The organism is Aeromicrobium sp. P2_G6, from assembly GCF_056403535.1.
The window spans coordinates 53,783-110,128 of record NZ_JBFUFH010000006.1 but is presented as its reverse complement, the minus strand read 5'-3'; the positions used below and the strand labels follow the sequence as shown (position 1 = coordinate 110,128).

At 68.7% G+C, this 56,346-nt stretch carries 53 protein-coding genes and 1 riboswitch (2 of these 54 only partly in view); of the genes, 25 read left to right on the top strand and 28 right to left on the bottom strand.

The annotated features are described in order from the left end of the window. Nucleotides 1–788, bottom strand: the 5' portion of a protein-coding gene (gene nhaA, locus AC1DVU_RS18330) for a Na+/H+ antiporter NhaA (protein WP_476923908.1). Its footprint begins 478 nt before the window's first position; the window shows 788 of its 1,266 coding nt (coding positions 1–788); the start codon lies at nt 786–788; its stop codon lies off the left edge, out of view. Between the two features lie 100 nt (nt 789–888). Here nhaA and AC1DVU_RS18325 point away from each other — a divergent pair, with 100 nt between their 5' ends. Next, nucleotides 889–2,388 (top strand): gamma-glutamyltransferase, encoded by a 1,500-nt coding sequence (locus tag AC1DVU_RS18325; protein WP_476923907.1) that lies wholly within the window; start codon nt 889–891, stop codon nt 2,386–2,388. Then, complete coding sequence (locus AC1DVU_RS18320) at nt 2,270–3,409, top strand: glycerophosphodiester phosphodiesterase (RefSeq protein ID WP_476923906.1); 1,140 nt, start codon at nt 2,270–2,272, stop codon at nt 3,407–3,409. Before AC1DVU_RS18325 ends, AC1DVU_RS18320 begins: the two co-directional genes overlap by 119 nt. Here AC1DVU_RS18320 and AC1DVU_RS18315 read toward each other — a convergent pair. From AC1DVU_RS18315 to AC1DVU_RS18305, 3 genes are read right to left on the bottom strand one after another with little or no spacing between them, the layout of a single operon-like run. Continuing rightward, entirely contained in the window at nt 3,360–3,623 is a 264-nt protein-coding gene (locus AC1DVU_RS18315; protein ID WP_476923905.1) for a PspC domain-containing protein, read from the bottom strand. The two genes, AC1DVU_RS18320 and AC1DVU_RS18315, sit on opposite strands and share 50 nt — an antisense overlap. Then, a complete protein-coding gene (locus tag AC1DVU_RS18310; protein WP_476923904.1) occupies nt 3,598–3,876 on the bottom strand; it encodes a hypothetical protein in 279 nt (92 codons plus the stop codon). Before AC1DVU_RS18310 ends, AC1DVU_RS18315 begins: the two co-directional genes overlap by 26 nt. After that, complete coding sequence (locus AC1DVU_RS18305) at nt 3,873–5,045, bottom strand: PspC domain-containing protein (RefSeq protein ID WP_476923903.1); 1,173 nt, start codon at nt 5,043–5,045, stop codon at nt 3,873–3,875. The genes AC1DVU_RS18310 and AC1DVU_RS18305 overlap by 4 nt, the downstream gene beginning before the upstream one ends. 130 nt (nt 5,046–5,175) lie before the next feature. Between AC1DVU_RS18305 and AC1DVU_RS18300 the strand changes: the two genes are divergently transcribed. Beyond that, nucleotides 5,176–6,444, top strand: a complete 1,269-nt coding sequence (locus AC1DVU_RS18300) for an ATP-binding protein (RefSeq protein WP_476923902.1) — start codon at nt 5,176–5,178, stop codon at nt 6,442–6,444. Next, nucleotides 6,441–7,082, top strand: a complete 642-nt coding sequence (locus AC1DVU_RS18295) for a response regulator (protein WP_476923901.1) — start codon at nt 6,441–6,443, stop codon at nt 7,080–7,082. The genes AC1DVU_RS18300 and AC1DVU_RS18295 overlap by 4 nt, the downstream gene beginning before the upstream one ends. A gap of 30 nt (nt 7,083–7,112) precedes the next feature. Here AC1DVU_RS18295 and AC1DVU_RS18290 read toward each other — a convergent pair whose 3' ends face one another. Further along, nucleotides 7,113–7,541: a DUF2000 family protein gene (locus AC1DVU_RS18290; RefSeq protein ID WP_476923900.1), complete on the bottom strand. Its 429-nt coding sequence runs from the start codon at nt 7,539–7,541 to the stop codon at nt 7,113–7,115. A 49-nt stretch (nt 7,542–7,590) separates the two neighbouring features. On the opposite strand from AC1DVU_RS18290, the gene AC1DVU_RS18285 reads away from it, so the two are divergent. Both AC1DVU_RS18285 and AC1DVU_RS18280 read left to right on the top strand, forming a co-directional pair. Beyond that, nucleotides 7,591–8,388, top strand: a complete 798-nt coding sequence (locus AC1DVU_RS18285; RefSeq protein WP_476923899.1) for a helix-turn-helix transcriptional regulator — start codon at nt 7,591–7,593, stop codon at nt 8,386–8,388. Between the two features lie 54 nt (nt 8,389–8,442). Beyond that, nucleotides 8,443–11,559 (top strand): AfsR/SARP family transcriptional regulator, encoded by a 3,117-nt coding sequence (locus AC1DVU_RS18280; protein WP_476923898.1) that lies wholly within the window; start codon nt 8,443–8,445, stop codon nt 11,557–11,559. Nucleotides 11,560–11,609: 50 nt separating this feature from the next. On the opposite strand, the gene AC1DVU_RS18275 is transcribed toward AC1DVU_RS18280, so the two are convergent. Both AC1DVU_RS18275 and AC1DVU_RS18270 read right to left on the bottom strand, forming a co-directional pair. Beyond that, nucleotides 11,610–12,419 carry an ABC transporter permease gene (locus tag AC1DVU_RS18275; RefSeq protein WP_476923897.1) on the bottom strand — a complete coding sequence of 270 codons (810 nt, stop codon included), beginning with the start codon at nt 12,417–12,419 and terminating at the stop codon, nt 11,610–11,612. Beyond that, nucleotides 12,416–13,393 carry an ATP-binding cassette domain-containing protein gene (locus AC1DVU_RS18270; RefSeq protein ID WP_476923896.1) on the bottom strand — a complete coding sequence of 326 codons (978 nt, stop codon included), beginning with the start codon at nt 13,391–13,393 and terminating at the stop codon, nt 12,416–12,418. Before AC1DVU_RS18270 ends, AC1DVU_RS18275 begins: the two co-directional genes overlap by 4 nt. 107 nt (nt 13,394–13,500) lie before the next feature. Between AC1DVU_RS18270 and zwf the strand changes: the two genes are divergently transcribed. Further along, nucleotides 13,501–14,937 carry a glucose-6-phosphate dehydrogenase gene (gene zwf, locus AC1DVU_RS18265; RefSeq protein ID WP_476923895.1) on the top strand — a complete coding sequence of 479 codons (1,437 nt, stop codon included), beginning with the start codon at nt 13,501–13,503 and terminating at the stop codon, nt 14,935–14,937. A gap of 4 nt (nt 14,938–14,941) precedes the next feature. Here the strand turns inward: zwf and AC1DVU_RS18260 are convergent, their stop codons facing one another. The 4 genes from AC1DVU_RS18260 to AC1DVU_RS18245 form a co-directional block, all read right to left on the bottom strand. Next, entirely contained in the window at nt 14,942–15,937 is a 996-nt protein-coding gene (locus AC1DVU_RS18260; protein WP_476923894.1) for an IS481 family transposase, read from the bottom strand. A gap of 113 nt (nt 15,938–16,050) precedes the next feature. Further along, the gene (locus tag AC1DVU_RS18255) at nt 16,051–16,824 is read right to left on the bottom strand and encodes a methyltransferase domain-containing protein (RefSeq protein ID WP_476923893.1); all 774 of its coding nucleotides are present in this window, start codon (nt 16,822–16,824) and stop codon (nt 16,051–16,053) included. A gap of 31 nt (nt 16,825–16,855) precedes the next feature. Beyond that, nucleotides 16,856–17,395: a DUF488 domain-containing protein gene (locus AC1DVU_RS18250; protein ID WP_476923892.1), complete on the bottom strand. Its 540-nt coding sequence runs from the start codon at nt 17,393–17,395 to the stop codon at nt 16,856–16,858. A 64-nt stretch (nt 17,396–17,459) separates the two neighbouring features. Next, nucleotides 17,460–18,902: an MFS transporter gene (locus AC1DVU_RS18245; protein ID WP_476923891.1), complete on the bottom strand. Its 1,443-nt coding sequence runs from the start codon at nt 18,900–18,902 to the stop codon at nt 17,460–17,462. 112 nt (nt 18,903–19,014) lie between these two features. Between AC1DVU_RS18245 and AC1DVU_RS18240 the strand changes: the two genes are divergently transcribed. Beyond that, a complete protein-coding gene (locus AC1DVU_RS18240) occupies nt 19,015–19,590 on the top strand; it encodes a TetR/AcrR family transcriptional regulator (protein ID WP_476923890.1) in 576 nt (191 codons plus the stop codon). 52 nt (nt 19,591–19,642) lie between these two features. Here AC1DVU_RS18240 and AC1DVU_RS18235 read toward each other — a convergent pair whose 3' ends face one another. The 6 genes from AC1DVU_RS18235 to deoC form a co-directional block, all read right to left on the bottom strand. Beyond that, nucleotides 19,643–20,620 (bottom strand): hypothetical protein, encoded by a 978-nt coding sequence (locus AC1DVU_RS18235; protein ID WP_476923889.1) that lies wholly within the window; start codon nt 20,618–20,620, stop codon nt 19,643–19,645. 47 nt (nt 20,621–20,667) lie between these two features. Further along, a complete protein-coding gene (locus AC1DVU_RS18230; protein ID WP_476923888.1) occupies nt 20,668–21,183 on the bottom strand; it encodes an RNA polymerase sigma factor in 516 nt (171 codons plus the stop codon). A gap of 153 nt (nt 21,184–21,336) precedes the next feature. Next, on the bottom strand, nt 21,337–21,909 hold the full coding sequence (locus tag AC1DVU_RS18225) for a uridine kinase family protein (RefSeq protein WP_476923887.1): 573 nt from the start codon (nt 21,907–21,909) through the stop codon (nt 21,337–21,339). 7 nt (nt 21,910–21,916) lie between these two features. Further along, a complete protein-coding gene (locus AC1DVU_RS18220) occupies nt 21,917–22,780 on the bottom strand; it encodes an aldehyde dehydrogenase family protein (RefSeq protein ID WP_476923886.1) in 864 nt (287 codons plus the stop codon). Further along, a complete protein-coding gene (locus AC1DVU_RS18215) occupies nt 22,780–24,219 on the bottom strand; it encodes an aldehyde dehydrogenase family protein (RefSeq protein ID WP_476923885.1) in 1,440 nt (479 codons plus the stop codon). Before AC1DVU_RS18215 ends, AC1DVU_RS18220 begins: the two co-directional genes overlap by 1 nt. 5 nt (nt 24,220–24,224) lie before the next feature. Next, a complete protein-coding gene (deoC, locus tag AC1DVU_RS18210; protein ID WP_476923884.1) occupies nt 24,225–25,157 on the bottom strand; it encodes a deoxyribose-phosphate aldolase in 933 nt (310 codons plus the stop codon). A 285-nt stretch (nt 25,158–25,442) separates the two neighbouring features. Between deoC and AC1DVU_RS18205 the strand changes: the two genes are divergently transcribed. Together AC1DVU_RS18205 and AC1DVU_RS18200 are read left to right on the top strand one after the other, a co-directional pair. Further along, nucleotides 25,443–27,689: a bifunctional metallophosphatase/5'-nucleotidase gene (locus AC1DVU_RS18205; protein WP_476923883.1), complete on the top strand. Its 2,247-nt coding sequence runs from the start codon at nt 25,443–25,445 to the stop codon at nt 27,687–27,689. After that, nucleotides 27,686–30,466: an ExeM/NucH family extracellular endonuclease gene (locus tag AC1DVU_RS18200; RefSeq protein WP_476923882.1), complete on the top strand. Its 2,781-nt coding sequence runs from the start codon at nt 27,686–27,688 to the stop codon at nt 30,464–30,466. Before AC1DVU_RS18205 ends, AC1DVU_RS18200 begins: the two co-directional genes overlap by 4 nt. Before the next feature lie 33 nt (nt 30,467–30,499). Here the strand turns inward: AC1DVU_RS18200 and AC1DVU_RS18195 are convergent, their stop codons facing one another. From AC1DVU_RS18195 to AC1DVU_RS18185, 3 genes are read right to left on the bottom strand one after another with little or no spacing between them, the layout of a single operon-like run. Next, a complete protein-coding gene (locus AC1DVU_RS18195; RefSeq protein WP_476923881.1) occupies nt 30,500–32,119 on the bottom strand; it encodes a phospho-sugar mutase in 1,620 nt (539 codons plus the stop codon). 10 nt (nt 32,120–32,129) lie between these two features. Continuing rightward, complete coding sequence (locus AC1DVU_RS18190) at nt 32,130–32,909, bottom strand: NAD-dependent epimerase/dehydratase family protein (protein WP_476923880.1); 780 nt, start codon at nt 32,907–32,909, stop codon at nt 32,130–32,132. Continuing rightward, on the bottom strand, nt 32,909–33,700 hold the full coding sequence (locus AC1DVU_RS18185) for a purine-nucleoside phosphorylase (protein ID WP_476923879.1): 792 nt from the start codon (nt 33,698–33,700) through the stop codon (nt 32,909–32,911). The genes AC1DVU_RS18190 and AC1DVU_RS18185 overlap by 1 nt, the downstream gene beginning before the upstream one ends. A 74-nt stretch (nt 33,701–33,774) precedes the next feature. Between AC1DVU_RS18185 and AC1DVU_RS18180 the strand changes: the two genes are divergently transcribed. The 4 genes from AC1DVU_RS18180 to AC1DVU_RS18165 all read left to right on the top strand — a co-directional run bounded on the left by AC1DVU_RS18180 (nt 33,775) and on the right by AC1DVU_RS18165 (nt 40,529). Then, on the top strand, nt 33,775–35,145 hold the full coding sequence (locus tag AC1DVU_RS18180; protein ID WP_476923878.1) for an NAD(P)H-quinone dehydrogenase: 1,371 nt from the start codon (nt 33,775–33,777) through the stop codon (nt 35,143–35,145). 162 nt (nt 35,146–35,307) lie between these two features. Next, on the top strand, nt 35,308–38,427 hold the full coding sequence (locus AC1DVU_RS18175) for a SpoIID/LytB domain-containing protein (RefSeq protein ID WP_476923877.1): 3,120 nt from the start codon (nt 35,308–35,310) through the stop codon (nt 38,425–38,427). A gap of 30 nt (nt 38,428–38,457) precedes the next feature. Then, nucleotides 38,458–40,110, top strand: a complete 1,653-nt coding sequence (locus tag AC1DVU_RS18170) for an N-acetylmuramoyl-L-alanine amidase (RefSeq protein WP_476923876.1) — start codon at nt 38,458–38,460, stop codon at nt 40,108–40,110. Between the two features lie 41 nt (nt 40,111–40,151). Continuing rightward, nucleotides 40,152–40,529 carry a hypothetical protein gene (locus AC1DVU_RS18165; protein ID WP_476923875.1) on the top strand — a complete coding sequence of 126 codons (378 nt, stop codon included), beginning with the start codon at nt 40,152–40,154 and terminating at the stop codon, nt 40,527–40,529. 73 nt (nt 40,530–40,602) lie between these two features. On the opposite strand, the gene AC1DVU_RS18160 is transcribed toward AC1DVU_RS18165, so the two are convergent. Continuing rightward, nucleotides 40,603–42,381, bottom strand: coding sequence for an acetyl/propionyl/methylcrotonyl-CoA carboxylase subunit alpha (locus AC1DVU_RS18160; protein WP_476924080.1), 1,779 nt, complete (start codon nt 42,379–42,381; stop codon nt 40,603–40,605). Between the two features lie 126 nt (nt 42,382–42,507). Here AC1DVU_RS18160 and AC1DVU_RS18155 point away from each other — a divergent pair, with 126 nt between their 5' ends. Further along, entirely contained in the window at nt 42,508–43,674 is a 1,167-nt protein-coding gene (locus AC1DVU_RS18155) for an acyl-CoA dehydrogenase family protein (protein WP_476923874.1), read from the top strand. Between the two features lie 188 nt (nt 43,675–43,862). Here the strand turns inward: AC1DVU_RS18155 and AC1DVU_RS18150 are convergent, their stop codons facing one another. The 5 genes from AC1DVU_RS18150 to AC1DVU_RS18130 are packed head-to-tail and all read right to left on the bottom strand — an operon-like array spanning nt 43,863 to nt 47,257. Then, nucleotides 43,863–44,084: a hypothetical protein gene (locus AC1DVU_RS18150; protein ID WP_056398807.1), complete on the bottom strand. Its 222-nt coding sequence runs from the start codon at nt 44,082–44,084 to the stop codon at nt 43,863–43,865. A 44-nt stretch (nt 44,085–44,128) separates the two neighbouring features. Continuing rightward, a complete protein-coding gene (locus tag AC1DVU_RS18145) occupies nt 44,129–44,722 on the bottom strand; it encodes a Maf family protein (RefSeq protein ID WP_476923873.1) in 594 nt (197 codons plus the stop codon). Next, entirely contained in the window at nt 44,719–45,381 is a 663-nt protein-coding gene (locus AC1DVU_RS18140; RefSeq protein WP_476923872.1) for a hypothetical protein, read from the bottom strand. The genes AC1DVU_RS18145 and AC1DVU_RS18140 overlap by 4 nt, the downstream gene beginning before the upstream one ends. Next, nucleotides 45,378–45,668: an acyl-CoA carboxylase subunit epsilon gene (locus tag AC1DVU_RS18135; RefSeq protein WP_476923871.1), complete on the bottom strand. Its 291-nt coding sequence runs from the start codon at nt 45,666–45,668 to the stop codon at nt 45,378–45,380. The genes AC1DVU_RS18140 and AC1DVU_RS18135 overlap by 4 nt, the downstream gene beginning before the upstream one ends. Further along, a complete protein-coding gene (locus tag AC1DVU_RS18130) occupies nt 45,665–47,257 on the bottom strand; it encodes an acyl-CoA carboxylase subunit beta (RefSeq protein ID WP_476923870.1) in 1,593 nt (530 codons plus the stop codon). The genes AC1DVU_RS18135 and AC1DVU_RS18130 overlap by 4 nt, the downstream gene beginning before the upstream one ends. A 51-nt stretch (nt 47,258–47,308) precedes the next feature. Between AC1DVU_RS18130 and AC1DVU_RS18125 the strand changes: the two genes are divergently transcribed. Genes AC1DVU_RS18125 through purE form a run of 5 tightly spaced genes read left to right on the top strand, consistent with a single transcriptional unit; the run spans nt 47,309 to nt 51,264 of the window. Then, nucleotides 47,309–48,118: a biotin--[acetyl-CoA-carboxylase] ligase gene (locus AC1DVU_RS18125; RefSeq protein ID WP_476923869.1), complete on the top strand. Its 810-nt coding sequence runs from the start codon at nt 47,309–47,311 to the stop codon at nt 48,116–48,118. A gap of 12 nt (nt 48,119–48,130) precedes the next feature. Continuing rightward, on the top strand, nt 48,131–48,643 hold the full coding sequence (locus AC1DVU_RS18120) for a PH domain-containing protein (RefSeq protein WP_476923868.1): 513 nt from the start codon (nt 48,131–48,133) through the stop codon (nt 48,641–48,643). Further along, nucleotides 48,630–49,619, top strand: a complete 990-nt coding sequence (locus AC1DVU_RS18115; RefSeq protein WP_476923867.1) for an adenylate/guanylate cyclase domain-containing protein — start codon at nt 48,630–48,632, stop codon at nt 49,617–49,619. Before AC1DVU_RS18120 ends, AC1DVU_RS18115 begins: the two co-directional genes overlap by 14 nt. Before the next feature lie 9 nt (nt 49,620–49,628). Beyond that, on the top strand, nt 49,629–50,756 hold the full coding sequence (locus AC1DVU_RS18110; protein WP_476923866.1) for a 5-(carboxyamino)imidazole ribonucleotide synthase: 1,128 nt from the start codon (nt 49,629–49,631) through the stop codon (nt 50,754–50,756). Next, on the top strand, nt 50,749–51,264 hold the full coding sequence (purE, locus tag AC1DVU_RS18105; RefSeq protein WP_476923865.1) for a 5-(carboxyamino)imidazole ribonucleotide mutase: 516 nt from the start codon (nt 50,749–50,751) through the stop codon (nt 51,262–51,264). The genes AC1DVU_RS18110 and purE overlap by 8 nt, the downstream gene beginning before the upstream one ends. Before the next feature lie 135 nt (nt 51,265–51,399). On the opposite strand, the gene AC1DVU_RS18100 is transcribed toward purE, so the two are convergent. Beyond that, entirely contained in the window at nt 51,400–52,020 is a 621-nt protein-coding gene (locus tag AC1DVU_RS18100) for a pyridoxamine 5'-phosphate oxidase family protein (RefSeq protein WP_476923864.1), read from the bottom strand. A gap of 10 nt (nt 52,021–52,030) precedes the next feature. Next, on the bottom strand, nt 52,031–52,624 hold the full coding sequence (locus AC1DVU_RS18095) for a hypothetical protein (protein ID WP_476923863.1): 594 nt from the start codon (nt 52,622–52,624) through the stop codon (nt 52,031–52,033). A gap of 102 nt (nt 52,625–52,726) precedes the next feature. Between AC1DVU_RS18095 and AC1DVU_RS18090 the strand changes: the two genes are divergently transcribed. The 5 genes from AC1DVU_RS18090 to AC1DVU_RS18070 all read left to right on the top strand — a co-directional run. Beyond that, nucleotides 52,727–53,878 carry an acyl-CoA dehydrogenase family protein gene (locus AC1DVU_RS18090; RefSeq protein ID WP_476924079.1) on the top strand — a complete coding sequence of 384 codons (1,152 nt, stop codon included), beginning with the start codon at nt 52,727–52,729 and terminating at the stop codon, nt 53,876–53,878. A 96-nt stretch (nt 53,879–53,974) separates the two neighbouring features. Further along, a riboswitch (TPP riboswitch) is annotated at nt 53,975–54,085 on the top strand. After that, entirely contained in the window at nt 54,083–54,703 is a 621-nt protein-coding gene (gene thiE, locus AC1DVU_RS18085) for a thiamine phosphate synthase (RefSeq protein WP_476923862.1), read from the top strand. (Overlaps the previous riboswitch by 3 nt.) Beyond that, the gene (thiO, locus tag AC1DVU_RS18080) at nt 54,700–55,818 is read left to right on the top strand and encodes a glycine oxidase ThiO (protein WP_476923861.1); all 1,119 of its coding nucleotides are present in this window, start codon (nt 54,700–54,702) and stop codon (nt 55,816–55,818) included. Before thiE ends, thiO begins: the two co-directional genes overlap by 4 nt. Continuing rightward, nucleotides 55,815–56,015 carry a sulfur carrier protein ThiS gene (gene thiS, locus AC1DVU_RS18075; RefSeq protein ID WP_476923860.1) on the top strand — a complete coding sequence of 67 codons (201 nt, stop codon included), beginning with the start codon at nt 55,815–55,817 and terminating at the stop codon, nt 56,013–56,015. Before thiO ends, thiS begins: the two co-directional genes overlap by 4 nt. Next, nucleotides 56,012–56,346, top strand: partial view of a thiazole synthase gene (locus AC1DVU_RS18070; protein WP_476923859.1) — the 5' portion only. Its footprint extends 442 nt past the window's final position; 335 of the gene's 777 nt are visible here — the first part of the coding sequence; the start codon lies at nt 56,012–56,014; its stop codon lies beyond the right edge, outside the window. Before thiS ends, AC1DVU_RS18070 begins: the two co-directional genes overlap by 4 nt.

Genomic DNA, 56,346 nt, shown 5'->3' with positions numbered 1-56,346 from the left:
AAGTGCTCGGCCAGCCCCGTGCCGCTGCTCCCGTCGCGACGGATGACCGGCACCGCGAAGCCGAGCAGCACACCGGCGACCGTGGCGTGGACCCCCGAGGCGTGGACGAGGCCCCAGACGAGCCCAGCAAGCGGCAGCAGCAGCCACCACGAACGTACGCGGCGCTGCACCAGCACGGTGAAGATCGCGAGCGGGACGGCGGCGAGAAGCAGGTACTCGATGTGCAGGGTCTTGGTGTAGACCACGGCGATGATGATGATCGCCAGGAGGTCGTCGACCACGGCGAGCGTCAGCAGGAAGGTCCGCAGCCCGGAGGGCAGGTGGGTGCCGATGACCGCCAGGACGGCAAGGGCGAACGCGATGTCGGTCGCGGTGGGAATGGCCCATCCCTCGAGCGAGCCGCCGAGGTTCACGACGACGAAGAACAGCGCCGGCACCGCCATGCCACCGACCGCCGCGACGACCGGGAGAACCGCCCGACTGGGCTCGCGGAGATCTCCGGCGACGAACTCGCGCTTGAGCTCGAGGCCGGCGACGAAGAAGAAGATCGCCAGCAACCCGTCGGACGCCCATTGGCCGAACGTGAGGTGCAGGTGGAGCGAGTCAGGACCGAAGGCGGTGTCCCGCAACGAGGCGTAGTCGTCTCCGACGTTGGCGGCGACCAGCGCTGCGACCGTCGCCAGCAGCAGCAAGGCGCCGCCGAGGGTCTCCTGCCGCAGGATGTCGGCGATCCGTGAGACTTCCGGCCACGAGCCACGTCCGAAGAGGCGGGGCGAACGGGTCGTCATGGGGCTCCCTGGGGTCGGCGACATCACGCCGACCAGACTTCCCGGCTCACCTGACCCGAACTCTACCGGTCGGACCCCTTGGGGCGAGTAGCCTGCGGGCATGCCGGATGTCGCGCTCGCCGCGCCCAACGAAGCTGCTGCCGATGCCGGCGAACAGGTCGCCCGCAGCGGCGGCAACGCCGTCGACGCTGCCCTGGCCGCAATCCTCGTGACGATGGTCAACGAGATCGGGATCGTGTCGCTGAGCTCCGGCGGGTTCATCACGGTCCAGCCGCAGAACGGCAGCGCGCCGCAGACCGTCGACGGCTGGATGGAGATGCCGGGGCGTGGCCGGGAGCTCGGCGGCGGCACGTGGGACATCCACACCGACTACGGCGACGGCGTCACTGCGACGATCGGGCCCGGCTCTGTTGCCACGCACGGCTCGGTGGCGGCATTCGGTGCCGCGCACGCCCGCTGGGGTCGCCTGCCATGGCGCGAGATCGTGGCGCCGTCGATCGACGTCGCACGCGGCGGGTTCCGGCTCGGCTCCGCGTCGCGCTACTACCTCGAGCACGTCCACGACCTGATCTTCGGCTGGGACGACGAGAGCGACTCCGCCGTGCACGACGAGGACGGCCAGGTCACCACCGACCTGATCGTGGTGCCCGACCTCGTCGGCTCGTTCGAGCAGATCGCCGACGAGGGCCCGAGCGCGCTCCACACGGGTGACCTGGCACGGCTCATCAGCGATGACGTGATCGCCCGCGGCGGCATCCTCGGACCCGCCGACCTCGCGGCTTACCGCCCTGTCGTACGCCCGTCGCTGCTGAGCACGGTCGGCGACTGGACGTTCGGCATCAACCCGCCGCCGTCCGTCGGCGGGGTGTGCGTCACGGCGATGCTGCGCATGCTGGACGGCCGGCCGCACGGGGAGTGGGACGCCGAGGACGTGGAGCACCTGATCCGGGTGCAGCGAGCCGTGCTGGGCCACCGGCTCAAGGTGCTCGACCACTCCGACGACCTCGAGCGGGATGCCGCGGCGTTCCTCGAGCTCGTCGACCACGACCACCTCGCGGTGCTGGAGTCCGGGTCCACGGCGCACGTGTCGGCGACCGACAGTGACGGCGGCGCGTGCTCGGTGACGGTGTCGTCGGGCTACAGCTCCGGGATGATCGCCAAGGGCACCGGCATCTGGCTCAACAACTGCCTCGGTGAGCCTGAGCTCAACGCCCGCGGCCTGCACGGTCTCGTCCCCGGCACGCGGCTGCTGTCGAACATGGCACCGACCGTCGGCCACCACGTCGACGGCTCGGCGATCGCCATCGGCTCGCCCGGGGCTGACCGCATCACGACGGCGATCGTCCAGGCCCTCGCCGGGTTCGTCAACGGCCGGCTCGGCCTGCAGCACGCCATCAACCACCCGCGGGTCCACGTCCACCGGGCCGGCCGACCCGACGAGGTGATCAAGACCGAGACCGACCTGACGATGTACTACGGAGGTGTCGCGGCGACGCTCCGCCGGCACGACGGGCACCTCGTGGCCGCTGCCGATCCGCGCCGCGACGGTGCTGTACGTCTCGTCCGTGCTGACCCGCAACGCGGGACGGATGCGGTTTGATGGTCGTGTGTCCCCGGCACCCATCGTCATCGCCCACCGCGGCGTCCCCGGCGAGCGACTCGAGCACACCCGCCCGTCGTACCTCCTGGCGGTAGAGCAGGGCGCCGACTACATCGAGCCGGACGTCGTGAGCACCAAGGACGGTGTCCTGGTGGTGCGGCACGAGAACGAGATCGGCGGCACGACCGATGTCGCGGACCGGCCGGAGTTCTTCGACCGCAAGGTCTCCAAGTTCGTCGACGGCATCCCGCATACGGGGTGGTTCACCGAGGACTTCACGCTCGAGGAGATCAAGACGCTGCGCGTGCGCGAGCGGCTCCCGGCGCTGCGACCCCAGAACATACCGCTCGAGCACGTCGAGAAGATCCTGACGTTCGACGAGGTGCTCAACATCGCCGAGGAGGCCAGCGAGGGTCGCGACGAGCCGGTCGGGGTCTACGTCGAGACCAAGCACCCGACCTACTTCGCCGGGATCGGCCATGACCTCAACGACCTGCTGGTCGCCAACCTGGAGCGCCGCCGGGTCAACCATGCCGGCGCCAAGATCATCATCCAGTCGATGGAGACCGGGAACCTTCGCCGCCTTCGCGACCGTACGCCGCTGCCGCTGATCCAGCTGATGGACCGGCAGGGTGCGCCGTACGACCTGGTCGAGGCCCGCGACCGGCGGACGTACGCCGACCTGGTCTCGCCGAAGGAGCTGGCCACCATCGCGACGTACGCCGACGGGATCGGGCCCAACAAGAGCCAGGTCATCGCCCGCGACAAGAAGTACCGGCTGGCCGGCCAGACGGCGCTGGTCAGGGATGCTCACGACGTCGGGCTGATGGTGCACATCTGGACGATGCGCAACGAGAACAACTTCCTGCCGACCAACCTGCGCACCAGCACAGACAAGGCCGCCCACGGCGATGCCGTGGGCGAGTACCTTGCGTTCTTCGACGCCGGGGTGGACGGCGTCTTCTCCGACTTCACGCAGACGGCGGTGCGGGCTCGCTCTCAGTGGCTGGCACGTCAGTAGCCTGCGCCCATACGGTCTGCTGGCCGGCGGGCTGACCAGCCGGCATCAGGATCCACGCGACGATGTAGGCCACGATCAGGGTGCCGAAGCCGAGCACCGTGCCCACGGCGACGAGGATGCGGATCAGGTTGGGGTCGGTGCCGGTGTAGTCGGCGATGCCTCCGCACACACCTCCGACCCACTTGTCGTCACGGCTGCGGGTGAGCTTCTTCATCTTCAGTTCCTTCCGGGGTGGTGTCTGGGGTGGATTCGGGAGCGGGAATGGGGCGTACGCGGGTGGCCGACCTGGTCTGCCACACGGTGGCGGCGACGCCGAGCACTCCGAGGAGGATCAGCACCCCCGAGGCGGTGAGGCCGAGCTGTCGCGGAGTCAGGAGGTCCTGCTTCCAGACGGCCCAGTTGCCGACGGCGGAGAGGAAGAACAGCCCGAAGACCAAGCCTTCCCAGCGGAACGAGTGTCTGGTCATCTGCGGATCACCTCGATGTCTCCGATTCTTTGGTTGATGTCGAGCGTCAGGGCGACGCCCGGTGTGGCGGCGGGATAGGTGAGCTGGGTGTCGGTGCCGTCGGTCTTGCGGTCGAACACCCGGATCTCGCCGGCGAAGATGTCGGACCTGACCCGCACGTTGACGTCGGTGGGCACGATGACCTTGGTCTCGCCGATGCCGGTCTCGATCTTGATCGTCCGGCCCAGCAGCGCCTGCGGGTTGCTGACCTCGGTGAGATCGAGCTCGATCCGGCCGATGCCGTGCCGGTAGTGCGATTCGACCTGCGTGGCATTCGCCGGCGTCGGGGTCTGTTCACCGATCTCGCCGCGAGGCAGCAGCGAGCCGATCGCGAGGGTGATCGCGAGGAGGACTCCGAAGCCGATCAACGGGCCGCCGTTACCGATCAGCGTGCTGACCAGCAGCCCGACCGCGACGACGCCGAGAGCCACCGCGACGTACGCCGTCCAGTGGGGCCCGTCGTTGTACGCGTCGTAGATGCCCGTCGCTGCGGTGGCGATCGCGGCGACCGACAGGGTCAGCCAGGTGAGGGTCCACGACCGGTCGCGGCGCGCCTTGTCCTGCTTGCCGCGCGCCACGAGGGCGGCCTTGGCGGCGGTGAATTCCGGGCCGCGGGCGGACTCGTCGGCCGGGTCCACGCCGGGCGGGGCGTACTGCGCCGCCAGCGCGGTGTCGGCCTGCCGGCGGCGCCGGGGTCGGACGACGAACAGGTAGTAGACGAACGCGAACGGCACCAGGATCCAGGGCGCTCCATCCCAGAACCAGCCACCGTCGCCGACGACCGCGAGAGCGGCGAGGACGATGGCGCCGACGAGGCCAGCGACGCGTACCTGCTCCTCGTTCTTGTCGAGATGGAACCAGTCGGCGGCGACGCTCTTGGCGTCGCCTTCGGCCGGCAGGAGGAACCAGGCGGCGGCGTAGATGATGACGCCGGCGAAGCCGACGATCGTCAGCACGGCGAGGACGACGCGGACGATGACGGGATCGATGTTGAGGTACTTCGCTGCGCCGGCGCAGACACCACCGAGCAGGCGGTCGTCCTTCGACCGCTTCATGTCGGTGATCGAGCGCAGCCGGTGCGGTTCGAAGTCGCCGTCCGGCGGCGTGGTGCGGGCGTCTTCTGCGTTCATACCTCCATCGTGTCCGAGGGCAGGCGTCCGAACCATCGGGTACGACCCTGAATCACACCCTTGACCGCTCAGGGTGCGAGAGGGTCGTTCCTGATGGCGCGCGCGTACGCGTACGTGTGACGATCATGGGGTGACCGAATACCGCCGTGCCTACCGACCAGCCGATCGCCGGCTCGTCGGCGGTGTGGCGACGGGTGTGGCCGAGCATTTCGGCGTCCCCGTGCTCTACGTCCGGCTGGCCTTCATCGTCGCGACGTGGTTCCACGGCGTGGGCGTCATCGCGTACCTGCTGCTGTGGCGGTTCCTGCCGCTGCGCCAGCCCGACCTGTCGCCGGGCCTGGAGTCCGCGACCCGCCGCGGGCTTCGCTCGAGCGGCCGCCCCGGTGCCTTCGAGGTGGTCCAGACCGTCGCACTGGGTGCCGTCGGCATCGGCGTGATGTTCATGATCCAGGCCAGCGGGCGCGGCATCGCCGGAGGCCTGTTCGCCCCGCTCCTGATCGGGGTCATCGGCCTTGCGGTGATCTGGCGGCAGTTCGATGACGCCGCATGGGGCCGCTGGATGCGCCAGACCCGCGGCTTCGCGTTCGCCTTGCGCATCGCCGCCGGTGCGGTGCTCGTGGCGACCGCGGGCATCTACTTCCTCAGCCAGGAGCGTGGGTGGGCAGCGATCGTCGACCTCGCCTCTGCCGTGGCGGTGGCTGCCCTCGGCCTGCTGCTGATCCTCGGGCCGTGGATCACCAAGCTGCTCGGCGACCTGTCGGAGGAGCGGCGCGAGCGCGTACGTTCGCAGGAACGTGCCGACGTCGCCGCGCACCTGCACGACTCGGTGCTGCAGACCCTGGCCCTGCTGCAGAAGAACGCCGGCGACTCGGCGACCGTGGCGACTCTCGCGCGTCGGCAGGAGCGTGAGCTGCGGGCCTGGTTGTACGGCAACGACGAGAAGCCCGGCGACTCGCTCGTGGCGGCGCTGCGTGCCTCGGCCGCGGACGTCGAGGACGCGCATCGCGTGCCCGTCGAGGTCATCGCGGTCGGCGATGCCGCCCTTGACCCCGATGTCGCCGCGATCGCCAAGGCCGCCCGCGAAGCCATGATCAACGCCGCCAAGCACGCCCGCGTGGACCGCATCGACGTCTACGCCGAGACCGACGGTCGTACGGTCGAGGTCTTCGTCCGCGACCGTGGTGTCGGGTTCGACACCGAGTCGATCGCCGACGACCGCATGGGTGTGCGAGGCTCGATCATCGGACGGGTCGAACGCCACGGTGGCACCGCCTCCATCCGTAGCCAGCCGGGGGAGGGCACCGAGGTCGCCTTGAGCGTCCCGATCCGAGGCGGCGACACCAACCAGTCCGATTCTGCCCCGACACCACGAGCATCGACAGAAGAAGTGAGCCCATGACCACACTGCGCGTCGCCATCGTCGACGACCATGCGATGTTCCGCACCGGGGTGCGGGCCGAAATCGACGGACCGGTCGACATCGTCGCCGAGGCGGAGGACGTCGACAGCGCGGTCAAGGTCATCGCCGAGACCAAGCCAGATGTCGTGCTGCTCGACGTCCACATGCCCGGTGGAGGTGGCCTCGAGGTCATCCGCCGCCTGCACCTGCGCCATCCGGAGACCAAGTTCCTGGCGCTGTCGGTCAGCGACGCCGCGGAGGACGTCATCGGGATCATCCGCGCCGGCGCCCGCGGCTATGTCACCAAGAACATCTCCGGCCCCGAGCTGCTCGACGCGATCAGCCGGGTCGCCGCCGGCGATGCGGTGTTCTCGCCGCGGCTGGCCGGGTTCGTCCTCGACGCGTTCGCGGGCACGATCGAGGTCGCCCAGGTCGACGAGGAGATCGACCGGCTGACCGAGCGCGAGCGCGAGGTCATGCGACTCATCGCTCGCGGCTATGCGTACAAGGAAGTCGCCAAGGAGCTGTTCATCTCGATCAAGACCGTCGAGACCCACGTCTCCAGCGTGCTCCGCAAGCTGCAGCTCTCGAGCCGCCACGAGTTGACCCGCTGGGCCAACGACCGCCGCCTGATCTGAGCCCGTTGGCTGCACCTCAACCACCGGGGGTCAGGGGTGCAGTTGGGCGCCCTTGAACGCCTTGTCCACGGCGTTCTTCGGCCCGTGCACCGCGATGCCGACGAGGTCGAGGTCATCACGACGTACGGCGCGTACCGCGGCACGGTTGTCCCGGTCGTTGCCGGTGGCGAACATCTCGCGGGTGTAGACCGTCATCGCCAGCTCCCGCGACACGGCCTTGGCGTGCGCGGCGCGCAGCTGGGCCGAGCCACCGGCGAACACGACGATCGGCTGGCGGATCATCGGGAGGTACTCCGTCCCATCGGCATCCTCGTACGGGTCGCCGATGAGCTCCTTGTCGGTGGCCAGGCCGCTGACGAGGAACGCCGTGACGTTGAGCGCCTGCCAGCTCGCGAGGTCCTCGTGCAGCAGCACGGCGACCTTGGTGTCGAATCGGATCGGTTCGAGGGTGTCGTCCATGCCTCAAGAGTCGCCCGCCCGGCTGGTCGGGGTCTTGTACATTCCTGACATGACCGCCGGAGAGCACGTCCGAGCCTGGCGACCGGCCGTCCCCGGCGTCGGCGAGGTCCTCCACGCGCACTTCACCGAGCACGCCTACCCGGCGCACACGCACGCGTACTGGACCGTGCTCCTGATCGACACGGGCGGTGTGTCGTACGAGCTGGAGCGCACGCCCCACGACGCATCGCCGCGGTCGCTGACGCTGCTGCCCCCGCACGTGCCGCACGACGGCAAGGCCGCGGTGGCCGGCGGCTTCGACAAGCGCGTCGTCTACCTCGACGAACGGTGGTTGCCGTTCGAGCTCGTGGGTGCTGCCGTCGACCAGCCGACGCTGATCGACGACGAGCTCGTCGCGGCGGTCGGCCACCTCCACCGGTCGCTCGCCTCGCCGGGGGACGAGCTCGAGGCCGAGTCACAGCTCGCGGTCATCAGCGAGCGGATGGCCCAGCACCTCGACAGCTCCATCGATCCTCGTCCGGGTCGCGCTGAGCCCGGGCTGGCCCGCCGCGTGCGGGAGGCCCTGGATCGCGACCTGACGAACGTACCGACGCTGGAGTCCCTCGCCGCCGAGCTCGAGGCGCACCCCACGCAGCTGATCCGGGCGTTCGGACGTGAGTACGGCCTGCCGCCGCACCGGTACGTCACCGGCCGGCGAGTCGATAGGGCTCGCGCGCTGCTGCTCGACCGCGTCCCGCCGGCAGAGGTCGCGGCGACCGTCGGCTTCTACGACCAGGCGCATCTGACGCGGCACTTCCGCGCCACGCTCGGCGTGACCCCCGGGGCGTACGCGCGCAACGCCGCCTGAGCTCGTCCGTCGAGCTGGACCGGCCATACGAGACAGTGCGGCAGAATGACGCCTGTGCAGGTTGACGTCCTCGGACCGTTGAGAGTGCGCGCCGATGATCAGGAGATCGATCTCGGCGGGCCGCGCAACCGCGCCCTCGTGGCTCGGCTGGCCCTCGACGCCGGACGCCCCGTTGCCGCAACGACGCTGATCGACGACCTGTGGGACCTCGACGTGCCGGCCGACGCGACGAACGCGCTCCAGTCGATCGTGTCCCGCACCCGCCGGCGCCTGCCTGCAGGGGCCCTCGAGTCGACCCCTGCGGGGTACGTCCTCCAGGACGCATCGGTTGACGCTGTCGAGTTCGAGCGCCTTGTGGCGGTGGGCCGGGCTGACGAGGCGCTGGCGCTGTGGCGTGGTGACGCGCTCGCCGATGTCGTCGAGTACCCGTTCGCGGCCTCGGCGGCGCACCGGCTCGGCGAGCTGCGCCTCGCCGCCGTCGAGACGAGCCTGCGCGACCGGGTCCGTTCGAGCGACGACCCGGCGGTCATCGCCGAGCTCGCCGATCTCACGACGGCGCACCCCTACCGGGACGGCTTCTGGGCGCTCTACCTGTCGGCGCTCGCCACCTGCGGCCGCGCCAACGAGGCACTGACCGCGTACGAGCGGCTGCGCGGCCTGCTCGCCGAGGAGCTGGGGTCAGACCCGTCGCCTGAGCTGCAGGAGCTGCACCTGTCGATCCTGCGTGGCGAGCACACCTCCCGCCGCAGTCATCCGGCCCTTCCATCCGCGCTGACGTCGTTCGTCGGGCGCGAGGGGGCGATCGCGGACCTGCAGGCGGCGCTCGTCGATCACCGGCTCGTGACGATCCTCGGACCCGGCGGTGCAGGCAAGACCCGGCTCGCGGTCGAGACCGCCCGAGCCGCGCTCGACCGCTTCGAGGACGTCTGGCTCACCGAGCTCGCCCCGGTGACCGGCGGCGACGGCATCCTGGAGGCGATCCTCTCGGCGATGGGCCTGCTCGAGGTGTCGGTGCTCGATCGCCCTTCCTCGGGGCCGCGGCCGGACGAGCGTACGCGCCTCATCGATGCGGTCCACGACGTCGAGGGCCTCCTGCTGCTCGACAACTGTGAGCACCTGATCGAGGCTGTCGCCGAGATCGCTGACGACGTCCTGGCCCACGCGCCCAAGCTGCGGATCCTCGCGACGAGCCGCGAGCCGTTGCGCATCATCGGTGAGTTCGGCTATCAGCTCAGTCCACTGACGATGCCCGACGCCGACGGTTCCATCGACGACGCCATGCAGCACAGCGCCGTCCAGCTGTTCGTGCTGCGGGCGCAGGCGGTCGATCAGTCGTTCGCGCTGACCGCCGAGACGCTGCCGGCGGTGCGGGAGATCTGCGTACGCCTCGACGGCCAGCCGCTCGCGATCGAGCTGGCCGCCGCGCGCCTCCGCACACTGACCGCCGGCCAGATCGCGGCCCGGCTGTCGGACCGGTTCCGGCTGCTCACGGGCGGCAGCCGTACGGCGTTGCCTCGCCACCGCACGCTGCGCGCGGTCGTCGAGTGGAGCTGGGACCTGCTCGACGACGCCGAGCGCGACCTTGCCGAGCGGCTCGCGGTGTTCCCAGGTGGTGTGACGGTCGAGAGCGCCGCCGCCGTGTCCCAGGCCGGTGAAGCGACCGAGGAGCTCCTCGAGTCCCTCGCTGACAAGTCGCTGCTGGTGCCGGTGCGTGGCGACACGCTCCGGTTCAGGATGCTCGAGACCCTTCGTGAGTACGGCGTCGAGCGACTGATCGAGCGGGGCGAGGCCCAGGCCGTACGCGATGCGCACCTGCGCCACTTCCTCGACGTCGCCGAGGCGCAGGGAGCCGAGCTCCGGGGCGGTGCCGGGCAGGTCGCCGCGGTCCGGAGCATCGACCTCGAACGGGCCAACATCATGGCGGCCCTGCGGTTCGCGATCGATCGTGGCGACCGTTCACACGCAGCCCGTATGGTCGCGGCGCTCTCTTGGTACTGGTCGATCCGCAGCCAGCACGTCGAGGCGTGCACGTGGGCCGATGCGGTCCTTGCACTGCCGGGGGAGGCCGACCCGGCGAGCGAGATCTGCATCGAGGCGCTGGCGCTGACCGGGATCCTGGTGATGGGGAGCCGGAGCTCGGATCGGCCAGTGCCCTGGCAGGGGCCGGTCGACCGCATCCTGGCGCTTTGGGATGCCCATCATCCCGAGCACCAGATGGTCGACGTCGTGCTGGCGACCATGGCGTTCTACCACGTCGTCGGCGACCGGGAGCTGCCGCGAGCGAAGGATCCGTGGACGCAGTCGATGATCAACCTGATGCAGCTCGTCCTGCTCGACAACGAGGGCCGGGTCAGCGAGATCGACGAGCTGCTGGAGCCGACGATCGTGGGGTTCCGTGAGCTCGGCGACCGCTGGGGCCTGGCGATGGCGCTGTCCCAGCAGGCGATGGTGCAGTCGCTCGACGCGAAGTACGAGGAGGCGCTGGCCACGTGGGAAGAGGCGATCCCGCTGCTCCAGGAGCTGGGCGCGGCCGAGGACTCGGAGTTCTCGCAGATGCAGGTCATGGGGCTGCGCGTGGCGACTGCCGAAGGCGAGGGTGTTGACGAGCTGCGCCAGGAGTTCATCGGCCTGCTCGCTGATGCCCGAAGGGACGGCAATCGCCGGTTCGAGCTCATCACGCAGATGGGCCTGGGGCACATCGAGCATGTCGCAGGCAACGACGAGGCCGCGATCGAGCGCCTCGAGGATGTCCTGGGAAACCTCGACCACGTCTCGGCGTTCGGCGGTGGGCAGATGGAAGCCATGTTGCGGGCCGGGCTGGCCGTGTCCCGAGCCTGTGCCGGCGACCTCGAGGGTGCGCGCACCGAGGTGGCGTACGCGGCAGGCCTGGCCATACGCACCCGCGACATGCCGGTCGTCTCACAGGTGGCGTCCGCGTCGGCGCTGCTCGCACACCTCGACGGTGATGACGAGCGGTCAGCGCGGGTGCTGGGTGCGTCCGAGGCCATACGCGGCCGTGCTGACCGTATGAACCCCGACGTCCGACGCCTCATCGAAGACCTGCTTACGTCGTTGGGCGCCGAGCGGTTCGAGGAGCTGCACGCCGAAGGGCGATCGCTCGTGCGTGACGAGGCGATCGCCCTGGCCCTCCCCGATGGAGCGGTGACCTAGGGCCCAGTCGCGGGTTGCGCGTGGGCCCCAGGTCACCGCCCCGAGGGTGATCAGGCCTTGGTGCGGTATGCCCTGACGGCCAGCGGTGCGAACACCGCGAGGATCAGGCCGGCCGTGCCGAGCGCGATGAACGCGTCCTCGGCGACGGGGCCGCCGGTGAGCAGCCCGCGCACAGCGTCCGTCAGGTGGGTCACCGGGTTGACGTTGACCCACGCCCGCAGCCAGCCGGGCATCGTGTCCGCCGAGGCGAACATGCTCGAGCCGAACGTCAGCGGGAACAGAGCCATGAAGCCGATGCCCTGCACCGAGCCGGCCTCACGGGAGACCATGCCGAGCCAGATCGAGATCCAGCACAGGCACCAGGCGAACACCAGCACGAGCAGGCAGGCGGCGAGCACCTCGACGATCGACGTGTTGGTCCGGAACCCGATGACGAACCCGGCGATCAGGCTGATGCCGATCGTGATGCTGTAGCGCAGGCACTCGGCGATCGTGGCGCCGACCAGGGGAGCGGACCGGGCGATCGGCAGCGACCGGAACCGGTCGAAGACGCCTTCCTTGATGTCCGTGTTGAGGTTGACGCCGATCGACACCGTGCTGAACAGCACGGTCTGGATCAAGATGCCGGGCAGCACGAACTGCAGGTAGTCGTGCGTCGAACCGGCGATCGCGCCTCCGAGGACGTACACGAAGATCAGCAGGAACAGCACAGGCTGCAGCGTCACGTCGAAGAACTGCTCGGGGTGACGCATCATCTTCTTGATCGAGCGGCCGGCGAGCGTCAGGGAGTGACGCATCCATGGCATCGACGACGCGGGCCGTTGCTCGATCGCGTCGGGGAGGGTGATGGTGGAAGTCATGAGACGGGCTCCTTGTCGAAGTCGGCTGGCGCCTCATCTGGGACGCCCTTGCCGGTGAGGGTGAAGAAGACCTCGTCGAGGCTCGGCAGCCGCAGGGCGATCTCCGTGACGGGGATGCCTCGGGCGGCCAGGTCGACGACGACGTCGGTGAAGTCCTTCTCGTCCTCGATCGGCGTCGTCAGCAGCCCACGGGTGGGCTCATCGACCGGTCGGCCGGTGATGCGGCTCAGGACGGCTCGGATGTCCGCGGTGTCGCGGACGTGGGTCGGGCGTACCTGGAGGGAGCGGCCGCCGACGATCTGCTTGAGCTCGGCGGCGGTGCCGTGGGCGATGACCTTGCCGAGATCGATCACGGTGATCGCATCGGCGAGGGCGTCGGCCTCCTCGAGGTACTGCGTGGTCAGCAGGACGCTGGTGCCTTCGGCGGTCAGCATGCGGACCAGGTTCCAGACGTCGTCGCGCTTGCTGGGGTCGAGGCCCGTGGTCGGCTCGTCGAGGAAGATCACCTCGGGCCGGCCGACCAGGCTCGCAGCGAGGTCGAGACGCCGCCGCATACCGCCGGAGTACGTCTTGATGCGACGGTCGGCGGCCTCGGTGAGCCCGAACTGGTCCAGCAGCTCCGTGGCGCGGGCGCGAGCGTCCGGCCGGCTGAAGTCGAGGAGACGAGCGAACAGCTCGAGGTTCTCTCGGCCGGTCAGCTGCTCGTCGACCGAGGCGTACTGCCCGGTGAGGCCGATCGAGCGGCGTACGGCGGTGGGATTGCGCAGGACGTCGTGGCCTGCGACGGTCGCGTGACCGGCGTCGGGCTGCAGCAGCGTCGCGAGGATGCGGACGGCAGTGGTCTTGCCCGCACCATTGGGACCGAGGACTCCGAGTACGGAGCCCTCGGGAACGGCAAGGTCGATGCCGTCGAGAGCGATGGTGTCGCCGTAGTGCTTCGTGAGCCCTTCGGCTTTGATGGCGTAGTTGGTCATGTCGACCATCGTGGTAGGCGCCGCTTGCAGGTCACTGTCATCTCGCTGGCGGCGCTGACAGCGGCTGACAGCCCCCGTATGCAACGTGACAGGTCTAGCCTGTGGGAATGAACGAGCCACATCTGATCGTGCTCTTCGGTGCCACCGGTGACCTGGCCCGTCGCAAGTTGCTGCCCGGCATCATGCATCTCCTCGAGTCCGACCTCGTGCCGGAGTCGCGGATCATCGGCGTCTCGCTCGACGACTTCGACGACGAGAGCTTCCGGGCCTTCGCGGAGAAGGCGTGCCGTGAGTTCACGACGCGCCCGCTCAACGACGCGCAGTGGGCCGAGTTCGCGGCCAAGCTGTCGTACGTCAACGTCAAGGCCGGCCCCGAGGCGCTGGCGAAGGCGGCATCGGCGCTGGAGGCCGAGCTCGGCGGCTCACCGCGCCGCCTCCACTACCTCAGCGTCCCGCCCAAGGCGGCGCTCGACGTCGTGCACACCCTCGACGCCGCCAACCTGGTCGAGCGCTCACGCATCATCATGGAGAAGCCGTTCGGCACCGACCTGGCCAGCGCCAAGTCGCTCAACTCCCAGCTGCACGAGGTGTTCGCCGAGGAGCAGATCTTCCGCATCGACCACTTCCTGGGCAAGGAGGCGGCGCTCAACATCCTCGCGTTCCGCTTCGCCAACGGCCTGTTCGAGCCGATCTGGAACCGCAACTTCATCGACCACGTGCAGATCGACGTGCCGGAGACGTTGTCGGTCGAGGGGCGGTCGGCGTTCTACGAGGGCACCGGCGCGTTCAAGGACATGGTCGTCACGCACCTGTTCCAGGTGCTGGCGTTCATGGCGATGGAGCCGCCGACGTCGCTCGACTCGGACTCGATCAGCGAGGAGAAGAACAAGGTCTTCCGCCAGATGCTGCCGCTCGACCCTCACCACGTCGTACGCGGGCAGTACCAGGGCTACCGCGACGAGGACGGGGTCGCCGCCGACTCCGAGACCGACACGTACGTTGCCCTCAAGGCTGAGATCGACAACTGGCGCTGGGCCGGCGTGCCGTTCTACCTGCGTACGGGCAAGAAGCTCGCCGAGGGTGCGCGGATCATCTCGATCGCGTTCCGCGAGCCACCCAAGAGCATGTTCCCGACCGGTTCCGGGGTCGGCCTCGCCGGGCCCGACCACCTGACGTTCGACCTCGCCGACTCGTCGAAGATGTCGCTGTCGTTCTACGGCAAGCGCCCGGGCCCGGGCATGCGGCTCGACAAGCTCAGCATGCAGTTCGCGATGCAGGAGACCGAGCGGGCCGGCGAGGTCCTTGAGGCGTACGAGCGACTGATCTACGACGCGATGCGGGGGGAGCGGACGCTGTTCACGACCGCCGAGGGCATCGAGCGGCTGTGGGAGATCTCCGAGCCGCTGCTCAACGACCCGCCACCGGTGCGGCCCTACGCCGGCGGCACGTGGGGCCCCAACGCGGTGCACCAGCTCATCGCGCCGCGCGCCTGGCGGCTGCCGTTCGAACGGACGTGGCGCCGGCCCAACAAGATGGCGGAGTAGCCGCCTAGTTGTGATGTCCAGGCAGGTTGTTGAGTCTGCTGATGGGCGTGCCGCTGATGGCGGAGTGGATCCTGTGGTGATTGTAGAAGTGGATCCAGCTGGGCAGTGCTGCGCGGCGTTCGGTTTCTGAGTCGTAGAAGCGGGCATAGGCCCAGCCGTCGGCCAGGGTGCGGTGGAAGCGTTCGATCTTGCCGTTGGTCTGAGGCCGATAGGGCCGGGTTCGTTTGTGCTTGATGCCGAGCTCAGCGCAGGCGTCGCGCCAGGCGAACGACCGGTAGCAGCTGCCGTTGTCGGACAACACTCGCTCGACGGTGACGCCCCGTTCGGCAAACCACGCGACGGCTCTTTCGAGGACCCCGACCGCGGTGACGGCCTTCTCGTCGGCGTGGATCTCGACATAGGCGACGCGCGAGTGGTCATCGATGACGGTGTGGAGGTAGGCGGTGCCGATCAGCGGCCGGTATTCATTGCCGCGCTGACCGGTGCGGAGGGCGGTCGCGATGCCGTTGGCGCGACTCTGCTGCCGGGTCAGGAACCGGTGGCCGCCGCCGTCGGGGATGTTGCCGAACTTGGTGACATCGACATGGATCATCGACCCGGGATGTGGATGTTCGTAGCGGCGGATCGGCTCGCCAGTGACCCGGTCGATGTGGCTGAGCCGGTTGAGCCGGCAGCGCACCAGCACGGCGTGAACCGTCGAGGCTGGGATGCCGAGCCGGCCACCAATCTGCACCGGTCCGAGCCGGTGGCGCCACCGCATCTGCACGATCCGACGCTGAAGATCTGGCGCCGTCTTCGCCGGGCAAGAATGTGGCCGCGAGGACCGGTCGACCATCCCGGCCGGCCCTTCGTCCCGGAACCGGGCCGCCCATTTGCGGGCCGTCACCGTGGAGACCATGAACATCTTCGCCGCCTCCGGCGGCGGCCAGCGATCCTCAACGATCAGTTTCGCGAGCCTCAAACGAGCACGCGGGGTCAGAGCAGCGTTAGCGTGGGACACGAAGGCCTCCTGTGTGCGGAGCGGTTACTAGACATCTCCACTCCACAACCGGAGGCCTTCGCCGTCCAGCAGATCAGGACCGTGTCACGAAACAACGTCCCTGGACATCACAACTAGCCCGGTCGCCGACCGCTCACGGCGACGGCCCTCGCGCTCAGGGTGAACGGCCCGGTGGGAGCCCCCAGGCGTTGGAAGCACCCGTCCCGGAGTCGCTCCAGCCGTTCGGCGTCGAGCGACGCGGCGTACGCGCCACCGGGTCCGACACCGAGCATGAACGGCTGCCAGTAGTCCTCGAAGTCCGCGTATTCGGTGCTCACCTCGAGCGATCGCGTCCGGATGTCGGTCAGCCCCGCGCGCTCCCACAGCTCGGAGAGCTGACGCTCGGTCGTGAACCGCATGGTGAGTGCCTCGTCGGGCGAGTCCGGGTCGACGTCACGCGCGGCGTCCCAGAACGTGCGCAGCATCGTCATGCCGTCTGCGTAGTCCCACGTGCATGCCGCGACCGTGCCGCCGGGACGCACGACGCGCATCATCTCGGCGACGCCGGCTCCCGGATCGGGCAGGAAGTTGAGCACGAGCTGTGACACGACGAGGTCGAACGTCGCGTCGATCCACGGCAGCTCGGCAGCGACCGCCCGGCGTACGTCTGCTCCCGGCACTCGCTCGGAGCAGGCCGCGACGAACGAGTCCGATGGGTCTGCGGCGGCCACGTGTGCCGGTCCGAGGCCGGTCGCGAGGACATGGGTCAGAGCGCCCGGCCCGCAGCCGACGTCCAGCGCGCGTTGGCCAGGTTCGCCGCCGGTGAACGACAGGAACGTGATCGCGAGCTGGTCGGAGTAGCGGCCCATGTAGCGGTCGTACGCATCGCGACTGGCGTCGAAGCTCATGGCTGCATTGACCCATCGAAAGGGGCCTTGGTCAAGACTCCCGGTCCCAGACCAACAGGTGCTCCCCGATGAGACGGGCGCCTTCCGACGGCGGGTGATCGGTGAGGCGGCCGTCGTGCATGAGGTGTCGCACCGACACGTCGGTCGTCAGGGCGACGACGTCGGCGACGATCCGCCGGTGGCATCGCCACCAGACGCTCTCGCTGCACATGACGACCGTACGACTGGCAGTCGCCGACGCCATGAGATCGGCGAGGCCGTCCTGGAACTCCGCGGTCCGGGTGTGTGCGGCGTACGCGCGGAACGCCGCGACCTGCCACCACGGATCGGCCGGTGGGCCAGGTGGGGCGGTGCGGCGCCCACCCAGCCGAACGTCCCACCGATAGCCGATGCCGTCCTCGGCGAGGCGGGCCTCGAGCGGCTCGCGGGCGACGTCGGGATTGCGCCGGCTGCCGGGGAACCGGCGGATGTCGAGGACCAGCTCGACGGAGGCCTCACGCAGCAGGGCGCCGACCTCCGACGCGTCGAGGCGGCCGTGCCCGACGGTCAGGAGCTCAGATTCGTGCGCCACGCGGTCAGGCTACGACGTGGTGCCGGCGTGCCGGCCAACCCGTGGGCGGCCGGCACGCCAGCGGTCAGACCGCGATCGGCTGCAGCTCGCCGGCCTGGGCCGCGTCACGGTGATCCCTGGAGTGCTGGGAGCTGATGAGCACCAGGCTCAGGATGGCGCCGGTGATCGCAAGTCCCGTGCCGACCAGGAACGCCGACTGGAAGCTCTCGGTGAGCCGCTCCGGGGGCGTGCCGGTGACATCGCCGAAGCGGCTGTTCGCCACGGCGACGAGGATCGCGAGCCCGAGTGCTCCGCCGACCTGCTGGGACGTGTTGATCAGTCCCGAGGCCAGTCCGGCGTCGTCCGGCTCGACGCCCGACACCGACGCGATCGTCAGCGGCACGAACGCGAAGCCGAGACCGAGAGCCGCCAGCAGCGACGGGAACAGCAGGTCGCCGAGGAACGTGCCGTCGGGGGAGACCCGCGAGAACCAGAACAGGCCACCGGCCACCAGCATCATGCCGCCCGCGAGGACGGGCTTGAAGCCGATGCGGGTCGTCAGGACCGACGCGAAGCCGGCCGAGACGATGATGCCTCCGGCCAGCGGCAGATAGGCCAGCCCGGCCTTGAGCGCGGAGTAGCCCAGCACCTGCTGCATGTAGAGCGACACGAAGAAGAACATCGAGAACAGCGACATCGCGACGAACACCGCGGTCAGGTTGGCGCCGGTCAGCGTCCGGTTGCGGAAGATCCGGAACGGCAGCAGCGGCTGCTTCCACACCCGCTCGATCGCGATGAACGCGGCGATCAGCACGAACGACAGGATGGCCAGGCTGATGGTCTTCGTCGAGCCCCAGCCGGAGTCGTTGGCGTCGACGATCGTGTAGACGAGCAGCGAGACGCCGGCCGTGACCGTGATGGCTCCGAAGATGTCGAACGAGCTGGCGGACTCGTCACGACTCTCGCCGAGCACCCGGAACGCGCCGTATGCCGCGAGGGCCGTGATCGGCACGTTGACGAACAGCACCCATTCCCAGCCGAGCGACTCGGTCAGGATGCCGCCCATGAGGACGCCGACGGCACCGCCGGAACCGGCGACTGCGCCCCAGACGCCGAGCGCCTTGTTGCGCTCGGAGCCCTCGGCGAACGAGGTCGTGAGGATCGCGAGCGCCGCGGGCGACAGCAGCGCCGCGCCCAGTCCCTGGACGACGCGGGCGGCGATCAGCTGTCCCTCGGACTGGCTGAAGCCACCAGCCAGCGAGGCGAGGCAGAACAGCAGGAGTCCGGCGATGAAGACTCGGCGGCGACCAAGGAGGTCGGCGACCCGGCCGCCCAGCAGAAGGAAACCGCCGAACACGAGGACGTACGAGTTGACGACCCAGGACAAGCTGTCCTGGTCGAGCTTGAGGTCGCTCCCGATCGAGGGGAGCGCAACATTGACGATCGAGGCGTCGAGAACGACGACGAACTGCGCCGCTGCGAGCAGTGCGAGGATCAAGCCCTTGCGCTCGGTTGAAACCGTGGACATACAACACTCCTGGAGCGTGAGAGAGGTTTGCAGAACCGGAACCTGAGGTCCGATTCCGCAACGATATGGAGTTGCGGTTCCGTTTGTCAACCCGTACTTTTGAGGTATGTCGATGACCGAGGAACGACCGCTGCGGGCTGACGCGCGCCGCAACCGCGAGGCGATCCTCAAGGCCGCTCGCCACATCTTCGCCAAGCACGGCTCCCAGGCGCAGATCGACGACGTCGCCAAGCGGGCCAAGGTCGGGGTCGGCACGGTCTATCGCCACTTCCCGACCAAGGAGGCGCTGTTCGAGGCGCTGGCACGCGACAAGTTCGACCGGCTCGCAGGCTTCGCCAACGAAGCGATGGAGATCGAGGACCCGTGGGAGTCGATCGTCACGTTCCTCAAGCGGGCCGCCGCGATGCAAGCGGCAGACCGGGCGCTGTCCGAGGTGTTCCGTGAGCACGGCGAGTTCATGCGCGACACGGCGCTGACCTGCGGACTGTCCGACCTGGGGGACCGGCTCGTGCAGCGCGCCCAGCAGGCCGGCGTGCTCCGCGACGACATCCGTGGCAATGACCTCGGCCTGATCAGCAGCTCGCTCGCCGGGCTCAGCGCGATGCCCATGTGGTCGTGGGAGCGCATGCTCGGCATCGCGCTCGACGGGCTGCGGCCCGAGGCGCAGCGAACCGAGCTCGCGGACTGAGTCAGCGGCCGGCCACGCACGCGTGACCGGCCTCCGACGTGTTGCGTCTCGCTCAGAACCCTTGCTGAGCTGACACCTCGCTCGCCAGCCGCGTCCACGACACGGTCGCGGCCGGCTCGCCCTGGGCATCCGACGCCACTGCTCCGCGGTCCACGACCCAACGCAGTCCGTCCTTGGTGGGATACCACGTCAGCGGCGAGGTCAGCCCCGTCGCAGTGTCGTCCATGCTCAGCGAGGTGAGGTCCTCGGACGAGGCCGGCGCCGGCTCGGTGGCCCGCTGGATCGCGCGTCGCATGATCCGGTCGACCGCCGGGACGTCGTCGAACAGGTCCGCGGCTCGCACGGCGTGGCCCGTGCGCTTGTCGATCACAGCCGCCGTCGACGTGTTCGTCGGAACAGCCCCACCGAAGTCGTTGACGACGTCGAACACGATCGACACCGCGTGCCCGGCCTGGGCGTCCGACCTCACCGTGATCGTCTGGGTGAGCTTGCGCGATGTCAGACCCAGGGCGCGAAGCTGTCGGCGATAGCCGTTGACCTCCGCGACGATCTTGGCGTTGGCGGCATCCATGACCTGCTTCTCCAGCTTCGGCGTCCCGCCGGTGACCACGACCAACGGGTAGTTGCTGGTGGCTTTCGTCCCGTCGATCGGCACGCTGTGCGGGGTGAACTCCGCCTTCAGTCGTACGTCCTCGTTCGCTCCGCCGTTGAACTTCACGACGTACGCGACCTCGGTGGTGCGAGGCGTGGACGTCCCGGGCTCGGAGCCGGGAATCGACGGCACGCCGCCGATCGCGACCGCGAATGCCGCTGCCGTCGCGACCATCGCGGCAATCGGCAGGGGCCGGATCCATCGAGAGGACCCGATGCGACGCACCGGGGCCAGGCGCTCGCGGCGCGGCTGCGGCTCGGCCAAGGGCGCGTACTGGTGCAGGTCGGACTGGTCGATCTGCTCCGACCGGGCGGTCAGGGCGGACACGAGGATGTCCTCGATCTCGTGGTCGGTGAAGTCGGTGTCGGTGCCAGGCATGTCAGTTCTCGTTTCTGGAGTCAGAGTGGAAGGGGGAGAGGCGGCGGTCAGTCATGGGGTCTCGCCGCCATGACCGATCGCAGTGCCGCGAGGCCGCGACTGCTGCTCGACTTGACCGTGCCCGCCGAGACGCCGAGGGTCTCGGCGACCTCGGCCTCGGACAGCGACGACCAGTAGCGCAGCACGAGGACCTCGCGCTGGCGCTGCGGCAGCGTGCCGAGCGCCTCGATCACGTCGCGATGCTCTTCGCTCAGCACCGCCGCTTCGTCGGCGCCGGGTGCCGTCGGGCTCAGCGGCGGGACGTACGACCGCGCGGTGCGGCGTCGTCGCAGCACGGACCGGGACGTGTTGACGACGCACGTACGCAGATAGGCCCGCATGGCGGCTTCTGTCTCGAGCCGGTCCCAGGCCTTGACCACGCCGGCGAACGCGTCCTGGACGACGTCCTCCGCAGTTGCGAGGTCATCGACGAGGAGCAGTGCGAGCCGGACCATGTGCAGCCGGTTGGCGCGGTAGAGCTCGTCGAGCGTCGGCAGCTCGGCCCGCGGTCGCGCGACCTCCATGCGCAATGGTGGCATCTCGCTCGGTGTTCGTTGTGGGCTGAGTGGCGTCGGTGTTCGGGAACGGAATGTCGGGATGGACACGTGATCCTCATCGGTCGTAGGGAAGAACCTTCATCCCTATAGACGTCCGGGGGCCGTCGAGGTTGCGAAGCCCTACGGCAGATCGCCGAGAAGTTTGCGTGCCTCGCGCGGCGTCATCGGCTCGCAGCCGTGTGCGACGGCCTCGGCGACGATGCGGTGCTCGTCCTTGAGCAGTCGCCAGCCTCGGCGTACGAGCACCCACGGTGACTTGCGACCCTCGCGCAGGTCACGGACGAGGCGCAACAGGAAGGTGATCACCCGGTGGCGGCGCAGGCAGATCGCGGCGTCGAGGATGCCGGCCTCGCGGCACGCGTCGACGATGACCGGGGCGAACAATCCCTCCGCGATGAACCGGCCGTCGGGCGCGGACAGCGTCTGGGTGCCGGTACGCCGGCTCGCTGCGATGTCGTAGACGGGGACCTCGACGGTGCCGGCGGCGCACAGCTCGGCGATCGTGCCTACTGCGTCGACCGAGCTCCACGACGCGGGATCGTCCCAGTCGACGATGCCGAGGCTCGAGCGCGGCATGTCCGGCTCGTCGATGTCGCGATAGAAGTCGTCGAGTCGGAGGACCGGCCAGCCGAGGCGTTCAGCCAGGTGAGACTTGCCGGACCCCGAAGGCCCGGCGAGGATGACGACGCCCACAGACTGCTCAGACCCCGATCGGGTGCCAGACCGTCTTGGTCTCGACGAAGGCCTCGAGGCGGGCGAGCGACGGCTCGGCGAGCCAGTCGACGGGTGCCGTGGGTGCACGCAGGACGCGCTTGAGGTTCTCTGCTCCAGCGACCTCGAGCGACGCGGCCAGCTCAGGGTCGTCGACGCCGGCGAGGTCGAGCGCGTTGACGTCCATGTGCGAGGCGAGCCACGGCGCGATCTCTGCTGGCCGGCCTGTGAGGATGTTGACGACTCCACCGGGCAGGTCGGAGGTTGCCATGCACTCCGACAGCGTCACCGCCGGCACCGGGAACTTCTCACTGGCGACGACGACGACGGTGTTGCCCGTGACGATCGCCGGCGCGATGACCGAGACGAGGCCGAGCAGCGGGCCGCTGGGCGCGACCGTCGCGACGACACCCGTCGGCTCGGGCGTGGAGAGGTTGAAGAACGGACCGGAGACCGGGTTGCCGTTGCCGAGCACCTGGACGTACTTGTCGGCCCATCCGGCGTACCAGACGACGCGGTCGATCGCGGCGTCGACGTACGTGGTCGCCTTCTTCTCGTTGAGCCCCTCGGAGGCGCGGAGCTGCTCGATGAACTGCTCGCGCCGGCCCTCCATGACCTCGGCGAGGCGGTAGATGACCTGGCCACGGTTGTAGGGCGTACGCGTGGACCAGCCGCCGAACGCCTTGCGGGCGGCAAGCACCGCGTCGCGGGCATCCTTGCGCGAGGCCAGCGCCATGTTGCCGAGGAAGCCACCCTTGGCGTCGACGGCCTCGAACGTACGGCCGGACTCCGAGCGCGGGAAGGCTCCACCGATGTAGAGCTTGTGCGTCTTGCGCACGTCGAGCCGAGTCATCAGTGAGCTCCCTGCAGGTAGGCGGCGAGGCCGTGGCGCCCGCCCTCGCGGCCGTAGCCCGACTCCTTGTAGCCGCCGAACGGCGACGCGGGGTCGAACTTGTTGAACGTGTTGGCCCAGACGACTCCGGCGCGCAGCTGGTTGGCCATCGACAGGATCCGCGAACCCTTCTCGGTCCAGACGCCGGCCGACAGACCGTAGGGCGTGTTGTTGGCCTTCTCGACCGCCTCTGCCGGGGTGCGGAACGTCAGGATCGACAGCACCGGGCCGAAGATCTCCTCGCGCGCGATGCGGTGCGCCTGGGTGACGCCGGTGAAGATCGTCGGCGCGAACCAGAAGCCGCTGTCGGGTATGTCGCACGGTGCCGACCAGCGCTCGGCACCCTCCGCGTCGCCCACGTCGGACAGCTCCTTGATGCGGGCGAGCTGCTCGGAGGAGTTGATCGCGCCGATGTCGGTGTTCTTGTCGAGCGGGTCGCCGAGACGCAGCGTCGACATGCGGCGCTTGAGCCTGTCGATGACCTCGTCGTAGACGCTCTCCTGGACCAGGAGGCGTGATCCGGCGCAGCACACGTGGCCCTGGTTGAAGAAGATGCCGCCGACGATGCCCTCGACCGCCTGGTCGAGCGGCGCGTCGTCGAACACGATGTTGGCAGCCTTGCCGCCGAGCTCGAGGGTGACCTTCTTGGACGTTCCCGCGATGGAGCGCGCGATGGCCTTGCCGACTGCGGTCGACCCCGTGAACGCGACCTTGTCGACGTCAGGGTGCTCGACCAGTGCCTGACCCGTCGGGCCGGCGCCGGTGATGATGTTGACGACGCCCGGAGGCAGCTCCGCCTGCTGGCAGACCTCGGCGAACAGCAGAGCCGTCAGGGGAGTGGTCTCGGCGGGCTTGAGGACCACGGTGTTGCCGGCGGCGAGCGCCGGGGCGATCTTCCAGGCCAGCATCATGATCGGGAAGTTCCACGGGATGACCTGACCTGCGACGCCGAGCGCCTTGGGGTCGGGGCCGAGACCGGCATGACCGAGCTTGTCGGCCCAGCCGGCGTAGTAGAAGAACCACTGCGAGACCAGCGGCAGGTCGACGTCGCGCGACTCCTTGATCGGCTTGCCGTTGTCGAGCGACTCGAGCACGGCGAACTCGCGGCTGCGCTCAGCCATGATGCGCGCGATGCGGTAGAGGTACTTGGCCCGCTCGCTGCCCGGCAGCTTGGACCAGACCTTGTCGTATGCCTGACGCGCGGCCTTGACGGCCCGGTCGACGTCGTCGGCGGTCGCCTCGGTGACCTCGGCGAGGACCTCCTCGGACGACGGGCTGATCGACTTGAACGAGCCACCCGTGCCGTCGACGAACTCGCCGCCGATGAACAACCCGTAGGAGCTCTTGATGTCGACGATCGCGCGCGACTCGGGAGCCGGTGCGTACTCAAACTTGGTCATGGCAATCAGTCCAACGTCACATAGTCGGGGCCGGAGTAGTGTCCGGTGGCAATCTTCTGGCGCTGCAGCAGCAGGTCATTGAGGAGCGAGGAAGCGCCGAACCGGAACCAGTCGGGGTCGAGCCAGTCCTCGCCGGCGATCTCGTTGACCATCACGAGGTACTTGATCGCGTCCTTCGAGGTCTTGATGCCGCCGGCGGGCTTGACGCCGACCTGCACCCCGGTCTCGGCACGGAAGTCGCGAACGGCTTCGAGCATCACGAGCGTGACCGGCAGGGTTGCGGCGGGCTGGACCTTGCCGGTGCTGGTCTTGATGAAGTCGGCGCCGGCCATCATCGCGAGCCACGACGCCTTGCGGACGTTGTCGTACGTCTGCAGCTCGCCGGTCTCGAAGATGACCTTGAGGTGGGCGTGGGAGCCGTCAGGGCGGGCGCACGCCTCCTTGGTCGCCACGATCTCGTCGAAGACCAGCTCGTAGTTGCCGGTCAGGAACGCTCCACGGTCGATGACCATGTCGATCTCGTCGGCCCCGGCCTCGACCGCGTCGCGCGTGTCAGCGAGCTTGATGTCGAGCGCGGCGCGACCCGACGGGAAGGCGGTGGCGACGCTGGCCACGTGGAGTCCCGAGTCGCCAAGCGTGTCCTTGGCGATCTTGACCATGTCGGGATAGACGCAGACCGCCGCAGCCGACGGGCAGGTCGGATCGGTGGGGTCGGGACGCATGGCCTTGTTGGCGAGCGCCCTGACCTTGCCGGGGGTGTCGGCGCCCTCGAGCGTCGTGAGGTCGACCATCGAGATCGCCAGGTCGATGGCCCAGGCCTTGGCGGTGGTCTTGATCGACCGGGTCCCAAGTCCGGCAGCGCGGGCCTCGAGCCCGACCTGGTCGACGCCCGGCAGGCCGCCGAGAGTCTTGCGCAGGGACGCGGTGGCGCCAGTCACGAATCCTCCTGAGTGCGGCCACGTCGTCGGGGCCACATCGTCAAGGTTAGTTCCTCGTTGGGCCGTCCGGCGAATGGCAAAGTGCCGTCCTCGGTGAGCCCACGCGTGAAACGGCGATTTCAACCCAATCTTCACCGATTCGACACGTTTCGTCTCCACCAAACCCGTTGACAAGGTTTCTCCGCCGGGGTGAGGTGTCCCTACTCCACCTGAGAATCTTCAGATTCCTCTCAGAGGTGATCGTCACGGGGGCGGTCACGGACTCGGGGCTCGAAAGGAACATCCGTGAAGTTCGCTTCTCGCCGTCTGCTCGCGACGGCCACCGCCGCCACCCTTCTGGCGGCTCCACTGCTCGTCACGACTCCAGCCGATGCGGCGGACGACGTGACCCTCAACCTGATCGGCATCAACGACTTCCACGGTCGCATCGACGCCAACACCGTCAAGTTCGCCGGCACCGTCGAGCAGCTTCGCCAGGACGGCGGCGACGCCAACTCGCTGCTGATCTCGGCGGGCGACAACGTCAGTGCCTCGCTGTTCGCGTCGGCCGTGCAGGGCGACATCCCCACGATTGACGTCCTCAACGACCTCGAGCTCGACGCCTCCGCGGTCGGCAACCACGAGTTCGACAAGGGTTACAACGACCTGGTCACCCGGCTCATGCCGGCCGCCGACTTCCCGTTCCTCGGCGCCAACGTCTTCAAGAAGGCCGATGGCAGCCGCGCGCTCGACGCCTACAAGATCTTCACGGTCCAGGGACTCGACGTCGCCGTGGTGGGTGCGGTGACCGAGGAGACCTCGGCGCTGGTGAGCCCCGCGGGCGTCGCCGAGCTCAACTTCACCGACCCCACTGACGCGATCAACGACACGGTCGACGACCTCGAGGCCCTCCCGGACGCGCCGGACGTCATCATTGCGTCGATCCACGAGGGCGCCCCGGACGGCGCTCAGACGTACGCGCAGAACATCGAGCACAGCGCGGTCTTCAAGAAGATCGCCGAGCAGACCGATCCGGCCGTCGACGCGATTTTCATGGGCCACACCCACAAGGCGTACGCCTTCGACGCCCCGATCCCGGGTGACCCGACCAAGACCCGCCCTCTGATCCAGACCGGCAACTACGGCGACAACGTCGGGCAGATCAAGCTGACGGTCGACGGCGACACCGGCGACGTGAAGTCGTACGTCCAGAAGAACGTCGCCCGCACCACGACCGCCGACAGCACCCTGACCGCCACGTTCCCCCGTGTCGCGGAGGTCAAGACCGACGTCGATGCCGCCCTGGCGTTCGCCGCGACGGTGGGCAACAAGCCGATCGGCTCGGTGACGGCGGACATCACGACGGCGTTCAGCGGCACCGCGCGCGACGACCGCGCGAGCGAGTCGACCCTCGGTCACCTCGTCGCCGACGCGCTGCTCTCGAAGGTCGAGGACACGCCCGCCGGTGCCGACATCGGCATCCTCAACCCCGGCGGCATGCGCGACGAGCTGCGTTACGCCGGCAACACCGCGTCCAACCCGGCCAACACCGACGGAGTCATCACGTATGCCGAGGCCAACTCGGTCCTGCCGTTCGTCAACGCCGTCAGCAGCGTGACGCTCTCGGGCGCCTCGCTCAAGAAGGTGCTGGAGCAGCAGTGGCAGCGTGATGCCAACGGCAACGTGCCGTCCCGCGCCTACCTGCAGCTGAGCGTCTCGAAGAACGTCACCTACACGTTCGATGCCACGCGCCCGGAGGGCGACCGCATCACCTCGGTGACGATCAACGGCAAGGCGCTCGATCCGGCGGCGAGCTACAAGGTCGCGACGTTCTCGTTCCTCGCGGCCGGCGGCGACAACTTCCGGGCCTTCACCGAGGGCAAGGCGGTTGACACCGGACTCGTCGACTACGAGGCCTGGATCGACTACCTGACGGGCAACTCGCCGGTCTCGCCGGACTTCGCTCGTCGTTCCCTCGCGGTCACGGGCCTCGCTTCGGGCTATGCCGCGGGCGGCCACGTCTCGGTGACGCTGCCCAAGCTCGACCTCACGTCGCTCGGGACACCGGCCACGACGTCGGTCGAGGCGACGCTCTACCCGGAGGGTGCCGACCCGATCGACCTCGGCACATTCCCGGCGAGCGGTGGTGCGGCGACGATCAGCTTCGACCTGCCCAAGGGCGTCGAAGGCACGACTCGCATCGGCATCAAGACGTCGCCGACCGGCACGACCGTCAAGCTTCCCGCGTTCGAGGTCGCGCCGCCGCTGTCGACCACGACACGCGTGACGGTTGACCCCAAGCCGAGTGCCCGCGAGCCGCTGGACATCGGCATCGACGTGGCGTCTGCGACGACGCCGACCGGCACGGTCACCGTGACCGATGGAGGCAAGGTCATCGGCTCGGCCGAGCTGGCTGACGGCTCCGCGACGGTCGTCGTGGGGGCCTACCAGCTGTCGCCGGGACGTCATCGTCTGCGGATCACGTACGAGGGCGATGCGGGCCATGTCGGTTCCTCCACGACGGTCGACATCATCGTCAGGAACAAGGCGTGAGGGCCCGGCGTATGCGTGCGGGTTCGCTGGCACGCCTGGCACTGGGAGTCGCGCTCGGCGGATCGGTCCTCATCGGATCGCCCGCGGGAGCCGCTCCAGCCGGTGACGAGGTCGTCATCAACGAGGTCTACGTCAACGGCGGCAGCGCCGGCGCGACCTACCTCAACAAGTTCGTCGAGCTCTACAACCCGACCGACCACGCGATCAGCGTCAACGGCTGGTCGGTCCAGTACCGCTCGGCGACCGGAACAGCTGCGTTCAGTGGGGTGACGGCGCTCGGGGACCGTCACCTCGAGCCGGGCGGCACGCTGCTCGTCAGTGGCAGCAGCAACGCCGCCAACGGAGCGCCGCTGCCGACGCCTGACGTCGCCGGCACGGTCAGCTTCGCGGGGGCGAGCGGCACGATCGCCTTGTCGAAGTCGACAAGCCCTCTCACGGGTCAGCCGTCGGCTGTCCTGGCCGACGACAATCTCGTCGACCTCATCGGATACGGCACGTCGAACACGTACGAGACTGCCGCCAAGGCCAGTGGCACGAGTGTCACCAGCTCGCTCAACCGCGCGGCTGGCGGTGCGGACAGCGACAACAACAGCACCGACTTCACGGCAGCGGCGCCGACGCCGGTGGCCTGTGGTGAGGCGTGCAATGGTGCCGGCGTCCCGGTCGAGCCCCCTGTCGAGCGGACGATCGCGCAGATCCAGGGCGACGGCGCCACGAGCCCCCTCGCGGGCAAGGACGTCATCACGCAGGGTGTCGTCACGGCGGTCTACAAGACCGGCGGCTTCAGCGGCGCCTACATCCAGACGCCGGGCACGGGCGGAGCCGTCGACCTGGCAACGCACACCGCGTCCGACGGGATCTTCGTGTTCTCCTCGGCGTTCGCCGCGGCGGTCGACAAGGGCGACCTCGTCGAGGTCACCGGCGGTGTCAGCGAGTTCAACGGCATGACCGAGATCAGCACGTCGACCGGCGGCTGGAAGGAGCTCGCGGGCCCGGCCGAGGAAGTGCAGCCGGCCACGGTCGACTTCCCGATGGGCGAGCCGCAGCGCGAGTCCCTCGAGGGCATGCTGCTCCTGCCGGAGGGCGACTACACGATCACCAACAACTTCACGACCAACCAGTACGCCGAGATCGGGCTGGCTTCGGGCGACACGGCACTGCCGACGCCCACCAATGTCGCGCGTCCCGGCTCCGCGGCGTACACCGAGACGGTCGCGGACAACAAGCGTCGCCTCGTCACGCTCGACGACGGGGCCAGCCTCAACTTCCTGTCCGCCGCCAACCAGGGCACACCGCTGCCCTGGCTGACCGCTGACAACGAGGTTCGAGTCGGTGCGCCGGTCGAGTTCGACGACCCGGTCGTCCTCGACTACCGCAACAACGCATGGAAGCTGCAGCCGACGCAGCAGCTTCTCGCCGGTGGCGATGAACCGGTGGCGATCGGCAACACGCGTGCCGCGGCACCAGAGGCGGTCGGCGGTGGCGTCAAGCTGGGCACGTTCAACGTGCTCAACTACTTCTCGACGACGGGCGAGGACTTCACCGGTGGGACGTGCAGCTACTTCAACGACCGCGCCGGCAACCACATCACGGTCAACTCCTGCACCAACAACGGGCCGCGCGGTGCGGCCGACGCGGCCAACCTGGCGCGGCAGCAGGCCAAGATCGTGTCGGCGATCAACACCCTCGACGCCGATGTGGTGTCCCTCGAGGAGATCGAGAACTCGGCAGCCGTCGGCCTCGACGATCGCGACGATGCGCTGCGTACGCTCACCGAGGCCCTCAACGCGGCAGCCGGTGAGCAGCGTTGGGCGTTCGTCCCGTCGCCTGCTGAGGTGCCGGAGGGTGAGGACGTCATCCGTACGGCGTTCATCTACCAGCCCGGGGTCGTCGAGACCGTCGGTGCCTCGCGGATCCTGATCGGCGCGAGCGCGTTCGACAATGCGCGCGAACCGCTCGGCCAGACGTTCCGTCCGGTGGGCGGGTCGGCAGACGATGACTTCGTGGTGATCGTCAACCACTTCAAGTCCAAGGGATCCGGCTCCGGTGCGGACGCCGACCAGGGCGACGGTCAGGGGGGCTCGAACTACTCCCGCACGCTGCAGGCTCACGCGCTCGTCGACTTCGCTGACGAGCTCAAGGCCGCGGCCGGCACCAACACGGTGTTCCTGACCGGCGACTTCAACGCGTACAACGAGGAAGACCCCGTCCAGATCATCGAGGACGCTGGCTACATCAACGTGCCGCGCGAGCTGACCGACAAAGAGACGTATCAGTTCGACGGCCAGATCGGCTCGCTCGACCACGTCTTCGCCTCGCAGGTGGGCTTCGCCAAGGTCACCGGTGCCGACATCTGGAACATCAACTCGTACGAGTCGCTGGCCCGGGAGTACAGCCGCTACAACTACAACGTGACGGACTTCTACCGTCCCGACCCCTATCGCGCCAGCGACCACGACCCGGAGATCGTCGGCTTCGATCCGGGACGCGTCGCCTCGAGCGTCGAGGTCACGTCGTGGACGCCGGCGGGCACCGGGCCGTACCGCAACCCGCCTGTGCTGCGGGCCAAGGTCACGGCGGACCTGCCCGTGGATGCGGGGGTCGTGAAGGTGTACGACGGCGCGACGCTCATCGGCACTGCCGATGTCGTCGACGGCGTCGCCGTGGTCTCCCTCGAGGGATTCCGTGGTGCCGGCCGGCACACGCTGACTGTCGTCTACAGCGGCGCTGAGGACATCGCGGGGTCCTCGGTCACGTACCGGACGCCGCCGGGCTGACTCACCGTCACGGACGGGCTTGCGGGGACGGGACTAGATACCCAGGGCCTCCGCCAGGTCCTTCTTGATGCTGGCGATCGTGGCGTCGGCCGTCTCGCGCGACGCTTCGATCGAGTCCGTCACCGGCACCACGACCTCGATGTAGCACTTGAGCTTCGGCTCGGTGCCCGACGGACGACAGATGATCCGCGTCGCGCCCTCGAGGCCGAGCCGGATGCCGTCGGTCGGGGGCAGGCCGCGATAGCCGTCGGCGAGGTCGTCGACCGAAGTCACTGCGAGCCCACCCAACGACGACGGGGGAGAGGTGCGCAGCGTCTCCATCGCCCGCGCGATGATCGAGAGGTCCTCGACCCGCACTGACAGCTGCGAGGTCGCATGCAGCCCGTGCTCGCGGTAGATGTCGTCGAGCTGGTCGATCAGCGAACGCCCCTCGGCCTTGAGCGCGGCGGCGAGCTCGAGCACCGTGATGATCGCAGACACGCCATCCTTGTCGCGCGCGATGTCCGGGGCCACGCTGTAGCCGAGCGCCTCCTCGTAGCCGAACACCAGCGTCGGGATCTTGCCGAGCCACTTGAAGCCGGTCAGCGTCTGCTCCCACGGCTGCCCGTGAGCCGCGGCCTGACGCCCGAGCAGGTCGGACGAGACGATCGATGCGGCGTACGTGCCCTGCACGCCCTTGCGCAGCAGGAAGTCGCCCAGCAGCACGCCGACCTGGTCGCCGGTCAGCATCCGGTATGCCTCGCCGTCCCGCACGCCGACGGCGCACCGGTCGGCGTCGGGGTCGTTGGCCACGATGATGTCGGCTCCGACCTCGGACGACAGCTTGAGCGCGAGGTCCATCGCGCCCGGCTCCTCCGGGTTGGGGAACGCGACGGTCGGGAAGTCAGGATCGGGCTCGGCCTGATCGCGCACGACGTGCAGCGGCGGGAACCCGGCCCGCGACACCGCCTCGACCAGGGTGTCCCGGCCGACGCCGTGCATCGGCGTGTAGACCGCGACGATGTCGCGCGGCCCGTCGGCGGGCAGCGCGACGACGGCTTCGACGTACGCCTCGGCGACCTCGGGGCCCAGCAACTCGTACGCATCGCTGCGCGGCATCTCGTCGACGCGCCCGACGGCATCGATCGCCGCCGAGATCTCTATGTCGGCAGGCGGCACGATCTGGCTGGAGTCCTCGAGGTAGACCTTGTAGCCGTTGTCCTGCGGCGGGTTGTGCGATGCCGTGACCATGACGCCGGCACTGCAGCCGAGGTGCCGGATGGCGAACGCGAGGACCGGAGTCGGCAGGTGCGTCGGCAGGAGGTAGGCGTGGACGCCGGCGCCCTCCATGATCTCGGCGGTGTCACGGGCGAAGATCTCGGAGTTGTGCCGTGCGTCGTAGCCCACCACGACCGAGGGCGACGAACCGTGCTCCAGCAGGTATGCCGCGAGTCCCGAGGCGGCCTGGGCGACGATGACGCGGTTCATCCGATTGGGGCCGGCGCCGAGCGCTCCTCGCAGCCCCGCCGTGCCGAACTGCAGCCGCTCGCGGAAAGGATCCTCCAGCGCGGTGCTGTCGCCGGCATCGATGAGCGCCTGCAGCTCCTGGACGGTGACAGAGTCCGGGTCCTGGCTCAGCCAGTCGCGGGCACGGGCGAGGAGGTCGTCGGTCATGGGCTTCCCTTCAGAAGGCGGGCGATAGGTGGAGCTGGCTGATGTGGGGACCGCCGACGTACGCGTTCTCGGCCTCGTCCCCGGGCTTCGGAGTCACCTCGTCGGCGTATGTCTCGGCGTCGTCCTGTGGGTCGTACCCCAATGCTCGACCGGCAGCCAGGTCCCACCACGCACGGGTGTTGGCGGAGATGCCGTAGAGCACGTGGAACCCCGGCTCGGGGGTGCGGATCGCCGCATCGACCATCCGCACGGCGTCGTCGGGCGACAGCCAGGTCGAGAGCTCGCGGACGCTGGTCGGCCGCTCGCGGAAGGAGCCGATCCGGAGCGCGACGGAGCTGATGCCGCGACGATCGGCGTAGAGGCTCAACAGCGCCTCGGCGGCAGCCTTCGCGACGCCGTAGTAGGTGTCGGGCCGCGGCCTCGCCTCGGCGGTCAGCAGCTCGCCGGCCGGTGTATGCCCGACAGCGTGGTTGCTGCTGGCGTACGCCATCCGGCCCACTCCGTGCGCGGCCATCGCCTCGAGCAGCCGGCCGGTCGTGTGGACGTGCGATTCCAAGCTCTCGGGCAGCGTGGCCTCGTCGGGGTTGCCGGCGAAGTGGATCACCGCGTCGACGCCGGACACCGCCTCATCTGCGACGGCCGGGTCGAGGCAGTCGCCGGTCACCCAGCCGAGCGGCACCGCCGGCCCGTCGACCAGGTCGAGCCCGCGAACCTCGTGCCCGAGCTCGGGAAGTCCTCGTACGAGGGTGCGGCCGATCGAGCCGGCAGCACCCGTGACGAGGACCTTCATCAGATCCTCGGCAGCACGTCGCCGAGCAGGGCACCCATGCGCGTGGCCGCGGCCTTGCCGGCCTCGAGGACCTCTTCGTGGTTGAGCGGCTCACCCGTCATGCCGGCAGCGGCGTTCGTGACCAGCGAGATGCCGAGGATCTCCATGCCCTCCGCCCGGGCCGCGATGGCTTCGAGCGTCGTCGACATGCCCACCAGGTCACCGCCGATCGCCCGGACCATGCCGATCTCGGCGGGAGTCTCGTAGTGGGGGCCCGGCAGCTGGACGTACACGCCCTCGTCGAGGCTGGGGTCGGCCTCCTTGCACAGCGCCCGCAGCCGCGATGAGTAGAGGTCGGTGAGGTCGACGAACGTGGCGCCCTCGAGCGGCGAGGTCGCGGTCATGTTGATGTGGTCGCTGATCAGGACCGGTGTGCCGGGCGACCAGGCGGGGTTGAGCCCGCCGCAGCCGTTCGTCAGCACGAGAGTCTTCACGCCGGCGGCAGCCGCCGTACGGACGCCGTGCACGACAGCCGCAACGCCCTTGCCTTCATAGAAGTGGGTGCGGCCCAGGAAGATCAGCAGGCGGCGGTCACCGAGCTTCACAGAACGCACCGTCCCGCCGTGTCCGGCGACAGCGGGGGCGCTGAATCCGGGCAGCTCGGCGAGCGGGATCTCATGCTCGGCGGTGCCGAGCGCGTCGGCAGCCGGGAGCCAGCCCGAGCCCATCACCAGCGCGATGTCGTGGTCGACTCCGCCGGTGCGTTCACGCAGGGCCTCGGCAGCCTGTCGGGCCAGTTCCTGAGTAGTCACCTGCCGTACATTACGACAGTCGATCCGGGGCGGACCGGTGGCGACTCGCTCGGCGGCAGTGCGAGACTGATCCGGTGACCCATGTGACGATCGTCGGCGGCGGACCGGGTGGATACGAAGCGGCCCTCGTGGCTTCCAGGCTTGGTGCCGAGGTCACCCTCATCGAGCGCGACGGCCTCGGCGGCTCGACGGTCCTGACCGACTGTGTGCCGAGCAAGACGCTCATCGCGACGTCCGACCTGTTGACCGAGGTCGGCACCTCGGCCGAGCTCGGCGTGCAGGTGCCCAAGGCCGTCCGAGCCGACCTCGCAGCGGTCAACGCCCGCGTGCTGACCCTCGCGCAGGCGCAGTCCGACGACATCGCCAAGCGGCTCACGACCAGCAACATCACGATGATCGACGGCACCGCCACGCTCGAGTCCGCCGGCGTCGTCATCGCGACCACCGCCGACGGCGAGGTGCGCATCGAGACCGACGCGATCCTGCTCGCGACGGGTGCCCATCCGCGGGTCAGCTCAGACGCCCAGCCCGACGGCGAGCGCATCCTGACCTGGGAGCAGGTCTACAACCTGCAGGAGCTGCCCGAGCACATGATCGTCGTCGGATCGGGTGTCACGGGTGCGGAGTTCGCCAGCGCCTACAACGGGCTCGGTGCCGCGGTGACCCTCGTGTCGAGCCGTGACCGGGTGCTCCCCGGCGAGGACATCGACGCCGCCAACGTGATCGAGGCCGTCTTCACCCGGCGCGGCATGACCGTCATGGGCAACTCGCGCATGGCGTCGGTCGAGCGTACGGGCGACGGTGTCAGGGTGACGCTGACTGACGGGCGTACGGTCGACGGCTCGCACTGCCTGTTGGCGATCGGCTCGATCCCCAACACCGAGGGCCTCGGGCTCGACGCGGTCGGCGTCTCGCTCAACGAGCACGGCTTCGTCGACGTCGACCGGGTCTCGCGCACCAGTGTCCGTGGCATCTACGCCGCCGGCGATGTCACCGGCGTCCTGATGCTGGCGTCGGTCGCGGCGCAGCAAGGACGCATCGCGATGTCCCACCTGCTCGGCGACGCCGTGCACCCGCTCGACCTCGGCAAGGTCGCGAGCAACGTCTTCACCTCGCCGGAGATCGCGACGGTGGGGCTGTCGCAGAAGCAGGTCGAGGAGTCCGACCTGCAGATCGATGTCGCGATGCTGCCGCTGGCTTCCAACCCCCGGGCCAAGATGCAGGGCGTGCACGACGGCTTCGTCAAGATCTTCGCGCGGCGGGGGATGGGCGTCGTGGTCGGCGGTGTCGTCGTCGCTCCCCGGGCCAGCGAGCTGATCCACGCCCTGTCGCTCGCGGTGTCGGCATCTCTGACGGTCGACCAGGTCGCCGACGCGTTCACGGTCTACCCGTCGCTGTCCGGATCGGTCGCCGAGGCAGCGCGGCGCCTGCACCGCCTCGTCTGACGTCACCGCTCCGGGCAACCCCTGCAACCGCAGGAATGACACGGTTGTAGTTCGGCCAATCGCCGATTTTCGGTGGAACTTCAAGCAAAACTGTGAGCATAATCGGGCGGAAACCTCATCCGTCACTTGAGTCACACACGTTACACAGGATCGGACTTCCCCATGCTTTCCTGGCGCACGGCCCGGCGTTCTGCGGGCCTTTCCGTTGCCGCCGTGCTGACGCTCGGCATGCTCGTCCCGTCGACCGCGCACGCGGCCGGCACGGACGTGACCGGCGGGACGCCCGGCAAGGTCGCGGCTCCCAAGACCAAGCCGCCAGTGGTGAAGGTCGCGAAGACCAAGGTTCCCGCCGTCGCCCCCGGGGGCGCCAGCCACGTCGTCGCGCAGCTGCCCAAGACCGCGACCTCGAAGTTCCGCATGATCGGCGTGACCTGGTCCGAGGACGGCCTCGCGTACGGGATCAAGGTCGAGGTCCGCACCCGCACGGACGGCACGTGGTCGTCATGGACCCCGTTGGACTACGACGGCGACGCCGGCGAGGCCGGCAACCCCGGCACCGATCCGCTGTGGGTCGGCAAGGCTGACGGCGTGGCCGCCCGGGTCACCAGCAAGGTCGGCGTCCCGCAGGACGTACGCATCTCGACGATCGACCCCGGCAAGGACAGCGAGTCAGCCACCGCCTCCACCGCCTCCACCGCCTCCGACACGTCGTTCGACGGCGTGGCTCGGACGTCGTCGGTGGTGGACCTGGGTGACGGCAACCCCACGTACACGCCGAAGCCCACGATCATCACGCGCAGCCAATGGGGGGCATCGGCGGGCACCCCTTGCGACTCGCCCCTGACCGGCGACCGCACGCGCGGCGCCGTCGTGCACCACACGGCGGGCTCCAACACTTACGCCATGGCGGACTCCAAGGCGATCGTTCGCGCCACGCAGGCCTACCACGTCAAGAGCCGCGGCTGGTGCGACATCGGCTACAACTTCCTGGTCGACAAGTACGGCCAGATCTTCGAGGGTCGCCGCGGCGGCATGGATCGTGCGGTCAGGGCGGCGCACTCGGGCAACGCGGCCGTCAACACGTACACCATGGGCGTCTCGATGATGGGCAACTACGACGTGACGCGTCCGTCCGCAGCGCTCAAGGCGTCGATGGTCAAGCTCATCGGCTGGCGCCTCGGCACCAACTTCGTCAAGGCCAAGGGCACGTACGCGATCGGCGGCCTGACGCTCAACCGGATCGCTGGCCACCGCAACGTCGTCAGCACCGAGTGCCCCGGCCGCTACGGGTATGCCTGGCTGTCCGAGTCGGGCGGCCTGCGCGACCGCGTCGAGGCATACATGTCGCAGTACTCGTCGCCGATCAAGACGCTCTACAACAGCTTGGGCAGCACGAAGGTCGGCGCGATCTACATCGGCGAGGCCCGCTCCTCCACCGGCAGCCGCCTGGACGCCAAGCTCATGGACCTCTACGCCAAGACCGGTGGGACGGCGCGATACGTCTCGGGCAAGATCCGCACCGAGTACGACCGTCTCGGGTCGCGCACGGGATCGCTCGCCTACCCGAAGGACAACCCCAAGACCGCCTCTGATGGCGTGATCGGTCAGCACTTCGACGGTGGCAGCGTCTTCTACGTAGCCGGAAAGACCAAGGCGTACAGCCTCCTCGGCGACATCGCGAAGGTCTACACGCAGCTCGGTGAGTCGACCGGCAAGCTCGGGGACCCGACCTCGTCGACGTCCACGGTCTCGACCGGCGTGACCCGCGTCAACTTCGAGCGCGGCTGGATCATCTCGACTAAGTCGACCGGCAAGACCGTGGCCTACTCGAGCTCCGGCACGGTCATCGGCACGACGTCGACCACCACGCCGACAGCGCCGGCTCCAGCGACGGTCGCGCAGCCCTCGGTCACCGCCGGCGCCATCTCGGCGCGGGTGAACTGGCTTGCGGTCACCAACGCGACGAGCTACGACCTGTGCCTGGTGGCGGACAAGACACAGTCGACCTGCACGCGGCTGCTGACCGGTATCACGGGGACGACGGAGCTGCTGACCGAGCTCAAGCCGACGGCCGGCACCGACTGGTACGTCAAGGTGCGCGCCAGCGACGACGGGGTGCGGGGTCCGTGGTCGCTCTACCGGGGATTCAACCTGCTCGCCGCCGGGGACTCGGTGACGGTGCCCAGCAGCCGCACGATCACCGTGACGGGTCACGGCTACGGCCACGGCATCGGAATGAGCCAGTACGGCGCTCAGGGTGCCGCGAAGCAGGGCGTGACGTACGACAAGATCCTGGCGCGCTACTACCCCGGCACGGCGCTGGGCACCAAGACCGGCAACATCAGGGTGCTGATCTCGCAGGACACGTCCGATCCGGTCACGATCGCCGGCCGCTCAGGTCTGGTGTTCCGCAACGTCGCGACGGGGAAGACGCTGACCCTGCCGACGACCATCGGTGGCGCGACCGTCTCGCGGTGGCGCATCCTGCAGCTCTCGAGCGACAAGACGCAGTCGACCCTGCAGTACAAGACGACCGGGGACTATCACGGCTACCTGAGCACCAGGTGGACCGGCAACGGGCAGTTCGAGAGCCCGGCCTCGATCTCGCTGATCATGGACAACGGCACAGCCGTGAAGTACCGCGGCGCCCTCCGCTCGGCCGTCCCGTCCACGGGCTCCACGGCCCGCAACACCGTCAACATCCTGCCGATCGACTCGTACGTCCGCGGCGTCATCGCCGCCGAGATGCCGTCGGGTTGGATGCCCGAGGCGCTCAAGGCGCAGGCCGTCGCCGCGCGCACGTACGGCGTCCGCAGCATCACGAGCTCGCGCTACTACGACATCTGCAGCACCACGGCGTGCCAGGTGTACGGCGGGTCGAGCCGCGAGACCACGAGCACGGATGCCGCGGTCAAGGCGACCGCAGGCAAGATCGTCACGTACAGCGGAGCGCCGGCATTCACCCAGTTCTCGTCGTCGTCGGGTGGCTACACCGCACTGGGCAGCCAGCCGTACCTCAAGATCGTCAGCGACCCGTGGGACAACTGGTCAGGCAACGCCAACCACACGTGGACCGCCAGCGTGACTGCCGCGAGGATCGAGAAGGCCTACCCGGCGATCGGCACGCTCAAGCAGCTCAAGATCGCCACGCGCAACGGCAGCGGCGACTGGGGCGGCCGGGTCAGCACGATCAGCTTGATCGGCTCGCTGAAGACCGTCACGATCTCGGGCGACGACGCGCGATGGGCCTTCGGCCTGAAGTCCAACTGGTTCAGGTTCTGATCGGACAGGTTCTCAGTTAAGGTCGGACTCATGCGTCCTTTCGTCTCGGGAACGATCGCAGCGCTCGCGGTCATGGCCTCGCTTTCAGCACCTTCCTATTCAGCAGGCACTCCTGTTCAGCCCAACCCCGATCCAGTCGACATCGCCACGACCCGCGTGCCGGCCGTCAGTGACGACGTGGCGAAGGCGGCCGAGAAGGCCGACGACGATGCGGCCGATCTCGTCGCCCAGCTGCCCGCGCGGCGCACCGACGACTTCGGGCTCGTGGGTGTCACCTGGACCCGCGGCTTCGACGACAAGGGCATGACGGTCCAGGTGCGGCTGCGCACGGATGGTGCCTGGTCGGACTGGGAGGAGCTCGATGTCGAGAGCGATGAGGGCGAGGGTGGCCGCGACGGCACTGAGCCGCTGTGGGCAGGCTCGGCGGATGGCGTCGCCATACGCGTGACGAGCCCGACCGGCGAGCGTCCCAGTGGCCTCTCGGTCGCGACGATCGATCCCGGGACGACGCCGGCGGCCAGTGCGGGTACGACCGCGAGCAACGCGTTCTACGACGACGCCGCCGACGACGCCGTGACCCAGGTCGACGACGGTGCCCCGGCCTATACCCCGAAGCCCACGATCATCTCGCGCTCCGCCTGGGGCGCGAAGAAGAACACGTATTGTGACGCGCCGCGCACCGGCAACGAGACGCGCGGGGTCATCGTGCACCATACGGCGGGCAGCAACTCGTACACGAAGTCGCAGTCGGCTGGGATCGTCCGCGCGGTGCAGGCTTACCACATGAATGGGCGTGACTGGTGCGACATCGGCTACAACTTCCTGGTCGACAGGTACGGCCAGATCTTCGAGGGCCGCAACGGCGGCGTCGACAGGCCTGTCCGCGGTGCACACGCGGGCAACAAGACCGTCAACACCTACACGATGGGCGTGTCGATGATGGGCACCTTCACCTCGACACAGCCGACTGCCGCGACCAAGGACGCGATGGTCAAGCTCATCGGCTGGCGGCTCGGGACCACCTTCCATCCCGCCAAGGGCAGGTACGGCATCGGTAGCTTCACGCTCAACCGCATCGCCGGCCACCGCAACATTGTCAGCACGGCGTGCCCCGGCGCGGCTGCATATACCTGGCTCAGTGCCAGTGGAGGGCTGCGGGACCGTGTCGCGGCCTACATCGCCAACTACAAGTCGCCCATCAAGACACGGGTCGGCCAGTTGGGCCGGGCCGTCACGGGCCCGGTGTACGTCGGCGAATACCCGTTCTCGAAGGGGCCGGGAGGCCGCAAGGCCCGGCTGGCACTGGTCGACATGTACTCGACGTCCTTCGGAACCTTCAAGGTCCACGGCACCTATCGCGAGGGGTACAACGGTCGTAGCGCTCAGAACGGCGTGCTCGGCGTGCCCACCGCGGACGCGAAGAAGACGACCGTGAGCACTGTCTCGCTGCAGCGCTTCTCGAAGGGCACGGTCTACCGGGTGAAGTTGGGGAAGACGGCGTTGCCGGTGGTGCTCTACTCGCGGATCGAGGACAAATACATCGCGCTCGGCGAGCACACCAGCGCCCTCGGTGCGCCCACGACGAGCATGGTCAGCATCTCCGGTGGCCGTTATCGCGCCAATTTCCAGCACGGTCACCTGACACAGAGCTCGACTGGCAGCGTCAGCGTCCACCTCGACTGACGCGCGTGAGTCGCCGACACGAGGTCTGGGATACTCGACGCATGACCGCACTTCTGAAGTCGGTGGCGATCTCGGCTGCCGCCAACGCTGCATCACTGGCGCTCGCGGCCTGGATCTTCGACCGGTTCAACATCGAGTTCGGCTGGTTCATCGTCGCGGTCGTGCTGTTCACGGCACTGACGGTCGTGCTCCGTGGGGTCGTGATCAACACGGTCAACCGGTTCGCCCGCGGCTACACGATCGCGGGAGGTCTCGTGCTCACCTGGCTCGGGCTGCTGCTGACCGACCTCGTGGTGCCGGCGAGCGGATTCGCGATCGAGGGCGTCGGCACGTGGATCGCCGTGACCCTGATCGTGTGGGCGGCCGGCATCGCCTACGGCGAGGTCGACACCGCCCCGCCGCCGCGACTCGCTGGTTGAGGTGCGGAGGCCGCCGGCGGCCGTAGCCTCGAAACCAGGTTCACCCGCGGGCCAGCATCGCTCGCAGAGCGAGCTATTCGCTGGCTTCGGGTCCCTTGATCTCGGCGATGACCTCGCCGGAGGTCACGGTGGCGCCGACCTCGATCTTCAGGCCGGTCACGACGCCGTCCTTGTGGGCGTTGATGGGCTGCTCCATCTTCATGGCCTCGACGACGACGATCTGGTCGCCCGCCGCGACGGTCTGACCCTCCTCGACGGTGACCTTGACGACGGTGCCCTGCATCGGCGCGGTCAGCGAGTCGCCGCTGGCAGCGGCACCGGACGCCTTGCGGGCGTGCTTGGCCTTCTTGGCGCCTCCGGCGGCGACGGCTGATGCGCCGAGCCCGCCGGGGAGCACGACCTCGACGCGCTTGCCGCCGACCTCGACCGTGACGCGTTCGCGCTCGTCGGGCTCAGCCGTCTCGGACGTACCGGCGTAGGGCTCGAGCTGGTTGTCGTAGTCGGTCTCGATCCAGGTCGTGTAGACCTCGAAGTTGCCGTCGGCCGCGGTGAACGCCGGGTCGTCGATCACGGAGCGGTGGAACGGGATGACGGTCGGCATGCCGTCGACGACGAACTCGTCGAGGGCCCGCCGCGACCGCTGCAGCACCTGCTCGCGGCTGGTTCCGGAGACGATCAGCTTGGCGACGAGGGAGTCGAACGCGCCGGGGATCGTCTCGCCCTCCTCGTAGCCGCCGTCCAGGCGCACGCCGGGTCCCGACGGGGGAGCCCACTTGGTCAGGGTGCCGGGCGCCGGCAGGAAGCCGCGGCCGCCGTCCTCGGCGTTGATGCGGAACTCGATCGAGTGGCCGCGCACCTCGGGGTCGTCGTAGCCGAGCTCCTCGCCGGCGGCGATGCGGAACATCTCGCGGACCAGGTCGATGCCGGTGACCTCTTCAGAGACCGGGTGCTCGACCTGCAGGCGGGTGTTGACCTCGAGGAAGCTGATGGTGCCGTCGCGGGCCACGAGGAACTCGCACGTGCCGGCACCGACGTAGCCGGCTTCCTTGAGGATCGCCTTGGACGAGTCGTAGAGACGCGCGATCTGGTCGTCGGTCAGGTAGGGCGCGGGCGCCTCCTCGACGAGCTTCTGGTGGCGGCGCTGCAGCGAGCAGTCGCGGGTGGAGACCACGACGACGTTGCCGTGCTGGTCGGCCAGGCACTGGGTCTCGACGTGGCGGGGCTTGTCGAGGAACTTCTCGACGAGGCACTCGCCGCGACCGAAGGCGCTGACGGCCTCGCGTACGGCTGACTCGAAGAGCTCGGGGATCTCCTCGATCGTGCGGGCGACCTTGAGGCCGCGACCGCCACCACCGAAGACCGCCTTGATGGCGACCGGAAGGCCGTTCTCCTTGGCGAACGCGATGATCTCGTCAGCGTCCTTGACGGCGTCCTTGGTGCCGGGTGCGAGCGGGGCGTTGGCCTTCTGCGCGATCTGCTTGGCCTTGGCCTTGTCGCCGAGGCTCTCGATCGCCGCGGGCGGGGGGCCGATCCAGATCAGCCCGGCGTCGATGACGGCCTGTGCGAACGACGCGTTCTCGGCGAGGAAGCCATAGCCGGGGTGCACGCTGTCGGCGCCGGAGCGCTTGGCGACCGCGAGGATCTTCTCGATCGAGAGGTAGGAGTCGCCGGGCGTGGAGCCCTCAAGGGAGTAGGCCTCGTCCGCGAGGCGTACGAACACCGCATCGCGATCGGGCTCTGCGTACACCGCGACGCTGCCGATGCCGGCGTCCTTGCACGCTCGGATCACGCGAACCGCGATCTCTCCGCGGTTGGCGATCAGGACCTTGGCCAGGGGCTTGCTCACTGAAATGCTCTCCTCGTCCGACACGGCTGCTCGCCGCAGTCTAGGGCGTCTTCACCATTGCAGGGGTATGAGGTTCGTTACCCACCGGCATGCGCATTGTGCCGTCAGGTTAACGGTTGTTAACATGCGGGCATGACCTTCGCCTTGTCCCGAGAGCACGAAACGTTCCGCCGTAGCGTCCGCGAGTTCGCCGAGGCCGAGGTCGCGCCGCACGTCGCACAGTGGGACAAGGACCACCACTTCCCGGTCGATCTCGTGAAGAAGATGGGTGACCTGGGGCTGTTCGGGCTCACCGCTCCCGACGAGTTCGGAGGTGCCGACGGCGACTTCACGAGCCTCTGCGTCGCGATCGAGGAGCTGGGTCGTGTCGACCAGTCGATCGGCATCACGCTCGAGGCAGCCGTGGGCCTCGGCATCAACCCGATCCTGACGTTCGGCACCCAGGAGCAGAAAGAGCGCTGGCTGCCGGACCTCGTCGCCGGCCAGGCGCTCGCCGGCTTCGGCCTCACCGAGCCGGGGGCGGGCTCCGACGCAAGCGCCACCAGGACCCGGGCCGAGCTCGACGGCGATGAATGGGTCGTCAACGGGGCCAAGCAGTTCATCACCAACTCCGGAAGCGAGATCACGTCCCTCGTGACCGTCACGGCCCGCACCGGTACGCGTGAGAATGGCTCGCCTGAGCTGTCGACGATCGTCATCCCGTCCGGCACGCCGGGCTTCATCGTCGAGCCGGCATACGACAAGCTCGGCTGGCACATCTCCGACACCCACCCGCTGTCCTTCGTCGACGCCCGCGTCCCCGCGGACCACCTGCTGGGTGAGCGTGGCCGCGGCTATGCGCAGTTCCTCGCGACGCTCGACGACGGACGCGTCGCGATCGCGGCCCTCGCAGTCGGCTGCATCCAGGCGTGCCTCGACCTCTGCGTCCAGTACGCCGGCGAGCGGACGACCTTCGGCGTGCCGATCGGCACCAAGCAGGGCGTCGCGTTCCAGATCTCCGACCTCGCCGTCATGGCGCAGGCCGGGCGGGCGCTGACGTACCAGGCGGCAGCGCTGAAGGACGCCGGAGCGCCGGCCAAGGAGTTCAAGCAGGCCGCCGCGATCGCCAAGCTCTACACGTCGGAGTCGGCGGTGACGGCAACACGCATCGCCACCCAGGTGTTCGGCGGCTACGGCTTCATGGAGGAGTACCCGGTCGCCCGGTTCTACCGCGACGCGAAGATCCTCGAGATCGGTGAGGGCACGTCCGAGGTCCAGCGCATGCTCATCGCGCGCGGCCTCGGGTTGCCGGTGGAGTAGGGCGCGCTTGCGCGGGAGCGTACGGACGGCCCGGATCCTATGGAGCACAACCAGGGGCGGTGGATAGGTCGCCTATCCGGCGGTCTGACAGGCGACTAGCTCACCGCCGCCGGAGGGGAAAGGCGAGCAAGTCACCGGAGAGCGGGCTCAGCGGTTGCAGACCGAGTGAGCCGGGACCGAGAACAGACCTACAGGTTGGTCATCTTGGCGCAGGGGAGAGGTATGTGCTTGACCTCGTCGCCGAAGTCGACCTGGGCCGACTGCGTGCCCTGGAGGCTGACGATACGGCCGAGGCCAAAGGTGTCGTGTGAGACGCGAGCCCCGACTTCGTATACCTCGTCCGCGACCTCTGGCTTCGCCTGGAAGGGACTGGACGGGTGGTAGCGGCGTCGCCGCGGTGAAGTTGCCATCGTCTGACCAGTCTCCCACTGTTTCGCGGCATAGACCAACGGATTCAGCCGTTGGGCAATGACCAGAGGTCGGTCCACGCGATCCCGAGGTCGCCCACGAGCTCACGCAGCAACGGCAGCGACAGCCCGACAACGTTGTGATGATCGCCCTCGATGCCGGTGATGAAGGCGCCACCCAGGCCGTCGATCGTGAACGCGCCGGCGACCTGGAGCGGCTCACCGGTGGCGACGTACGCATCGATCTCGGCGTCGCTGATGTCGGCGAAGTGCACGATCGTCGACGCGGTCTCGACGAACTCCTCGTCGCCATGGCGTACGCAGTGGCCCGTGTGCAGCACACCGCTGCTGCCGCGCATGCGCCGCCAGCGGCCTGATGCCTCGACCGGACCGGCGGGCTTGCCGAAGATCTCGCCCTCGAACGCGAGCACCGAGTCACAGCCGATGACCAGCGCTTCGGATTCGACCTGCGCAGCGACGGTGCGGCACTTGAGCTGCGCCAGAGCGGCGGCGAGGTTGGCGGCGTCGGTCGACGTGATGCGGTCCTCGTCGACCCCGGAGACGACGACCTCGGGCTCGATGCCCGCGGAGCGCAGCGTCGCGAGGCGGGCGGGCGATGCCGAGGCCAGGATGATCCTCAACGCAGGGCTCCTTCGTCATAGCGGTTGCGTACGACCTCGAGCCGCGGCTCGGCCAGGAGATCGTCGATCAGCTCTTTCGTGCCTCCGACTCCGGTCCAGGTGCTCTCGATGTTGGTCGTGACGAACCAGGCGTGGTCGGCGGGCCACATCAGGTTGGGGCTGTTGATGTCGCGCCGGATCGAGTGGCCGTAGCTCGCCGCACCCCATTCGCCGGCGTCGCTGAGCGGACCGCCGAAGAGCAGGTAGTCGTAGAAGAACGCGACCTTGGGCCCGTCCAGGACCGAGGGCGCGAACGCCGGTGGTGGCGGTGACGGCGGCTTCTCCTTGCCGAACATCCGGCCCGGCCAGCGCATCGGACCGCTGAAGGCCGTGAGGAACAACGTCGAATCGCCGCCGTACAGCTCGCCGTAGCCGTCCCACAACCCGAAGTAGCAATCGTCCGGGGTCGTGGTGTGCTCCGCCAGGACCTCGCACAGCGCCCGCAGGAGGTGCTCCTCGAGGTGGCCCTCGTAGCGGTCGTCGTCGGGCCCCATCTGGCTGTGCAGCACCCGCACGTATGACTCGAAGCCAGCTGGTCCCAGGTGGAGCGAGAGGGGCGAAGCGGCGTCGTCGACGAACCACTCGGCCGGCGAGACATCCGCCAGCGGGCGCAGGGTCATCGGCCGCCGTATGCCGAGCGGTGCCAGAGATCGGGGCCGACGTGGTGCGGCGCGCGGGCCATGCGTGCGGGGTGGCCCCATTGCGACCGGACCTTGGGCTTGGCCCGGGCGGCGGCGTGCGCCGCGGCGGCGTTGCGGGCCGCCACGACCGCGACGAGCGCAGCCAGCTCCTCCGGCGTCAGGTCACCCTTGACGACCCGCAGGATGGGCTTGTGTCCTGAGGGAGCCCCTTCGGTCGCTTCGCTCCCTCCCGCGACTTCGTCGCTAGGGGCCGAGTTGTCGCTCACAGTGGGATGTTCCCGTGCTTCTTGGGCGGCAGCGTCTCGCGCTTGGTCTTGAGCAGCCGCAGCGCTTTGACGACCTCGGCGCGGGTCTGTGCGGGCTCGATGACGGCGTCGACGTAGCCGCGCTCTGCCGCCAGGTAGGGGTTGCAGAGCGTGTCCTCGTACTCGGTCATCAGCTCGGCGCGCTTGGCATCCGGGTCGTCGGCCGCCGCGATCTCCTTGCGGTAGAGGATGCCGACGGCTCCCGATGCGCCGACGACGGCGATCTGGGCTGACGGCCAGGCGATGTTGATGTCGGCGCCGAGGTGCTTGGACCCCATGACGTCGTACGCGCCTCCGTACGCCTTGCGGGTGATGACCGTGACGAGCGGGACCGTGGCTTCGGCGTAGGCGTAGATGAGCTTGGCGCCGCGGCGGATGATGCCGTCCCACTCCTGGCCCGTGCCGGGCAGGAAGCCGGGCACGTCGACGAACGTGAGGACCGGGATGTTGAACGCGTCGCACGTACGTACGAAGCGCGCGGCCTTCTCGGATGCGTCGATGTCGAGGCAGCCGGCCAGCTGCATCGGCTGGTTGGCGACGATGCCGACGCTGCGGCCCTCGACGCGGCCGTAGCCGATGATGATGTTGGGCGCGAACAGCGGCATGACCTCGAGGAAGTCGCCCTCGTCGACGATCGACTGGATCACGGTGTGCATGTCGTACGGCTGATTGGCCGAGTCCGGGATCAGGGTGTTGAGCGCGAGGTCGGTCTCGGTCGGTTCGAGGTCCGCGACCTCGTCGTACGGCTCGGGCTCCTCCATGTTGTTCTGCGGCAGGAACGAGATGAGCGCCTTGACGTACTCGAGGGCGTCCTCCTCGTCTGCGGCCATGTAGTGCGCGTTGCCGGACTTGGTGTTGTGCGTACGAGCGCCACCGAGGTCCTCCATCGTGACGTCCTCGCCGGTGACGGTCTTGATGATGTCGGGCCCGGTGATGAACATGTTGGAGGTCTTGTCGACCATCACGACGAAGTCGGTGACCGCGGGGGAGTAGACGTGCCCGCCGGCGTTGGTGCCCATGATCAGCGAGATCTGCGGGATGACGCCCGAGGCGTGCACGTTGCGCTTGAAGATCTCGCCGTAGAGGCCGAGCGAGACGACACCCTCCTGGATGCGGGCGCCGGCGCCCTCGTTGATGCCGATGATGGGGCAGCCGGACTTGATCGCCAGATCCATGACCTTGGTGATCTTCTCGCCGTAGACCTGGCCGAGGCTGCCGCCGAAGATCGAGAAGTCCTGGCTGAAGACGCACACCTGGCGGCCGTCGATCGTGCCGTAGCCCGTGATGACGCCGTCGCCGAGCGGCCGGTTCTCCTCCAGCCCGAACGCCGTGCTGCGGTGCCGAGCCAGTGCGTCGAGCTCGACGAACGAGCCCTCGTCGAGGAGGTCCTCGATGCGCTGGCGAGCCGATCCGCGGCCCTTCTTGGCCTGCTTCTCGGCCGCGCGCGCGGCCATGTCGACCGTGGCTTCCTTCTGGCGTCGCTGGAAGTCTGCGAGCTTGCCGGCGGTCGTGTGGAGCTCAGGATGGATTTCGATCTCGTGTTCGGTCACGGGGGTCAGCGTAACGATCGCAGGCCGTGACCGGTATGTGAGTCTGTTCTCATGCCATATCGCGACCTGGACCGCCCGCCTCTCGATGCCGCTGCCCTGCGCACGGCGCTGACGGGGCCCGACCGGTTCTGGAAGGACATCGTCGTGACCTCCGAGACCGGCAGCACCAACGTCGACGTCGCTGCGGCGGCGCGGGCCGGTGCGCCGGAGGGGACGATCCACACGACCGACCTGCAGACTGCCGGTCGCGGCCGGCTCGACCGTGCGTGGGAGTCACCAGCCGGCTCGGGCGTCATCGTCTCGGTGCTGCTGCGCCCCGACTCCGTGCCGGCCGCGCGCTGGGTGTGGCTGCCGCTCCTGGTCGGCCTCGCAGTGGACGCGACCGTGCACGAGTGTGGTGTCGAGTCCGGCCTCAAGTGGCCCAACGACGTCCTGGTCGACGGTCGCAAGATCGCCGGGATCCTGCTCGAGCGCGTCGACACCCCGATCGGGTCGGCGGCGATCATCGGCGTGGGCCTCAACGTGTCGCTGCGCCGCGAGGAGCTGCCGGTCGACACGGCCACCTCTCTCGTGCTCGAAGGGGCGACCGAGACCGATCGCACGATCGTCTTGCGGGCGTTCCTGCGCAACCTCGAGGCGCTCTACCGGGCCTGGTCCGCGGCCGGGGGCGATCCCGGTTCGGGCATCCGCGACTCGTACGTCCGGCGGTGCGTCACGCTGGGCACGCGAGTCCGCGTGAGCCTCCCGGACGGCGGCTCGCTGGAGGGCCAGGCGACCGGCATCGACGAGCTGGGCCGCCTGCTGGTCGACGGCCAGGCCATCAGCGCAGGTGATATCACCCACGTCCGACCGGCGACGTGACAAAATCGCCGTATGAGCCTCCCCCGGAAGTTGATGATCGATGGCGAACAGGTCATCGCCACGACCCGCACCCACATCAAGGTGCTGTTCATCCCGTTCGTCGTCCTGCTTGTCCTGGCCGGCATCGGAGGCTTCCTGATCAACCAGGTCGGTGACTCCGGCGACGGCATCCCGCGGTGGATCGTCCTGGCGATCATGCTCGTGCTGATCCTCCTGGGCTCGGTGCTGCCGTTCCTCAAGTGGCTCACCTGGACCTACACGCTGACCAACAAGCGCATCGTCGAGCAGAAGGGCTTGTTGACCCGCACCGGCCGGGTCATCCCGCTGAGCCGCATCAACGATGTCGCGTTCGAGAAGAACCTCAACGACCGCATCCTCGGCTGCGGCACGCTGATCATCCACGATGCCAGCGAGCAGGCCGGCCTCGAGCTCAACGACATCCCGCACATCGAGGCGTTCCACCGCACCGTGACCAACCTCGTGTTCGAGAAGCACGACAAGTCGGCGAGTGATGAGTCGATCTGAGCTTCGCGACGAGCTGGCCCGCCTGATCCTCGGCGGCGAGCTCACCCTCACCAGCGCGGAAGTCGTCGACAAGGGCGGTATGAGCCTCGACGACGGCCAGAGGCTGTGGCGCGCGCTCGGGTTTCCCGACACGGGCGAGGCGATCGCGTACGGCGACCCCGACGTCGCTGCGGTGGCGACTGTCTCCGCGGCGATCGAGTCGGGGGTGCTCGACGAGGAGACCGTCTACCGCATCACCCGTGCGCTCGGCACCACGATGTCGCGGCTCGCTGACTGGCAGGTCTCCACCCTCGTCGGGCAGGTCGAGCACGATGTCCAGGACGGCAAGTCCGAGAGCCGGCTCAGCGCGGCTGTGAGCCTGGCGACGGAAGCGGCGCCGGGGTTCGAGCAGCTCATGATCTACGCCTGGCGGCGCCACCTCGCGGCCGCTGCGGCGCGCATCGAGGCCCTCGGCGCAGCCGACGAGGAGCTGTTGTCGACCGTCATGACGGTCGGCTTCGCGGACCTCTCGCGTTTCACGTCCCTGTCCAACGAGCTCGACGACTCGACGCTCGGTGCCTTGGTTGAGAACTTCGAGACGCGATGCACCGACATCGTCACGGCGCATGGCGGCCGGGTCGTCAAGACGCTCGGCGATGCGGTCCTGTTCGTGATCGCCGACGCTCCCGAGGGCACTCGTACGGCGCTCGACCTGGTCTCACAGATCTCGTCGCGCGACGACATGCCCGACATCCGCGTCGGGCTCGCGACCGGATCGGCGATCAGCCGGCTCGGCGACGTCTTCGGCCCACCGGTCAACCTCGCCGCCCGGCTCTCCCACGTGGCACGCAGCAACCGTGTGCTGGTCGACGCGGCGACCGCCGCGACCCTCGGTGACGAGTTCGACACCCGCACGCTGCCGCCCCGGCCGCTGCGCGGGTTCGGCAACGTCTCGCCCATCACGGTGACTGAACGCCGCGGCTTCCGGTCCCGATAGGCTGGCGGCGTGCCTTCACCCCAGCTCGCGGTCATCGGCGGTGGCCAGCTGGCTCGCATGATGCAGCAGGCCGCGATCGGCCTCGGCATCCGCATCCGGCTCCTCGCCGAAGCGCCTGACGTCTCGGCCGCCCAGGTCATCCCCGATCACGTCGTCGGTGACTACACCGACCTCGACACGTTGCGTGCCGTCGTCGCCGACGCCCCGGTCGTCACGTTCGACCACGAGCACGTGCCGCCAGAGCACCTTCAAGCGCTTCAGGCCGAGGGCCACGCGTGCCGGCCCGGGCCCCATGCGCTGCTGTATGCGCAGGACAAGGGCGACATGCGAGCGCGACTTTCCGAGATGTCCATACCCTGCCCGCGCTTCCGTATGGTCACCAGAGCTGAAGACCTTGCGATGTTTGGTTTCCCCGCCGTCGTCAAGACGACGCGTGGCGGCTACGACGGCAAGGGCGTGTGGGTCGTACGCTCGGCGGCTGATGCCGCTGAGGCGTTCGCGGCCGGCCGTCCGCTGCTCGCCGAGGAGCTCGTCGACTTCCGCCGTGAGCTGGCCGCGTTGGTGGCCCGATCGCCGTCCGGCGAGGTGCGCACCTATCCCGTTGTCGAGTCGCGGCAGGCCGACGGTGTGTGCGCCGAGGTCATCGCTCCGGCCCCCGACCTCGATCCGGAGCTGGAGGCCGAGGCCCGTGCCTTGGCCGAGCGCATCGCGACCGAGCTCGACGTCACCGGCATCCTCGCGGTCGAGCTGTTCGAGACGACCGATGGGCGCCTGCTGGTCAACGAGCTCGCGATGCGGCCGCACAACACCGGCCATTGGTCGATCGACGGCGCGGTCACGAGCCAGTTCGAGAACCACCTGCGGGCCGTGCTCGACCTGCCGCTCGGCGCGACGGATGCACATACGCCGTGGTCCGTCATGGTCAACATCCTGGGCGGTGCCGTGGAGGACCTCGAGGCCCAGCGCGCAGTCGTCCTCGCCGCCGAGCCGGACGTCAAGATCCACCTCTACGGCAAGTCGGTCAAGGCCGGCCGCAAGGTGGGCCACGTGACCGCATACGGACCAGATCTCGACGACGTGCTCATCCGGGCCCGTCGCGCGGCAGCACTGTTCACAGAGGGCGTGACCCATGACTGATCAACCCAGAGTCGGCATCGTGATGGGTTCGGACTCCGACTGGCCCACGATGGAAGCCGCCGCAACGGCGCTGGGCGAGTTCGGCATCGCGTACGAGGCCGATGTCGTGTCGGCGCACCGCATGCCCGACGAGATGCTGGCCTACGGACGCGAGGCGCACGGTCGCGGCATCGAGGTCATCATCGCCGGCGCCGGGGGAGCGGCCCACCTGCCCGGCATGCTCGCCGCCGTGACGCCGCTGCCCGTCATCGGCGTGCCGGTCGCCCTCAAGCACCTCGACGGCATGGACTCGTTGCTGTCGATCGTCCAGATGCCTGCCGGCGTGCCGGTCGCGACGGTGTCGATCGGCAACGCCCGCAACGCCGGGCTGCTGGCCGTACGGATCCTCGCGACGGGTGACGCGGAGCTGACGCAGAAGATGGTCGATTTCCAGGCCGAGCTCGCCGACATCGCGCGCGCCAAGGGCGACAAGGTCCGCAACCCGAGCGGTGGCGCCGGCTTCCGCTGACCGCGGCGGTTTACCAGGAGAACGTGGTAAACCGCCACTTCACCGGGCAAATTTGCCCGGTGAAGTGGCGCCTAGCCCGAAGAAGTGCGGGTTGCCCAGAGAAGTGATCGTTTACCAGGAGAACGTGGTAAACCGTCAGCCCTGGTAGAGCTTGTCCGCGTATTGCGGGCCGTAGTACGCCTCGAGCTCCTCGATCGAGTCGTCGGGACGCTCGAGGGCCTTGGCGATCTGTGCGCGGCTGGGCACCGCGTCAGGGTGCCAGGTCTCGGGCTTCCAGAGGCTCGAGCGCAGGAACGCCTTGGAGCAGTGGAAGAAGATCTGCTCGACTGCGACCTCGAGGATCACGACCGGTCGGTGACCCTTGACGACCATCTCGTCGGCGTACGGAGCATCGGCCAGCAGCGTCGCCCTGCCGTTGACCCGCAGCGTGTCGCCGCGGCCGGGGATGAAGAAGATCAGTCCCACGTGCGGGTTCTGCAGGATGTTGGCGAAGCCGTCGGCCCGCTTGTTGCCGGGCCGTTCCGGAATCGCGAGCGTGGTGTCGTCGACGATGTGGGCGAAGCCGGCCGGATCGCCCTTGGGCGAGACGTCGCAGGCTCCCGAGGCGTCGGACGTCGCGACGAGGCAGAACGGGGACGCCGCGATCCACGCGCGGTGCTCAGGCCGGAAGGCATGAGAGTCCTTGTCGAGGACGTGCTGCAACGGGGTGCCCAGCACGTCGCGCAGCTCGGCCTCGGTCGTGATCTCGGTCCGCATGCCGAGAAATTTACCGGCGCACGTATGACGTCAGGGCGGTGAGGGTCGGGCTGGCCGGAGCCGAGGAGAAACCGAAGTGCACGGCCGGCTCGACGGGACCCAGCTCGCCGAGCTCTTCGCCCTCCCACGTCGCCCGTGCGGAGACCAGACGGCGTACGTCCTTCGCGGCATACCACTCGGTCCGGCCGTTGCCCGCCGAGCCGTACGTCCGTACGCCCGGCATGACCCGACCGGCGACCGGGTTGCAGACCCTGGCCCACGTCGCCGTACGCCGCACGGGCGCCGGCACGAGACCGAGGAACGGCGCGACCCACAATCGCTGACCGGGAGTGAAGCGCAGCTGTAGCGACCGGGTGTGGATCGACCATTCGTCACCCCGCTCGACCGACACCGGCTCGATGCGGACCTCGTCGAACGAGTACACCGACGCCACCGAGTCGGCGACGCTCTGGCGGGGAGCGAGCAGCGTGCGGTGGCCCGACGCATCCTCGACCATGACGTCGGCGAACGCGCCGAACGGGCTCATGTCCCAGGCGCCCACCACGATGCGTACGCCCGACGACGTCCCGAGCCCCGCGATGTGCCCAGTGAAGGAGCTGGTCATGCCGCCAGTGTGTCCGATGCCACGAAAAGCATGGTCGGCAGCGCTCGTCAGCGAGGGTATGATTAGTAGGTCGTCCTACTATCGGGAGTCCACGTGTCCGACATGTTCGTCCTGTCCGAAGAGCACCAGGCCATCCGCGAGGCGGTTCGCGCCGTCGCCGAGGCCAAGATCGCCCCCTTCGCCGCTGATGTCGACGAGCAGGCGCGCTGGCCCCGCGAGGCCGCCGAGGCCCTGCTGGCGGCGGACTTCCACGCGCCCCACGTGCCCGAGCAGTACGGCGGAGCCGGGGCCGACGCGCTCGCGACGGTGCTGGTCATCGAGGAGATCGCCCGCGTCGATGTCTCTGCCTCGCTGATCCCTGCGGTCAACAAGCTCGGCTCGCTCCCGCTGATGATCGCCGGTGACGAGCAGCTCAAGAAGAACTACCTCTCGCGCCTGGCTCAGGGTGAGGGCTTCTCGTACTGCCTGTCCGAGCCCGAGGCCGGCAGCGATGCCGCCAACCAGAAGACCCGGGCCGTCCGCGATGGCGACGGCTGGGTGCTCAACGGCGTCAAGCGCTGGATCTCCAACGCCGGCGAGTCCGAGTTCTACACCGTCCTGGCAGTCACGGACCCCGACAAGCGTACGAAGGGCATCTCGGCGTTCGTGGTCGAGAAGTCCGACGAGGGTGTGTCGTTCGGCGCTCCGGAGCGCAAGCTCGGCATCAAGGGCTCACCGACCTGCGAGGTCTACCTCGACAACGTCCGCATCCCCGGCGAACGGATGATCGGTGCGGAGGGCACGGGATTTGCCACCGCGATGAAGACTCTCGACCACACCCGCGTCACGATCGCCGCGCAGGCCGTCGGCGTCGCCCAGGGTGCGCTGGACTACGCCCTCGGGTACGTCCAGGAGCGCAAGCAGTTCGGTCACAAGATCGCCGACTTCCAAGGCCTGCAGTTCATGCTCGCCGACATGGGCATGAAGATCGAAGCCGCCCGCCAGCTGACCTACGCCGCCGCCGGGCGCTCCGAGCGCGGCGACAAGGACCTGACGTTCTTCGGCGCCGCTGCCAAGGCGTTCGCGTCCGACACCGCGATGCAGGTCACGACCGATGCCGTCCAGCTCCTCGGCGGCTACGGCTTCACCCGCGACTACCCGCTCGAGCGGATGATGCGCGACGCCAAGATCACCCAGATCTACGAAGGCACCAACCAGGTGCAGCGCGTCGTCATGGCTCGCCAGCTCCTCGCCGGGGTGCAGAGCACGCTCTGACGTCGACCAAGGCGCCTGACCAGCGGAAACGTTGGTCGGGCGCCTTTGCCATGTCCGCAGGACCGCCGCCGATTTCTGGCTCTGATAGCGTGACGGCACATCCACCGCGGGAGCCCGAAGCATCGGGCTGAGATGGAGCTGCAGACGCTCCGACCGTTGAACCTGATCCGGATAATGCCGGCGCAGGAAGCGAGGAGCTGAATCGTGTTGCCACGTGTCCACGTCATTACCGACCTGCCACACACGCCGCCCGAGTTGATCGACGAGATCGTCTCAGCGGGCGTCGACGCGGTGCAGGTCAGAGCCAAGCACCTCACCGACCGGGAGCTGTTCGAGCTCGCCGAGGGGGTCGTCCGCACGGTCCGGAAAAGGGCGAGGGTGATCGTCAACGACCGGCTGGACATCGCCCTGGCGGCCGGCGCGGACGGGGTCCACCTCGGTCTCGGCGACGTGCCGGTCGCGCAAGCCCGGCGGCTGGCTCCGAATGGATTCCTCGTCGGCGGAACGTGCCGCGACATCCGGCAGGCCCGGCAGGCACAGGCCGACGGAGCCGACTACCTCGGAGTCGGGCCGATCTACCCGTCGACGACCAAGACGGACCTTCCCGAGCCATTGGGCCTGACCGCACTCACGGCGATCTCCGGGATCCTTCCTGCGATCGCGATCTCGGGAATCAACGTCGATCGTGTTCCGGAGGTCATGGCTGCTGGGGCCCACGGTGTCGCGCTGATCGCCGCCGTGTCGAGGGCTCCGGACCCCATACGGGCCGCCCGAGAAGTCGTCGCGGCAGTGCACAGCGCCGCTCTGGCACAGCCGGTCCGATGAGGGTTGCCGTCATCGGCGCTGGCGTGATCGGCCTGGCCTGCGCGCACGAGCTGGTCGAGCACGGCCACGTCGTCTCGGTCTTCGACGCCGACCCCGCACAGGGAGCGACATACGCCGCTGCGGGGATGCTGTCGCCCGCCGGTGAGGCCTGGCACGGTGAGGATGCCCTGCTGCGGCTCGGGCTTGCCTCGGCCGGTATGTGGGCCGAGTATGCCGATCGGCTGTCGACGTCCTCGGGAGTCGACGTAGACCACAGGGATGCCGGAACGCTCCTCGTGGGGAAGGACCACGACGATCTCAACGTCGTGTTGCGCACGATGGACCTGCTGGCGGCACACGGTGTCGAGGCCGTGCAGCTCGGTCGTGACGAGCTCATCGGGAAAGAGCCAGCTCTGAGCAACCGCGTGGCCGGAGGCGTGTTCCTGCCGGGGGACCACAGCGTCAACCCCCGCCGGGTGGCAGCAGCATTGATGGCCGGGATCGGCGAGCGACTGATCCACGCCAACGCAGAGCCGCACGTTGTCGACGGTCGGTGCCGCGGTGTCGTCACGGATCGCGGCTCGATCCATGCCTCCGACGTCGTCGTCGTCGCGACCGGACACCGGCTCGACGAGCTGCTCCCCGGACCCCGTCGTGTCGTCCGCCCCGTGCGCGGGGAGATCGTCCTTGTCCGTACGGATGACCCACCCAGCAGGACGATCCGCGCCAACATCCACGGGCGCCCGGTGTACGTCGTGCCGCGTGCCGGCGGTGAGGTCGTGATCGGCGCGACCTCCGAGGAGCACGCCGGCGAACCGACACCGACGGTCGGTGGTGTCCTTCGCCTCCTCGAGGATGCCCGAGCGCTGGTGCCGACCCTCGATGCTGCCGGGATCCTCGACGTCACGTGCCGGATACGGCCCGGGACGCCGGACAACGGTCCACTCGTCGGTCCCTCGTCGACCCCTGGGCTCCTCGTCGCAGGCGGCCACTACCGCGGAGGAGTCCTCCTGGCGCCCATCACGGCATCGACCATACGGGCGTACGTCGAGAGCGAGGTCGTCCCCGATGTTGCCCTGCCCTTTCACCCCAACCGTTTCGACCCCCACACCGTCAAGACAGGGAGCACCGCATGAACATCACGGTGAACGGCATACCGGAACCGGTTGCCGACGGCATGACCCTTGCTGCACTGATGTCCTCGAGGGCGTTGCCCGTCAGCGGCATCGCGGCAGCAGTCAACGGAGATGTCGTCCGCGCGGCGATCTGGGCGGAGACCGTTCTCGCCGACCGGGATGTGGTCGAGATCGTGACCGCGAAGCAGGGCGGATGAGCGCGACAGACAGCCTGCAGATCGCGGGGGAGGAGGTGACCTCGAGGCTGTGGATCGGCACTGGTGGCCTGACGACCATTGCCACCATCGCCGACGTGGTGGAGGCCGCCAGACCCGGACTCGTCACGGTGTCGATCCGCCGCATCTCCGACCAGTCGGAGGGATCGCTCCTTGACGAGCTCAGAAGGGCAGACGTACGGATCCTCCCCAACACCGCTGGCTGCAGGTCGGCGAGGGAGGCGGTGCTCACCGCCCAGCTGGCGCGAGAAGCGCTCGGGACCAGCTGGGTCAAGCTCGAGGTGATCGGGGACGAGACCAGCCTGATGCCCGA

Excerpts from the sequence above, each read along its gene's own strand:
- AC1DVU_RS18325 (WP_476923907.1), top strand. The coding sequence starts at position 889 with ATGCCGGATGTCGCGCTCGCCGCGCCCAACGAAGCTGCTGCCGATGCC.
- AC1DVU_RS18315 (WP_476923905.1), bottom strand. The coding sequence starts at position 3,623 with ATGAAGAAGCTCACCCGCAGCCGTGACGACAAGTGGGTCGGAGGTGTG.
- AC1DVU_RS18310 (WP_476923904.1), bottom strand. The coding sequence starts at position 3,876 with ATGACCAGACACTCGTTCCGCTGGGAAGGCTTGGTCTTCGGGCTGTTC.
- AC1DVU_RS18305 (WP_476923903.1), bottom strand. The coding sequence starts at position 5,045 with ATGAACGCAGAAGACGCCCGCACCACGCCGCCGGACGGCGACTTCGAA.
- AC1DVU_RS18295 (WP_476923901.1), top strand. The coding sequence starts at position 6,441 with ATGACCACACTGCGCGTCGCCATCGTCGACGACCATGCGATGTTCCGC.
- AC1DVU_RS18290 (WP_476923900.1), bottom strand. The coding sequence starts at position 7,541 with ATGGACGACACCCTCGAACCGATCCGATTCGACACCAAGGTCGCCGTG.
- AC1DVU_RS18285 (WP_476923899.1), top strand. The coding sequence starts at position 7,591 with ATGACCGCCGGAGAGCACGTCCGAGCCTGGCGACCGGCCGTCCCCGGC.
- AC1DVU_RS18275 (WP_476923897.1), bottom strand. The coding sequence starts at position 12,419 with ATGACTTCCACCATCACCCTCCCCGACGCGATCGAGCAACGGCCCGCG.
- AC1DVU_RS18270 (WP_476923896.1), bottom strand. The coding sequence starts at position 13,393 with ATGACCAACTACGCCATCAAAGCCGAAGGGCTCACGAAGCACTACGGC.
- zwf (WP_476923895.1), top strand. The coding sequence starts at position 13,501 with ATGAACGAGCCACATCTGATCGTGCTCTTCGGTGCCACCGGTGACCTG.
- AC1DVU_RS18255 (WP_476923893.1), bottom strand. The coding sequence starts at position 16,824 with ATGAGCTTCGACGCCAGTCGCGATGCGTACGACCGCTACATGGGCCGC.
- AC1DVU_RS18245 (WP_476923891.1), bottom strand. The coding sequence starts at position 18,902 with ATGTCCACGGTTTCAACCGAGCGCAAGGGCTTGATCCTCGCACTGCTC.
- AC1DVU_RS18240 (WP_476923890.1), top strand. The coding sequence starts at position 19,015 with ATGACCGAGGAACGACCGCTGCGGGCTGACGCGCGCCGCAACCGCGAG.
- AC1DVU_RS18235 (WP_476923889.1), bottom strand. The coding sequence starts at position 20,620 with ATGCCTGGCACCGACACCGACTTCACCGACCACGAGATCGAGGACATC.
- AC1DVU_RS18230 (WP_476923888.1), bottom strand. The coding sequence starts at position 21,183 with ATGGAGGTCGCGCGACCGCGGGCCGAGCTGCCGACGCTCGACGAGCTC.
- AC1DVU_RS18220 (WP_476923886.1), bottom strand. The coding sequence starts at position 22,780 with ATGACTCGGCTCGACGTGCGCAAGACGCACAAGCTCTACATCGGTGGA.
- AC1DVU_RS18215 (WP_476923885.1), bottom strand. The coding sequence starts at position 24,219 with ATGACCAAGTTTGAGTACGCACCGGCTCCCGAGTCGCGCGCGATCGTC.
- AC1DVU_RS18195 (WP_476923881.1), bottom strand. The coding sequence starts at position 32,119 with ATGACCGACGACCTCCTCGCCCGTGCCCGCGACTGGCTGAGCCAGGAC.
- AC1DVU_RS18190 (WP_476923880.1), bottom strand. The coding sequence starts at position 32,909 with ATGAAGGTCCTCGTCACGGGTGCTGCCGGCTCGATCGGCCGCACCCTC.
- AC1DVU_RS18175 (WP_476923877.1), top strand. The coding sequence starts at position 35,308 with ATGCTTTCCTGGCGCACGGCCCGGCGTTCTGCGGGCCTTTCCGTTGCC.
- AC1DVU_RS18170 (WP_476923876.1), top strand. The coding sequence starts at position 38,458 with ATGCGTCCTTTCGTCTCGGGAACGATCGCAGCGCTCGCGGTCATGGCC.
- AC1DVU_RS18165 (WP_476923875.1), top strand. The coding sequence starts at position 40,152 with ATGACCGCACTTCTGAAGTCGGTGGCGATCTCGGCTGCCGCCAACGCT.
- AC1DVU_RS18155 (WP_476923874.1), top strand. The coding sequence starts at position 42,508 with ATGACCTTCGCCTTGTCCCGAGAGCACGAAACGTTCCGCCGTAGCGTC.
- AC1DVU_RS18150 (WP_056398807.1), bottom strand. The coding sequence starts at position 44,084 with ATGGCAACTTCACCGCGGCGACGCCGCTACCACCCGTCCAGTCCCTTC.
- AC1DVU_RS18140 (WP_476923872.1), bottom strand. The coding sequence starts at position 45,381 with ATGACCCTGCGCCCGCTGGCGGATGTCTCGCCGGCCGAGTGGTTCGTC.
- AC1DVU_RS18125 (WP_476923869.1), top strand. The coding sequence starts at position 47,309 with ATGCCATATCGCGACCTGGACCGCCCGCCTCTCGATGCCGCTGCCCTG.
- AC1DVU_RS18120 (WP_476923868.1), top strand. The coding sequence starts at position 48,131 with ATGAGCCTCCCCCGGAAGTTGATGATCGATGGCGAACAGGTCATCGCC.
- AC1DVU_RS18115 (WP_476923867.1), top strand. The coding sequence starts at position 48,630 with ATGAGTCGATCTGAGCTTCGCGACGAGCTGGCCCGCCTGATCCTCGGC.
- purE (WP_476923865.1), top strand. The coding sequence starts at position 50,749 with ATGACTGATCAACCCAGAGTCGGCATCGTGATGGGTTCGGACTCCGAC.
- AC1DVU_RS18100 (WP_476923864.1), bottom strand. The coding sequence starts at position 52,020 with ATGCGGACCGAGATCACGACCGAGGCCGAGCTGCGCGACGTGCTGGGC.
- AC1DVU_RS18095 (WP_476923863.1), bottom strand. The coding sequence starts at position 52,624 with ATGACCAGCTCCTTCACTGGGCACATCGCGGGGCTCGGGACGTCGTCG.
- AC1DVU_RS18090 (WP_476924079.1), top strand. The coding sequence starts at position 52,727 with ATGTTCGTCCTGTCCGAAGAGCACCAGGCCATCCGCGAGGCGGTTCGC.
- thiO (WP_476923861.1), top strand. The coding sequence starts at position 54,700 with ATGAGGGTTGCCGTCATCGGCGCTGGCGTGATCGGCCTGGCCTGCGCG.
- thiS (WP_476923860.1), top strand. The coding sequence starts at position 55,815 with ATGAACATCACGGTGAACGGCATACCGGAACCGGTTGCCGACGGCATG.